This is a genomic window from Sphingobium sp. (genome assembly GCF_048594625.1).
In the GTDB taxonomy this organism is placed as follows: Bacteria; Pseudomonadota; Alphaproteobacteria; order Sphingomonadales; family Sphingomonadaceae; genus Sphingobium.
In genome coordinates this window covers 1-57,671 of the sequence record NZ_JBMDWL010000059.1, presented here as the reverse complement: position 1 = coordinate 57,671, position 57,671 = coordinate 1, and the positions used below count along the sequence as shown (strand labels likewise).

Annotated in this window: 41 protein-coding genes (1 of these 41 running past the window's edge); 20 read left to right on the top strand and 21 right to left on the bottom strand. The window is 63.7% G+C overall.

The features are described from left to right. The 3 genes in view from ACOJSJ_RS07485 to ACOJSJ_RS07475 are tightly spaced (at most 5 nt apart) and all read right to left on the bottom strand, a layout consistent with a single transcriptional unit that may run on beyond the window. Positions 1–468: the start of an acetyl/propionyl/methylcrotonyl-CoA carboxylase subunit alpha gene (locus ACOJSJ_RS07485; RefSeq protein ID WP_420144359.1), read on the bottom strand. Its footprint begins 1,386 nt before the window's first position; the window shows 468 of its 1,854 coding nt (coding positions 1–468); the start codon lies at positions 466–468; its stop codon lies beyond the left edge, outside the window. 5 nt (positions 469–473) lie between these two features. Further along, on the bottom strand, positions 474–2,075 hold the full coding sequence (locus ACOJSJ_RS07480; protein ID WP_420144358.1) for a carboxyl transferase domain-containing protein: 1,602 nt from the start codon (positions 2,073–2,075) through the stop codon (positions 474–476). Next, a complete protein-coding gene (locus tag ACOJSJ_RS07475) occupies positions 2,072–3,217 on the bottom strand; it encodes an isovaleryl-CoA dehydrogenase (RefSeq protein ID WP_420144357.1) in 1,146 nt (381 codons plus the stop codon). The genes ACOJSJ_RS07480 and ACOJSJ_RS07475 overlap by 4 nt, the downstream gene beginning before the upstream one ends. Positions 3,218–3,341: 124 nt before the next feature. Here ACOJSJ_RS07475 and ACOJSJ_RS07470 point away from each other — a divergent pair, with 124 nt between their 5' ends. The 4 genes from ACOJSJ_RS07470 to ACOJSJ_RS07455 all read left to right on the top strand — a co-directional run bounded on the left by ACOJSJ_RS07470 (position 3,342) and on the right by ACOJSJ_RS07455 (position 8,369). Then, entirely contained in the window at positions 3,342–4,214 is an 873-nt protein-coding gene (locus ACOJSJ_RS07470; protein WP_420144356.1) for a LysR family transcriptional regulator, read from the top strand. Between the two features lie 423 nt (positions 4,215–4,637). Continuing rightward, complete coding sequence (gene cysD / locus ACOJSJ_RS07465; protein WP_420144355.1) at positions 4,638–5,585, top strand: sulfate adenylyltransferase subunit CysD; 948 nt, start codon at positions 4,638–4,640, stop codon at positions 5,583–5,585. 127 nt (positions 5,586–5,712) lie between these two features. Continuing rightward, positions 5,713–7,626 (top strand): sulfate adenylyltransferase subunit CysN, encoded by a 1,914-nt coding sequence (gene cysN, locus ACOJSJ_RS07460; RefSeq protein WP_420144354.1) that lies wholly within the window; start codon positions 5,713–5,715, stop codon positions 7,624–7,626. Then, the gene (locus tag ACOJSJ_RS07455; RefSeq protein WP_420144353.1) at positions 7,623–8,369 is read left to right on the top strand and encodes a 3'(2'),5'-bisphosphate nucleotidase CysQ; all 747 of its coding nucleotides are present in this window, start codon (positions 7,623–7,625) and stop codon (positions 8,367–8,369) included. Before cysN ends, ACOJSJ_RS07455 begins: the two co-directional genes overlap by 4 nt. Positions 8,370–8,373: 4 nt before the next feature. On the opposite strand, the gene ACOJSJ_RS07450 is transcribed toward ACOJSJ_RS07455, so the two are convergent. Continuing rightward, positions 8,374–9,258 (bottom strand): LysR family transcriptional regulator, encoded by an 885-nt coding sequence (locus ACOJSJ_RS07450; RefSeq protein WP_420144352.1) that lies wholly within the window; start codon positions 9,256–9,258, stop codon positions 8,374–8,376. A 98-nt stretch (positions 9,259–9,356) separates the two neighbouring features. On the opposite strand from ACOJSJ_RS07450, the gene ACOJSJ_RS07445 reads away from it, so the two are divergent. Then, a complete protein-coding gene (locus tag ACOJSJ_RS07445; protein WP_420144351.1) occupies positions 9,357–10,856 on the top strand; it encodes a CoA-acylating methylmalonate-semialdehyde dehydrogenase in 1,500 nt (499 codons plus the stop codon). A 94-nt stretch (positions 10,857–10,950) separates the two neighbouring features. Beyond that, complete coding sequence (locus tag ACOJSJ_RS07440) at positions 10,951–12,603, top strand: M28 family metallopeptidase (protein WP_420144350.1); 1,653 nt, start codon at positions 10,951–10,953, stop codon at positions 12,601–12,603. A 350-nt stretch (positions 12,604–12,953) separates the two neighbouring features. Here the strand turns inward: ACOJSJ_RS07440 and ACOJSJ_RS07435 are convergent, their stop codons facing one another. The 6 genes from ACOJSJ_RS07435 to ACOJSJ_RS07410 all read right to left on the bottom strand — a co-directional run bounded on the left by ACOJSJ_RS07435 (position 12,954) and on the right by ACOJSJ_RS07410 (position 21,803). Continuing rightward, positions 12,954–14,105 carry a hybrid sensor histidine kinase/response regulator gene (locus ACOJSJ_RS07435; RefSeq protein WP_420144349.1) on the bottom strand — a complete coding sequence of 384 codons (1,152 nt, stop codon included), beginning with the start codon at positions 14,103–14,105 and terminating at the stop codon, positions 12,954–12,956. Continuing rightward, positions 14,102–14,707, bottom strand: coding sequence for a chemotaxis protein CheB (locus ACOJSJ_RS07430; RefSeq protein ID WP_420144348.1), 606 nt, complete (start codon positions 14,705–14,707; stop codon positions 14,102–14,104). The genes ACOJSJ_RS07435 and ACOJSJ_RS07430 overlap by 4 nt, the downstream gene beginning before the upstream one ends. Then, positions 14,704–15,558: a CheR family methyltransferase gene (locus ACOJSJ_RS07425; protein WP_420144347.1), complete on the bottom strand. Its 855-nt coding sequence runs from the start codon at positions 15,556–15,558 to the stop codon at positions 14,704–14,706. Before ACOJSJ_RS07425 ends, ACOJSJ_RS07430 begins: the two co-directional genes overlap by 4 nt. Then, the gene (locus ACOJSJ_RS07420; protein WP_420144346.1) at positions 15,543–18,986 is read right to left on the bottom strand and encodes a response regulator; all 3,444 of its coding nucleotides are present in this window, start codon (positions 18,984–18,986) and stop codon (positions 15,543–15,545) included. The genes ACOJSJ_RS07425 and ACOJSJ_RS07420 overlap by 16 nt, the downstream gene beginning before the upstream one ends. Before the next feature lie 128 nt (positions 18,987–19,114). Then, a complete protein-coding gene (locus ACOJSJ_RS07415) occupies positions 19,115–20,851 on the bottom strand; it encodes an acyl-CoA dehydrogenase (protein ID WP_420144345.1) in 1,737 nt (578 codons plus the stop codon). A gap of 70 nt (positions 20,852–20,921) precedes the next feature. Then, the gene (locus ACOJSJ_RS07410; RefSeq protein WP_420144373.1) at positions 20,922–21,803 is read right to left on the bottom strand and encodes a LysR family transcriptional regulator; all 882 of its coding nucleotides are present in this window, start codon (positions 21,801–21,803) and stop codon (positions 20,922–20,924) included. A 216-nt stretch (positions 21,804–22,019) separates the two neighbouring features. Here ACOJSJ_RS07410 and ACOJSJ_RS07405 point away from each other — a divergent pair, with 216 nt between their 5' ends. The 3 genes from ACOJSJ_RS07405 (at position 22,020) to mmsB (ending at position 25,441) form a co-directional block, all read left to right on the top strand. Beyond that, positions 22,020–23,162 carry an acyl-CoA dehydrogenase family protein gene (locus tag ACOJSJ_RS07405; RefSeq protein ID WP_420144344.1) on the top strand — a complete coding sequence of 381 codons (1,143 nt, stop codon included), beginning with the start codon at positions 22,020–22,022 and terminating at the stop codon, positions 23,160–23,162. Between the two features lie 131 nt (positions 23,163–23,293). Then, positions 23,294–24,382, top strand: coding sequence for an enoyl-CoA hydratase/isomerase family protein (locus ACOJSJ_RS07400; protein ID WP_420144343.1), 1,089 nt, complete (start codon positions 23,294–23,296; stop codon positions 24,380–24,382). A 174-nt stretch (positions 24,383–24,556) separates the two neighbouring features. Next, a complete protein-coding gene (gene mmsB, locus ACOJSJ_RS07395) occupies positions 24,557–25,441 on the top strand; it encodes a 3-hydroxyisobutyrate dehydrogenase (RefSeq protein ID WP_420144342.1) in 885 nt (294 codons plus the stop codon). Between the two features lie 11 nt (positions 25,442–25,452). On the opposite strand, the gene ACOJSJ_RS07390 is transcribed toward mmsB, so the two are convergent. The 3 genes from ACOJSJ_RS07390 to ACOJSJ_RS07380 are packed head-to-tail and all read right to left on the bottom strand — an operon-like array spanning position 25,453 to position 29,129. Beyond that, complete coding sequence (locus ACOJSJ_RS07390; protein WP_420144341.1) at positions 25,453–26,031, bottom strand: TetR/AcrR family transcriptional regulator; 579 nt, start codon at positions 26,029–26,031, stop codon at positions 25,453–25,455. Continuing rightward, on the bottom strand, positions 26,021–26,674 hold the full coding sequence (gene maiA, locus ACOJSJ_RS07385; RefSeq protein ID WP_420144340.1) for a maleylacetoacetate isomerase: 654 nt from the start codon (positions 26,672–26,674) through the stop codon (positions 26,021–26,023). The genes ACOJSJ_RS07390 and maiA overlap by 11 nt, the downstream gene beginning before the upstream one ends. Before the next feature lie 55 nt (positions 26,675–26,729). After that, positions 26,730–29,129, bottom strand: a complete 2,400-nt coding sequence (locus ACOJSJ_RS07380) for a glycoside hydrolase family 2 TIM barrel-domain containing protein (RefSeq protein WP_420144339.1) — start codon at positions 29,127–29,129, stop codon at positions 26,730–26,732. Between the two features lie 172 nt (positions 29,130–29,301). On the opposite strand from ACOJSJ_RS07380, the gene ACOJSJ_RS07375 reads away from it, so the two are divergent. Genes ACOJSJ_RS07375 through speD form a run of 8 tightly spaced genes read left to right on the top strand, consistent with a single transcriptional unit; the run spans position 29,302 to position 36,152 of the window. Continuing rightward, positions 29,302–30,303, top strand: coding sequence for an SPFH domain-containing protein (locus tag ACOJSJ_RS07375; RefSeq protein WP_420144338.1), 1,002 nt, complete (start codon positions 29,302–29,304; stop codon positions 30,301–30,303). Between the two features lie 9 nt (positions 30,304–30,312). Further along, entirely contained in the window at positions 30,313–30,984 is a 672-nt protein-coding gene (locus tag ACOJSJ_RS07370) for a DUF4178 domain-containing protein (protein ID WP_420144337.1), read from the top strand. Next, complete coding sequence (locus ACOJSJ_RS07365; RefSeq protein ID WP_420144336.1) at positions 30,974–32,314, top strand: DUF4178 domain-containing protein; 1,341 nt, start codon at positions 30,974–30,976, stop codon at positions 32,312–32,314. Before ACOJSJ_RS07370 ends, ACOJSJ_RS07365 begins: the two co-directional genes overlap by 11 nt. Further along, entirely contained in the window at positions 32,311–32,457 is a 147-nt protein-coding gene (locus ACOJSJ_RS07360) for a hypothetical protein (protein ID WP_420144335.1), read from the top strand. Before ACOJSJ_RS07365 ends, ACOJSJ_RS07360 begins: the two co-directional genes overlap by 4 nt. Positions 32,458–32,467: 10 nt before the next feature. Further along, positions 32,468–32,680 (top strand): DUF350 domain-containing protein, encoded by a 213-nt coding sequence (locus tag ACOJSJ_RS07355; RefSeq protein ID WP_420144334.1) that lies wholly within the window; start codon positions 32,468–32,470, stop codon positions 32,678–32,680. Then, positions 32,673–34,211: a polyamine aminopropyltransferase gene (locus ACOJSJ_RS07350; RefSeq protein WP_420144333.1), complete on the top strand. Its 1,539-nt coding sequence runs from the start codon at positions 32,673–32,675 to the stop codon at positions 34,209–34,211. The genes ACOJSJ_RS07355 and ACOJSJ_RS07350 overlap by 8 nt, the downstream gene beginning before the upstream one ends. Then, positions 34,201–35,796 carry a flavin monoamine oxidase family protein gene (locus tag ACOJSJ_RS07345; RefSeq protein ID WP_420144332.1) on the top strand — a complete coding sequence of 532 codons (1,596 nt, stop codon included), beginning with the start codon at positions 34,201–34,203 and terminating at the stop codon, positions 35,794–35,796. The genes ACOJSJ_RS07350 and ACOJSJ_RS07345 overlap by 11 nt, the downstream gene beginning before the upstream one ends. Further along, the gene (speD, locus tag ACOJSJ_RS07340; RefSeq protein ID WP_420144331.1) at positions 35,793–36,152 is read left to right on the top strand and encodes an adenosylmethionine decarboxylase; all 360 of its coding nucleotides are present in this window, start codon (positions 35,793–35,795) and stop codon (positions 36,150–36,152) included. Before ACOJSJ_RS07345 ends, speD begins: the two co-directional genes overlap by 4 nt. Before the next feature lie 6 nt (positions 36,153–36,158). Here the strand turns inward: speD and ACOJSJ_RS07335 are convergent, their stop codons facing one another. The 6 genes from ACOJSJ_RS07335 to nhaA all read right to left on the bottom strand — a co-directional run bounded on the left by ACOJSJ_RS07335 (position 36,159) and on the right by nhaA (position 48,204). After that, positions 36,159–37,715 (bottom strand): right-handed parallel beta-helix repeat-containing protein, encoded by a 1,557-nt coding sequence (locus ACOJSJ_RS07335; protein ID WP_420144330.1) that lies wholly within the window; start codon positions 37,713–37,715, stop codon positions 36,159–36,161. Positions 37,716–37,887: 172 nt separating this feature from the next. Beyond that, the gene (locus tag ACOJSJ_RS07330; RefSeq protein ID WP_420144329.1) at positions 37,888–39,534 is read right to left on the bottom strand and encodes an alkaline phosphatase D family protein; all 1,647 of its coding nucleotides are present in this window, start codon (positions 39,532–39,534) and stop codon (positions 37,888–37,890) included. A 23-nt stretch (positions 39,535–39,557) separates the two neighbouring features. Beyond that, positions 39,558–41,903: a TonB-dependent receptor gene (locus tag ACOJSJ_RS07325; RefSeq protein ID WP_420144328.1), complete on the bottom strand. Its 2,346-nt coding sequence runs from the start codon at positions 41,901–41,903 to the stop codon at positions 39,558–39,560. A gap of 148 nt (positions 41,904–42,051) precedes the next feature. Next, positions 42,052–44,307 (bottom strand): TonB-dependent receptor, encoded by a 2,256-nt coding sequence (locus ACOJSJ_RS07320; protein WP_420144372.1) that lies wholly within the window; start codon positions 44,305–44,307, stop codon positions 42,052–42,054. Positions 44,308–44,515: 208 nt separating this feature from the next. Beyond that, positions 44,516–46,837, bottom strand: a complete 2,322-nt coding sequence (locus ACOJSJ_RS07315) for a putative bifunctional diguanylate cyclase/phosphodiesterase (protein WP_420144371.1) — start codon at positions 46,835–46,837, stop codon at positions 44,516–44,518. Between the two features lie 185 nt (positions 46,838–47,022). Further along, a complete protein-coding gene (gene nhaA, locus ACOJSJ_RS07310) occupies positions 47,023–48,204 on the bottom strand; it encodes a Na+/H+ antiporter NhaA (protein WP_420144370.1) in 1,182 nt (393 codons plus the stop codon). A 269-nt stretch (positions 48,205–48,473) separates the two neighbouring features. On the opposite strand from nhaA, the gene ACOJSJ_RS07305 reads away from it, so the two are divergent. After that, positions 48,474–49,988: a peptide MFS transporter gene (locus ACOJSJ_RS07305; protein WP_420144327.1), complete on the top strand. Its 1,515-nt coding sequence runs from the start codon at positions 48,474–48,476 to the stop codon at positions 49,986–49,988. A gap of 33 nt (positions 49,989–50,021) precedes the next feature. Here ACOJSJ_RS07305 and ACOJSJ_RS07300 read toward each other — a convergent pair whose 3' ends face one another. Then, on the bottom strand, positions 50,022–51,101 hold the full coding sequence (locus tag ACOJSJ_RS07300) for an alpha/beta fold hydrolase (protein WP_420144326.1): 1,080 nt from the start codon (positions 51,099–51,101) through the stop codon (positions 50,022–50,024). A 102-nt stretch (positions 51,102–51,203) separates the two neighbouring features. On the opposite strand from ACOJSJ_RS07300, the gene ACOJSJ_RS07295 reads away from it, so the two are divergent. Continuing rightward, entirely contained in the window at positions 51,204–52,754 is a 1,551-nt protein-coding gene (locus tag ACOJSJ_RS07295) for a S10 family peptidase (protein ID WP_420144325.1), read from the top strand. Positions 52,755–52,915: 161 nt separating this feature from the next. Here ACOJSJ_RS07295 and ACOJSJ_RS07290 read toward each other — a convergent pair whose 3' ends face one another. Then, complete coding sequence (locus ACOJSJ_RS07290; RefSeq protein WP_420144324.1) at positions 52,916–54,280, bottom strand: amidohydrolase family protein; 1,365 nt, start codon at positions 54,278–54,280, stop codon at positions 52,916–52,918. Between the two features lie 403 nt (positions 54,281–54,683). Between ACOJSJ_RS07290 and ACOJSJ_RS07285 the strand changes: the two genes are divergently transcribed. Further along, positions 54,684–57,602, top strand: a complete 2,919-nt coding sequence (locus tag ACOJSJ_RS07285) for a TonB-dependent receptor domain-containing protein (RefSeq protein ID WP_420144323.1) — start codon at positions 54,684–54,686, stop codon at positions 57,600–57,602. Positions 57,603–57,671: the final 69 nt, after the last annotated feature.

Below are 57,671 nucleotides of genomic sequence, written 5' to 3'. Positions count from 1 at the left end.
CAGCACGGGATAGCCGATCAGGTCCGCCTGCGCGCGCAGATGGTCTGGCGACTGATCCTCCCCCAGATAGCCCGGCGTGACCGGCACGCCGGCCCTGGCCATAAGCGCCTTGGCCGCATCCTTCCGGCCCCTGGCCATTCTGCGGGCCGGATCCGCCCCGACCCAGATCAGTCCGGCATCCATCACCGCCTGTGCAAATTCGGCATTTTCGGACAGGAAGCCATAGCCGGGGTGGATCGCCTGCGCCCCGCTTTCCAGCGCGGCGGCGATGATGCGATCGCCCAGCAGATAGGATTCGCGCACCGGCGACGGGCCGATATGCACGGCCGCATCCGCCTGCCGCACATGCAGGGCATTGGCGTCCGCATCGGAATAGACCGCGACGGTGCGGATACCCATCCGCCGCGCGGTGCGGATGACGCGGCAGGCGATTTCGCCGCGATTGGCGATAAGCAGCGATTGGAACATGGCCGTCACATCCTGAATATGCCGAACTGCGCGCGGTCGGGCACCGGCGCGTTCAGCGTTGCGGCAAAGGCCAGCCCTAGCACGTCGCGGGTCTGCGCCGGATCGATGATCCCATCGTCCCACAACCGCGCGGTTGCATGATAGGGATTGCCTTCCTCCTCATATTTCTGGCGGATCGGTGCCTTGAACGCCTCGGCCTGCACCGACGACCAGCTGGCCGCGTCGCGATGGACTGTCGCCAGCACGCTTGCCGCCTGTTCCCCGCCCAACACCCAAATGCCGCTGTTGGGCCAGCTGAACAGGAAACGCGGGCCATAGGCACGCCCGCACATGCCATAATTGCCCGCGCCGAAACTGCCGCCGATCAGCACGGTGATCTTGGGCACCTGCGCCGTGGCGACGGCGGTCACCAGCTTTGCGCCATTCTTGGCAATCCCCTCCGCCTCATAACGGCCGCCGACCATGAAGCCGGAGATATTTTGAAGGAACAACAGGGGGATGCGCCGCTGACAGGCCAATTCGATGAAATGCGCGCCCTTGACCGCGCTTTCACTGAACAGCACGCCATTATTGGCCAATATGGCGACCGGCATGCCATGGATATGGGCAAATCCGCACACCAAAGTCGTGCCGTACAGCGCCTTGAACTCATGAAACTCGCTGCCATCGACGATGCGGGCGATAATTTCGCGCACGTCATAGGGCGCACGGACATCCTGCGGGATGATGCCATACAGATCGGCCGGGTCATATCTGGGCGGCACCGCCGCGCGCAGGTTCAGGTCTGGCGTCCGATCGGGCTGCATGGTGGACACGATGTCGCGCACGATGGTCAGCGCATGATCGTCGCTGTCTGCGACATGATCCACCACGCCGGACTTGCGCCCGTGCAGGTCGCCGCCACCCAGATTCTCCGCACTGATGACCTCCCCCGTCGCCGCCTGCACCAGCGGTGGCCCGGCCAGGAAGATCGTGCCCTGATTGCGCACGATGACGCTTTCGTCCGACATGGCGGGCACATAGGCGCCGCCTGCGGTACAGCTGCCCATGACGCAGGCGATCTGGGGAATGCCCTGCGCGCTCATATTCGCCTGATTGAAAAAGATGCGGCCGAAATGGTCGCGGTCGGGGAACACCTCCGCCTGATTGGGCAGGTTCGCGCCGCCGCTGTCGACCAGATAGATGCAGGGCAGCCGGTTTTCCGCCGCGATTTCCTGCGCGCGCAGATGCTTCTTCACGCTCATCGGGAAGTAGGTGCCGCCCTTCACCGTGGCGTCGTTGCACGCGATCATCACCTGACGCCCCGACACGCGCCCGATCCCCGCGATGATCCCGGCGCCCGGCACCTCGTCGCCATACAGGCCGTTCGCCGCCAGCTGCCCCACCTCCAGAAAGGGCGAACCGGGGTCCAGCAGCCGCTCCACCCGGTCGCGTGGCAACAGCTTGCCGCGCGCGACATGCTTGTCCCGTGCGCTGTCCGAACCGCCCTTCGCGGCGGTGGCGACCTTTGCGCGCAATTCCTGCGCCAGCGCGCGATTATGCGCGGCATTGGCGCGAAACTCCGCACTGTCGGCAAAGACCTTGCTGTCGAGGATGGGACCGCTCATGCGCCGACCAGCTCCCGCCCGATCAGCATCCGGCGCACTTCATTGGTGCCCGCGCCAATATCCAGCAACTTGGCGTCGCGCATGAAGCGTTCCACCGGCCAGTCCTTCGTATAGCCCGCACCGCCCAGCGCCTGTACCGCCTCCAGCGCGACCTTCACCGCATTTTCCGACGCCAGCAGGATCGCGCCCGCCGCGTCGAACCGCGTCGTCCGCCCCGCATCGCACGCCCGCGCCACCGCATAGACATAGGCCCGCGCCGAATTGAGCGCGACATACATGTCGGCGATCTTCGCCTGCATCAGCTGGAATGCGCCGATCGGCTTCCCGAACTGTTTGCGTTCCCGGACATAGGGCAGCACGACGTCCAGGCACGCCTGCATGATGCCCAGCTGGATGCCCGCCAATACCGTGCGTTCATAATCCAGCCCCGACATCAATATGCCCACGCCGCCGTTCAGCGGCCCCATGATATTGTCTTCGGGCACTTCGCAATCGTCGAACACCAGTTCGGCGGTGGGCGATCCGCGCATCCCGACCTTTTCGATCTTCTGCCCGATGGAAAACCCCTTCATGTCCTTTTCGATGATGAAGGTCGTGATCCCGCGCGATCCCTCTCCCGTCTTGGCATAGACGACCAGCGTGTCGGCATAGGCCGCGTTGGTAATCCAGTATTTCGTGCCGTTCAGGATATAGCGGTCGCCCTTCTTTTCCGCCTTCAACTTCATTGACACGACGTCCGACCCGGCTCCCGCTTCCGACATGGCGAGCGACCCGATATGGTCGCCGGAAATCAGCGGGGGCAGATATTTCGCCTTTTGCGCGGGGCTGGCCCAGCGGCGGATCTGGTTGACGCACAGGTTGGAATGCGCGCCATAGCTAAGGCCGATGGAGGCTGACGCCCGCGCCACTTCCTCCTGCGCGACGACATGTTCCAGATAGCCGAGGCCAAGGCCGCCAAATTCCTCCTCCACGGTGATGCCGTGCAGGCCCAGCGCACCCATTTCGGGCCATAATTCGCGCGGAAACCAATCCTTTGCATCGATTTCCGCTGCCAGCGGCGCAATCCGGTCCGTCGCGAAGCGGCTGGCGCTTTCGCGGATCATGTCGGCATGTTCGCCGAGCGCAAAATCAAATTCGCTCATCAGCTATCCTCTTCCTGCGCTTCTTCTAACCCAGCGGCCTGCCGCCGGAAAATTGAAGTTTCGCTAAAGACAGTATAGATGACATCTATGTTCCGGTGGGCGGAGCGAGTGGAGCGACGGAACGATGCTGGACCGCTATCTGCTGCGCTATTTTCTGGCGGTAGTGGATCAGGGCAATTTTTCGCGCGCGGCGGCGCATTGCAACGTGTCGCAACCCACTTTGTCGGTCGGCGTCGCGAAACTGGAACGCACGATCGGCAGCCCGCTGTTCGTGCGCTCCAGCCAGAGGGTGGAACTGACCGACGCGGGCGCGCGCTTTCTGGTCCATGCCCGGCGGATCGAGCGGGAATTCAACAACGCCCTGCAATCCATGGTGGGCGGGCATGGCGACCAGCCCAATCTGCGCCTGGGCGTGTTGTCCAGCATTCCGGCCGCCATCATCGCCGACTGCATCGCCCGGACCCGGCCGACCCGCGATTGCCGGTTCGAACTGCTGTTCGGCAGCGAACGGGAACTGACCAGCCATCTGGCCAAAGGACGCATCGACATCGCCCTGACGCTGGTCGGTCGCGGGGCGGATCGTTTCATGGAACGGCCGGTGATGACCGAAGGCTATGGGCTGGCCCTGTCGGCGGCGCACCCTCTGGCGGGCGAAAGCGCCATCGCACCGGAACGGCTGGCGCAGGATGTGATGATCGTGCGCCGCCATTGCGAAGCGCTGTCGGAAACCAGCCGCTTCTTCACCGAACGCGGCGTGCGGCCGCATTTCGCGCTGCGCTCCACCAATGACGAACGGGTCATGGCCATGGTGGGCGCGGGCCTTGGCCTGACGGTCATGCCCTTATGCTATGATGCGCCCGGCGTCGTGCGGCCGCTCTTGTCGGGCTTCACGATCGAACGGACGATCGGCTGGGCCGCGACCGTGGATGGCGAACATCTGCTGGGCGACATGCCCCCGCTGCTGACCGAGATAGAGCGCTGCCTGTCCGACTGCTAGCCGATCCCCCGCACCCCATCCCGACGGCCTCTTTCGGCGCGCAAATCTTCTATCTCTGGGGGTAGAAGTTCTTCGTCCAGCCATGACCGCGGCCATCCATGTCCGGCGCGATCCGGCTACCCCTCATGTCGCTGAACCTTGTCAGAGGCGACCTCGGCAGAGGCGAGCACACTCAAAACCATATGATTGTTATTAAACAATTATATCGGAAAATATCATATCCGACGGGACGATGATCGCCTATCCTATCGCGGGCGACGGGCCGATGAAATGCCCCGCCACCCCATCCGCAGCCGTCCCGCAAAACCATGGCCGGACGACCATCGACACCGCCCGCCGGGCGAACCTGCCAGCGGCGGCGGGCGCAGTCGCATTGCGATCCCCAACATGCTCTCATATGGGATGCTCCGTGACCGGCCGGATATGCCATCGTCACTGACGCGAAGTTTACGAGGTTTGAAGGTGGACGCAAAAACCCTGACCCATCTGGAACGGCTGGAGGCCGAAAGCATCCACATCCTGCGCGAAGTGGTGGCCGAAGCGGAAAAGCCGGTCATGCTCTATTCCGTCGGCAAGGACAGCGCCGTGATGCTGCATCTGGCGCGCAAGGCTTTCTACCCCTCGCCCCCGCCCTTCCCGCTGCTGCATGTCGACACGACCTGGAAATTCCAGGAAATGTATAAGCTGCGCGATCGCATGGCGCGCGAAAGCGGCATGGAATTGCTGGTCTATCAGAACCCCGAAGCGGCGGAACGCGGCATCAATCCGTTCGATCATGGCGCGCTGCACACCGACATGTGGAAGACCGAGGGGCTGAAGCAGGCGCTCAATCTCCACGGCTTCGACGCGGCCTTCGGCGGCGCGCGGCGCGACGAGGAAAAGAGCCGGGCGAAGGAACGCATCTTCTCCTTCCGCACCGCATCGCACGGCTGGGATCCCAAGAACCAGCGGCCCGAATTGTGGAACCTCTACAACGCCCGCAAGAATAAGGGGGAGAGCATCCGCGTCTTCCCGATCAGCAACTGGACCGAACTCGACATCTGGCAATATATCCATCTGAACGATGTGCCGATCGTGCCGCTCTATTTCGCGGCGGAACGGCCGACGGTGGAGCGCGACGGCATGTTGCTGATGGTCGATGACGATCGTTTCCCGCTGCAACCGGGCGAAGAACCGGTGATGCGGTCGATCCGTTTCCGCACATTGGGCTGCTATCCACTGACCGGCGCCGTCGAAAGCACGGCAAAGACATTGCCCGAAGTCATTCAGGAAACGCTGCTGACCACCACATCCGAACGGCAGGGCCGCGCCATCGACAAGGATGCCGGCGGCGCGGGCATGGAGAAGAAGAAGCAGGAAGGTTATTTCTGACGCGCCACGGAATGCGAAGCGTTCCGAAGCGTCAGCCCCGGTGCAGGTCGGGGCCTTGTGCCATCCGGCACGCCTTCCCCCAGAATCAAAGCGATCCCAGCCTACGCTGGGATGACGGGATTAAGACATGACCGACATCATCGCCGAACCGATTTACAAGACCGACGCCCTGATCGCGCAGGACATCGACCAGTATCTCAAAGTGCATGAGCATAAGACGATGCTGCGCTTCATCACCTGCGGGTCGGTGGATGACGGCAAGTCGACGCTGATCGGGCGGCTGCTCTATGACAGCAAGATGATCTTCGAGGATCAGCTGGCCGCGCTGGAGGCGGACAGCAAGAAGGTCGGCACGCAGGGTCAGGACATCGACTTCGCCCTGCTGGTCGATGGCCTTGCCGCCGAGCGCGAACAGGGCATCACCATCGACGTCGCCTATCGCTTCTTCAACACCGAAAAGCGCAAGTTCATCGTTGCCGACACCCCCGGTCACGAACAATATACCCGCAACATGGTGACGGGCGCGTCTACCGCCGACCTCGCCGTCATCCTGATCGACGCGCGCAAGGGTATATTGACCCAGACGCGGCGTCACAGCTACCTCGCCCACCTGATCGGCATCCGCAACATCGTGCTGGCCGTGAACAAGATGGATCTGGTCGGCTATGATGAGGCGGTATTCGACAAGATCGTCGCCGATTATACGGTATTCGCCCGGTCGATCGGCATCGAACATTTCGTCGCCATGCCGATTTCGGGTTTCAAGGGCGACAATATCACTGGTCCGTCCGAAAATACGCCATGGTATCGCGGCCCGGCACTGATCGAACATCTGGAGACAGTGGAGGTCAATGCGGCCACCGACGCGGACAAACCGTTCCGCATGGCGGTGCAGTGGGTCAATCGCCCCAATCTGGATTTCCGGGGCTTTTCCGGCCAGATCGCGACGGGTAGCGTGAAGCCGGGTGACACCGTGCGCGTGCTGCCTTCGGGCAAGACCAGCACCATCACCCGCATCGTGACTCTGGACGGCGATCTGGATCAGGCCGTCGCCGGCCAGTCGGTCACGCTGTGCTTTGCGGATGAAGTCGACTGTTCGCGCGGCGATGTGATCGCGGCGTCCGACAATCCGCCGCAGGCCGCCGACCAGTTCGAATCCACTCTCGTCTGGATGGCGGATGAGGAGATGCTGCCGGGCCGGTCCTATTGGCTGAAGATCGGCACGCAGATGGTGACCGCCACGATCCAGCAGCCCAAATATCAGGTCAACGTCAACACGATGGAGCATCTGGCGGCGCGCACGCTGGAACTGAACGCCATAGGCGTCGCCAACCTGTCCACCGACAGGCAGATCGTGTTCGAACCCTATGCCGCCAATCGGACGCTCGGCGGGTTCATCCTGATCGACAAGATCACCAATGCCACCGTTGCCGCAGGAATGCTGCATTTCAGCCTGCGCCGCGCGCAGAACGTCCATTGGCAGGCGACCGATGTCGGCCGGGACAGCCATGCCGCGCTCAAGAACCAGAAGCCCGCCGTGCTGTGGTTCACCGGGCTGTCGGGCGCGGGCAAATCGACCATCGCCAATCTGGTGGAAAAGAAGCTGGCGCGCATGAACCGCCACACTTTCCTGCTGGACGGGGACAATGTGCGCCACGGCCTGAACAAGGATCTGGGCTTCACCGACGCCGACCGGGTGGAAAATATCCGCCGCGTCGGCGAAGTGGCGAAGCTGATGACCGACGCGGGGCTGATCGTCATCACCGCCTTCATATCGCCCTTCCGCGCCGAGCGCGACATGGTGCGCGCGATGATGCAGCCGGGCGAATTTATCGAAGTGCATATCGACACCTCGCTCGCCGATGCGGAGGCTCGCGACGTCAAAGGCCTCTACAAGAAAGCGCGGTCGGGACAGCTCAAGAACTTCACCGGCATCGACAGCCCCTATGAAGCGCCCGAAGACCCGGAAATCCGTATCGACACGGCGGTCGTGACGGCAGAAGAAGCCGCCGACGCCATCGTCGCCCGACTGATCCCATGACGGGATCTCTGTCCGACGCGACGCTGGCCGCCTATCTTGCGGAAATAGCGGGTCGCCTGCTGCTCGACGTGCGCGCATCCGCCCTGTTTAGTCCCAAGGCGCTGGGCAAGGCGGGGGACCAGACCGCCAACCAGTTCCTGTGCCACGCCCTGCGCGAACAGCGGCCCGACGACGGCCTGTTGTCCGAAGAGGAAAAGGACAATGCGGAACGCCTTTCCAAAAGCCGCGTCTGGATCGTCGATCCGGTCGATGGCACCCGCGAATATGGCGAGGAACGCGCCGACTGGGCGGTACATGTCGGGCTGACGATCAACGGACGCCCGGCGATCGGCGCTGTGGCGCTGCCGGGGCTGAACGGCGGCGTGGTGCTGCGGTCGGACGATCCCCTGCCGCTGCCGCCCGCGCCCGAGCAGCTGCGCATGGTCGTCAGCCGCACCCGCCCGGCCAAGGAAGCCGTGGCGGTGGCTGAAGCGATCGACGCGGAACTGGTGCCGATGGGCTCCGCCGGGGCAAAGGCGATGGCGATCATCCTGGGACAGGCGGACATCTACCTCCATTCGGGCGGGCAATATGAATGGGACAGCATGGCCCCGGTCGCGGTGGCGCTGGCCCATGGCCTGCACTGTTCGCGCATCGACGGGTCGCCGCTGGTCTATAACAGACAAGACGTCTATCTGCCCGACCTGCTGATCTGCCGCCCCGAACATGCGCAGCGCGTGCTGGACATCGTCGCCGGGCTTTGACCCGTCAAAGCTGGTCGCGCAGGCCGCGCATCACATCGTCCAGAAAATCGACGACGGCGCGCACTCTGGGCAAGCCTTCCAAATCGGCGTGCATCACCAGCCAGTAGCTGCGCTGCACCGTCATCGCGTCCGGCAACAGCCGGACCAGCCGATCATCCTGCGCCGCCGCAAAGACATGCAGCATGCCCAGCCCCATGCCCGCCGCGACGGCGACATGCTGGGCCGCGCTGGAACTGGCGCGGAAACAGATGTCGGCACCGGGCAGCAATTCGTCCAGCGCGATCATTTCGGGGAAACCGGCCAGATCCTCGATATAGGAAATATAGCCGTGCCGGGCGAGATCGGCCGCGCGGCGCGGTTCCCCCGCCTGCACCAGATAATCGCGCGCGCCATAGAGGCCGATGCGATAATCGACCAGCCTGCGCGTCACCAGTCGGCCGCGCGGCGGCGGATTGAGCATGATGGCGATGTCCGCTTCCCGGCGGGACAGGCTTGCGGCGCGGCTTTCCGACGCCAGTTCCAGCGTCAGGCCGGGATGACGGGCGCGCAACATCGCAACATGGGGCGCGATCAGATGCGCGGCGCAGGCTTCGGGCGCGGCAAGGCGCACTGTCCCTTCCACCGTGCGATCCCGTCCGGCAACGCTGCTCATCGCCGCCAGCAATTCGCTTTCGATCCGTTCGGCGTAGCCGACCAGCGCATGGGCGGCGGGCGTGGGCGTGACGCCGCGCGGCGACCGGTCAAACAGGCGCGCGCCCAGCGTCCGTTCCATCTGCGTCATGCGCCGCGCGACCGTGCTGTGGTCCACCCCTACCCGCTTTGCCGCCGCCAGCATATTGCCTTCGCGTATCACCGCCAGGAACAGGCGCAGCTCTTCGGAATTCAGCATAGGCGAATTTGCACAACCATTGTGTCGATGCCCCTGTATATCCGCAAAGCCGGACCGCCTACAATGGCGGCATCGCATAGCAGGAGAGGAACCGGATCATGCGTTCGATCAGCCATTTCATCCATGGGAAAAGCGCGTCCTTTGCGGGCGCTCGCTTGGCCGACGTGCTGGACCCGTCCACCGGCACCGTGCAGGCGCGGGTCGATCTGGCGACGCCGACGGACCTTGAAGCCGCCATGGAATCGGCGCGTTCCGCCCAGCCCGAATGGGCCGCGACCAATCCCCAGCGCCGCGCCCGCATCCTGTTTCGTTTCAAGGAACTGATCGAAGCCAATCTGGAGGATATGGCGCGGCTATTGTCATCCGAACATGGCAAGGTGATTGCCGACGCGCGCGGCGACATCCAGCGGGGACTGGAGGTCGTGGAATTCGCCTGCGGCATCCCGCATCTGCTCAAGGGCGATTATACGCAGGGCGCGGGGCCGGGCATCGACGTCTATTCGCTGCGTCAGCCGCTGGGCATCGTCGCGGGCATTACCCCGTTCAACTTCCCCGCGATGATCCCCCTGTGGATGAGCGCGATGGCCATCGCCTGCGGCAACGCCTTCATCCTCAAACCTTCCGAACGCGATCCGTCGGTGCCGGTGCGGCTTGCCGAACTGGCGCTGGAGGCGGGCCTGCCCGAAGGCATATTGAACGTCGTCCATGGCGACAAGGAGATTGTCGACGCGATCCTCGACCATCCGGACATCAAGGCGGTCAGCTTCGTCGGATCGTCCGACATCGCCAACTATGTGTATCAACGCGCCGCCGCCAGCGGAAAGCGCGCCCAGTGCATGGGCGGGGCCAAAAATCATGGCATCATTCTGCCCGACGCCGACATGGATCAGGCGGTCGCCGACATTGTCGGCGCGGCCTATGGCTCTGCGGGCGAACGCTGCATGGCGTTGCCGGTCGTGACGCCAGTCGGCGAAGCCACGGCGGAGGCGTTCCGCGCCAAGCTGATCGCCGCCATCGAAACGCTGCGCCCCGGCATCCCCACCGATCCACAGGCGCAATATGGCCCGCTGGTCACGGGGCAGCACAAGGCGCGGGTGGAAAGCTATATCCAGATGGCCGCTGATGAAGGCGCGGAAATCGTCGTGGACGGGCGCGGGTTCCAGCTTCAGGGCTATGAAGATGGCTTCTACCTCGCCCCTACGCTGATCGACCGGGTGACGCCGACCATGAAAAGCTATCAGGACGAAATTTTCGGCCCGGTGCTTCAGATATTGCGCGCAGAGACGTTCGAGGAGGCCCTGAGCTATCCCAGCAAACATCAATATGGCAACGGCGTGGCCATCTTCACCCGCAATGGCGATTATGCCCGGCGCTTCGCGGCGCAGGTGGAAGTCGGCATGGTCGGCATCAACGTGCCGATCCCGGTGCCGGTCGCCTATCACAGCTTTGGCGGATGGAAGCGGTCGGGCTTTGGCGACCTTGACCAATATGGCGAAGATGGCGTGCGCTTTTACACCCGCACCAAGAAGATCACCCAGCGCTGGCCCAGCGGCGGCGCGGTGGTCGATCAGAGCTTCGTCATCCCGACGATGAAATGATGTAAAGGAAAGGCGGAACGAAAGGATCGACATCAGGCGACCAATCGGCATGATCCCGAATCACCGCAGAGGCCCTGCGGCCAAGGAGTTGATTATGCTGCCGTCTTTATCGTCGTTCCGCCCGTTTCTGATCGCCGGGCTGCTTTCCACATCCGCCATGGCCGTGGCGGCGCCGCCGTCCTTCGACGTGGCGCGCATTGCCCATGACATCAAGACGCTGGCGAGCGACGAATATGAAGGGCGCGGCCCCGCGACCCGCGCCGAAACGAAGACGATCGACTATATTTCGGGGCAGATGAAGGCCGCGGGCCTGAAGCCCGCCGGGCCGAAAGGCAGCTGGTTCCAGGATGTGCCGCTGCGCATGTCGAACATCACCGGCACGCCGACCCTGTCGATGACCATCGGCGGCACTTCGCAGACGCTGGCACAGGGCAATGAAGTCGCGATCCGCGCGGCGGAAACCGGCCAGTCGTCGGTGAAGTTCGCCGATCTGCCGCTGGTCTTCGTGGGCTATGGCGTGAAGGCGCCGGAACGCGGCTGGGACGATTTCAAGGGCGTGGACCTGAAGGGCAAGATCATGGTCGTGCTGGTCAACGACCCCGATTTCGAAGGCGGCGAAGGCGATTTCGGCGGCAAGCTGATGACCTATTATGGTCGCTGGACCTATAAATATGAGGAAGCGGCGCGGCAGGGCGCAGCGGGTGTGCTGGTGGTGCATGAGAGCGAACCGGCATCCTATGGCTGGGCCACGGTCAAGAACAGCAACACCAACACCATGTTCGACATCGTCCGCGCCGATCCCAAGGCCGCGCATACCCAGATGGAAGGATGGGTGCAAAAGGATGTCGCGGCTAGGATGCTGGCGGCGTCCGGTGTCGATTTCGAAGCGGCCAAGGCGGCCGCGCGCAGGAAGGATTTCAAGCCCATTCCGCTGAAAGCCACGATGAGCGCCGATTATGCGGTGAAGTCGGAAATCATCACATCGCACAATGTGGCGGGGATGATCACGGGCAACAAATATCCCGACGAAACGGTGATCTATTCCGCGCATTGGGACCATCTGGGCATCGGCCTGCCCGATGCGAAGGGCGACACCATCTATAATGGCGCAAAGGATAATGCGTCGGGCACCGCCGCTCTGCTGGAACTGGCGCGCGCCTATGCCAAGGGGCCAAAGCCCGAACGCACCGTGCTGTTCCTGGCGGTGACGGCGGAAGAGAAAGGCCTGCTGGGCACCGAATATTATGCCGACAATCCGTTGCGGCCACTGGGCACGACGGCGGGCATGATCAACATGGATGGCCCGTTCGGCATGGAAAAGACCAGCAATTTCAGCATTTCGGGCGCGGCGAAGCTGGACCTGCTGACCGTGCTGACGGAAGAAGCCGGCAAGATGGGCCGCCATTATACGCCGGACGCGCGGCCCGAAGCGGGCAGTTTCTACCGGTCCGATCATTTCCCGATGGCCAAGCGCGGCGTGCCCGCCATCTCTTTCAGCGCAGGGCGCGAACTGGTGAATGGCGGCGCGGAACGGGGCAAGGCATTGCAGGACGCCTATACCCGCGACAAATATCACCAGCCCGCCGACGAATATAGCGACGATTGGGACAAGAGCAGCTGGGTCGGCGACATGACCCTGCTCTACAATAGCGGCCGCCGCATCGCCGACAGCCATGTCTGGCCCAACTGGTCGGCGGACAGCGAATTCCGCGCGGCCCGCGACACGACCGCCGCGCAGCGGAAATAGGCCTTCATGCCGGTCGGTCGGATTGGTCGACCGGCATTTTTCTGCGGGCCTGTCCTCGCTTAACTTCGCACATTTCCCGCTGAATCCGACATTTCATAACAAATGTCGGAAATATGATGTCGCCTGGGCTTTGGGAGGCTTGGCGACTTTTCCAATAGCACCCGCCTTTCTTTGTAGGACAGTGAAGGGCAGCATCCCGGCCCGGATCGCGCCCGGATCACGGATGTCATCGATGCGGGTGCCACGCGCAGGCGAGGCTAATACCGCCGCCCACGACAGGCCGTTGCAACCCTGAAACGCAGGCCGATCGATGCCGTCAGGCGACCGCTTCGGCGGCACGCGCAATCCGATCAGGCCACCATCGCTTCGACCATGGGAAGCCGCACCTGAAAGACGCTGCCTTCGCCCGGCACGCTATGCTTGAGCCGCAACGCCCCGCCATGCAGCGCGACCAGTTGCCGCACCAGCGCCAGCCCGATGCCCAGACCGTCCTGACGATCGCCATTGGCGCCCTTCACCTGCGCGAACAGATCGAAAATACGGGCCTGCATGTCGGGCGCAATGCCGACCCCGGTATCGGCGACATCGATTTCGACCCAGCCGTCCACGACCGTCGTGGTCAGGCGGATTTCGCCGCCAGCGGGCGTATATTTCGCCGCATTGTTGAGCAGATTGCTGACGATCTGCGCCACGCGGGCATAATCGGCGTCGAGCCAGACCGGTTCGGACGTGATGTCGAGCGTCAGCCGGTGCTGTCCCCGCTCGATCGCCACCTGACAGGCGTCCACGGCAAAGGCGAGCACGTCCTGAAGGCTGACCCGGTCCTTCTTCAGCAAAATCTTGCCCTGATCAATGCGCGCGATGTCCAGAATATCCTCCACCAGTCGGGAGAGATGTTGGACATAGCGTTCCATGCCGACGCGAATGTCGCGCGCAGCGTCCGTCCCCTCCCGCCGTTCGAGCAGGTGCAGGCCAGCGCCCAGCGCCGCAATGGGATTGCGCAGTTCATGGCCCAATATCGCCAGAAATTCATTCTTGCGCCGGTCGGCGGTGCGCAGCGCGGCGGCAGCGGCGGCCAGTTCATCCCGCTGCGCCATGATCTGACGCCGCTGATCATACAGGTCGAAGAAGACGGCGGCCTTCGACCGCAATATGTCGGCCTCTATCGGTTTCTGGATGAAGTCGACCGCGCCTGCTTCATAACCGCGAAAGCGCCGCTGCATGTCGGCGCTGCCCGCCGTCACGAAGATGATCGGGATGTGGCGCGCGCGTTCGTTGCCGCGCATGAATTCGGCCAGTTCGAAACCGTCCATGCCCGGCATCTGCACGTCGAGCAGCGCCAGTGCGACATCATGCACCAGCAACAGCTCCAGCGCTTCTTCACCCGACCGGGCTTTCAGACATTGCAGGCCGTCGCGGCGCAGCAAGGCTTCAAGCGCGAGCAGATTTTCCTCCAGGTCGTCAACCAGCAGGCAGGTGATGGGGGGCGTTTCGCTTGTCATTTTGCCGCCAGTGTAAGGAGATAAGGGATGATGTCGTCAAGCGTCATTATGATCGCGGAGGGACAGGCGGCCAGCGCCGCTTCCGGCATGGTCGGCACCTGCGCGCCCGCAGGATCCTGCACCACGGCGATGCCGCCCGCCCGCGCCACGGCGGCCAGGCCCGCCGCGCCATCCTGATTGGCGCCGGTCAGCATGATCGCGGCCAGCGCCGGGCCATAGGCATCGGCGGCGCTTTCCAGCAGCACGTCGATCGCCGGGCGGCTGTGATGGACCGGCTCGTCGGATGACAGGGACAGGCTATGGTCGCCCTCCACCAACAGATGATAGTCGGACGGCGCGAAATAGATGGTGCCCGCCGCAATCGCTTCCTTGTCCTCCGCTTCCTTGACCGGCAGCGCGCAGCGGGACTGGAACAGCGCCACCAGCGCATTGTCGCGATCGGGCGGCACATGCACGACGATCAGCAGCGGCAGCGGAAAATCGCCGGGCAAAGCGGGCAACAGGCGCAGAAGCACCTGCACCGCCCCTGCCGACGCGCCGATGGCGATGGCCCGAACGGCAGGCCCGTGAAGAGTGGAATCCTGCATGGCGGGATCGCTCATGCGTCCTGCCTCTGATAGATTTTTTCTTCCCGCACGAAATCGGCGAAGGCGGGCGCCTGACTGGAAAAGCGCAGGCTTTCCTTCGACCCAAGGCCAAGGAAGCCCTTGCGCGCCAGAGAGTCGCGAAACAGACCGAGCGCGCGATCCTGAAGGTCGCGGTCGAAATAGATGAGCACGTTGCGGCAGGAAATGAGGTGCATTTCCGCAAAGACCGCATCGGTCACCAGACTATGATCGGAAAAGACCACTTGCGACCGCAATGTCTTGTCGAACACCGCGCGGCCATAATCGGCGCGATAATAGTCGGACAGCGATGATCGCGCGCCTGATTTCTGGTGATTTTCGGTGAATTTGCGGATCTGGTCGAGCGGATAGACGCCGCTTTCCGCCGCGCGCAGCGCATCGGGGTTGATGTCCGTCGCATAGAAGAGCGTGCGCTGGTCCAGCCCTTCCTCCCGGAACAGGATAGACAGGGAATAAAGTTCCTCACCATGGCTGCACCCGGCCACCCACACCTTGAGCGAGGGATAGGTGCGCAGGTGCGGGATCACCTTTTCCCGCAGGGCGCGGTAATAGGATGGATCGCGAAACATCTCGCTGACCTGCACGGTCAGGTAATTGAGCAGGCGCGGCAGGGTCGCGGGATCGTGCAGCAACCGGTCCTGCATCGCGGAAAAGCTGGCAAAGCCCAGCTGGCTGCGCGCCTGTACCAGCCGCCGCTTGATCGACGCGCGGGCATAATGGCGGAAATCATAATGATAACGCTGATACAGCGCCTCCAGCAGCAGCTGGATTTCGATGTCCTCCACCCTGTCCTGCGCTGGCCCGTCCTGCACTATCGCGGCATCCATACCCGCACCAGCGACAGCAATTTGTCGACGTCGATCGGCTTGGCCATATAATCATTCGCCCCCGCTTCCAGACAGCGTTGCTGGTCGTCCGGCATAGCCTTTGCCGTCAGCATGAGCACCGGCAACGCAGACCAGCGCGGATCGTTCCGGATCGCGCGCGTGGCGGTCAGGCCGTCCATCACCGGCATCATCACGTCCATCAGGATCAGGTCGATCGCCTTTGCCGGATCGTCCGCCGATGCCGCAAGCGCGTCCAGCGCCTCCTGCCCGTTGCGGGCGATCTGGACCGCGGCGCCGCGCGGTTCCAGCACGCTGGTCAGCGAATAGACGTTGCGGACGTCATCTTCGACGATCAGGATCCGGCGCCCCTCCAGCGCGGCGTCGCGGTTTCGCGCCTTCTGGATCATCCGGCGCTGTTCGGGCGGCAGTTCGGACACGATCTGGTGCAGGAACAGCGACACTTCGTCGAGCAGCCGTTCGGGCGACTTCGCGCCCTTGATGATGATCGAACTGGAATAGCGGCGCAGGCGCTGTTCATCGTCGGGCGACAGGTCGTGGCCGGTATAGACGATGACCGGCGGGAAACCATGGTCGCCCTCCTCGCTCAACGTTTCCAGCAGTTTGAACCCCGATGTGTCGGGCAGCGTCAGGTCCAGCACCATGCAGTCGAACGTCTGCTGGCGCAGCTGTTCCAGACATTCCGCCGCCGTGCCGACGCCCACCGTTTCGACATCGTCGGTGAGCAGCAGCTTGCCCACCGCGTCGCGCTGCACCGGGTCGTCCTCCACGATCAGCACGCGGCGCACGCGGGTGGCGAGCTTGTCCTGAAGGCTCTTGAGCACTTGCGCCAGCTGTTCGCGCTTCACCGGCTTCACCAGATAGCCGACCGCGCCCAGCGACAGCGCCGCCTGACTATGGTCGGACGCGGACACGACATGGATCGGGATGTGCCGGGTCGCATCGTCATGCTTCAGGCGGTCGAGCACGGTCAGGCCCGACTGGTCGGGCAGGCCAAGGTCGAGCACGACGGCGCTGGGCATATATTCGCGGGCCAGGCGCACCGCTTCCTCCGCCGTGCCCGCAATGATGCACTGGAACCCCATGTCGCGCGACAGGTCGCGAACGATGGAGGCGAATACCTCGTCATCCTCGATCACCAGCAGCAGGCGGCGGCCTTCGGTCAGGGTGGCGCGGTCGTCCTCCGTGATCCATTCGGGCGCGGCGGTGCTGCGCGCGGGGACCGGGGCGGGTGCGATCGACGCGGGCATGACCGACGCAGGCGCGGCGGGCGCGGCTTCGGCGGGCAGAATGGTCGCCGCGTCATAGACGATCGGCACGGTCAAAGTGAAGATGCTGCCCTTGCCCGGCTCGCTTTCCAGCGCGATGCCGCCGCCCAGCAGGCGGGCCAGCTGGCGCGAGATGGAAAGGCCAAGGCCGGTGCCGCCGTAACGGCGGCTGATCGTGCCGTCGGCCTGATGGAAGGCCTCGAAAATACGGGCCTGCTGTTCGGCCGACATGCCGATGCCGGTGTCCCGCACGGCCAGCGCAATGCGATCGTCGCCGACCCGCGACAGGGCAAGCGTCACGCCGCCCTCTTCCGTGAACTTGAACGCGTTGGACAGCAGGTTCTTGATGATCTGTTCGATCCGCATGCGGTCCGTTTCGACCGCGCGGGGGCAATCGGCCGCCACCGTCACGTCGAAATCCAGCCCGCGCGTTTGCGCGACCGGCTGGAACAGCTGGCGCAGGTCGCCGACCAGACGCTGGACCGGAACGGTTTCGGGCTGGATCTGGATATGCCCGGCCTCGATCTTCGACAGGTCGAGAATGTCGTTGATCAGCGTCAGCAGATCATTGCCCGACGATTCGATGGTCCGCGCGAACTTCACCTGATCGGGCGTCAGATTGCCCTCGCCATTGTCCCCCAGCAGTTTCGACAGGATCAGCAGCGAATTGAGCGGGGTGCGCAGTTCGTGCGACATATTGGCCAGGAAATCGGATTTATACTGGCTGGCCTGTTCCAGTTCGCGCGCCTTGACCACCAGATTGGCGGCGCTGCGTTCCAGTGCGTCGCGCTGGTTTTCCAGCGTCTGGGCCTGTTCCTCCAACTGGCTGTTGGTCTGTTCCAGTTCGACCTGCTGCTGTTCCAGACGGACCTGCGATTCCTTCAGCGCCCGGCCCTGTTCCTCCAGTTCCTCGTTGGATACGCGCAGTTCCTCGCTCTGCGCCTGCAACTCGCCCGCCTGACGCTGGGTTTCCTCCAGCGCGTCCTGAAGCCGGGCGCGGAAGCGGGCGGACCGCAGCGCGACGCCGATCGCGGGCGCGGCCTGTTCCAGCAATTCCAGCGTCGTCGCATCGACCGGCTGGAAGAAGCCCAGTTCGATGACGGCATTGACCACCTCGTCCGCCTTGGCGGGGATGATCAACAGATGGCGGGGCCGGTCCCGGCCCAGCGCCGACCCGATGGTCAGATAGCTGTCGGGCACATCGCTGAGCAGCAGCGCCTCCCCCTGCGCCGCGACCTGCCCCAGCAACCCGTCCTTGATCAGAAAGCCGGATGGAAGTTCCGCGTCGGCGGGCACACCCAGCGTTGCTGCGCGCTGGAACCGGCCGCCTTCACCCTTGAACAGCGCGCCCCCCTGAAACCCGACATAGCCAGACAGGAAGAAGAGGATGGATTCACCCAGTTCCTCGACCGATTTTTCACCCCGCATGGCGCCGGACAGGCCGATCAGCCCGGATTGCAGCCATTGCTGGCGCGCCCGCGCCCGCGCCGTCATACGCATCAGCAGGAACACCGCGATGGTCAGCGCCGCGCCGATCAGGCCGGACACGATGCTGCTGGTGATGGCGGTGCGCGACGCGGCCGCCATATCGTCCAGGCGGATCGCGCGCAGGCGCAATTCTTCCTGCGCCATGCCGTTCAGCTGCGCGCGGATAGCGTCCATTTCCAGCTTGCCGCGATCGCTCGTCACCATCGCCATCGCGGCGGCCAGCCCCTGCGTCCGGCGCAGATCCACCGTTTCGCGCAGTTCGGCCAGCTTCGCATCGACATGACGTTTCAAGGTGATGAGGTTCGCCTGCTGCGCCGGATTGTCGCGTGTCAGTGTGTTAACGGTGCGCATCCGTTCATTCAGGGCGTTCACCGCTTCGTTATAGGGTTCCAGATAGGCGCGGCTGCCGGTCAGCAGGAAACCGCGCTGCCCGGTTTCGGCATCCTGCGTCGCCGACAACAGGTTATCCAGCGCGATCAAGACATTATGCGTATGCCGCACCGCTTCGTCGCTGTCGCGCAGGCTCTGGATATTGCTGTAGGAAATCGCGCCGCTGATCAGGAAGAACAGCAGGCCGAGCGCCAGCCCCAGGATCGATCCAGAGGACGTGCGCGTGAAGAAGGACGATGCCGAAGTGGTTTTGCCGATTGCCATATGCACCGCCTAAAGCGCCGACGGCCATCCGCCTAGCAATTGTTACATATGAAAAGCAAGATTGTTTCCAATGACGGCACGATCCTGATCTGCATCAACGATCATGCCGTTCAAAGGTAAGAAGATGGTCAGAAATCGTCGGCCGGCAGGGCCATGATGCTGTCCGGCCCGGACGCGATGCTGGCGGCCAGCCCCTTTGCCTGCGGCAATATCCGCGCGGCGAAGAAATCGGCCACTGCCCGCTTGGACAGATGCGGCACCGTGTCGCCCGACGCGGCGGTCGCCATGCGCGCCCACATCCAGCCCATCGACACCAGCGCGAACAGGCGCAGATAATCGACCGCCGCCGCCCCGGCCGCATCGATGTCCGCGCCTTTCAGCGCCGCCGTGGTATCGCGCAACAGGGCCAGCGCGTCGCGGGTGGCCGCGACGATGGCGTGGCCGGACGATTGCGCCGCATCCAGATCCGCCGCGATCAGGGCAAAATAATCCTCCACCACGGCGCCGCCGCCCAGCGGCAGCTTGCGCCCGACAAGGTCCATCGCCTGCACGCCATTGGTGCCTTCGTATATCTGGGCGATGCGGGCGTCGCGGACATATTGGTCCATGCCCCATTCGCGAATATAGCCATGGCCGCCGAACACCTGCTGCGCCTGCACCGCGCCTTCGAACCCCATGTCGGTATAGGCCGCCTTGATCACCGGGGTCAGCAACGCGACGAAGGCGTCGGCCTTCGCCCGTTCCGCCGCGTCTTCATGCCTGCGCGAGCGTTCGAACTGAAGCGCGGTCCAGCCGGCCAGCGCGCGCCCCGATTCCACGAAGGCGCGTATGCCAAGCAGCATGCGGCGGACATCGGCATGTTCGATGATCGACACGGGGCCGCGCGCGCCGTCGGCGCTGCGCCCCTGCAACCGGTCGCGGGCATAGACGGCGGCCTGCTGATAGGCGGCGCCCGCAATGCCCAGCCCCTGCATGCCCACCATCAGCCGTTCGGCGTTCATCATCGTGAACATGGCAGCCAGGCCGCGATGCGGCTGCCCCACCAGCCACCCGGTCGCCCCGTCATAATTCATGACGCAGGTCGGCTGGGCATGAATGCCCATCTTCTTTTCCAGCGCGCCCACCGACATGGCATTGCGCACGGTAAAGCCCCCTGCATCGTCGGGCAGATATTTGGGCACCAGAAACAGGCTGATCCCCTTCACCCCCGGCGGCGCATCGGGCAGGCGGGCAAGGACGAGGTGGACGATATTGCCGCCAAAATCATGGTCGCCCGACGAAATGAAAATCTTGGTCCCGGTGATGGCGTACCCACCATCCTGCGGGACGGCCTTGGTCTTGAGCAGGGCAAGGTCGGTGCCCGCGCCGCTTTCGGTCAGCGCCATCGCGCCGGTCCATTCGCCGCTGACCATGGGCGGCAGCCAGATCGATTTCAGCGCATCGTCGGCATGGGCGGCGATCGCTTCACATGCGCCGCGCGTCAGGCCGGGGAACAGGCCGAAGGACAGGTTCGCCGCCGCCATCATTTCATCGAACCACAATTGCAGGATGAAGGGCAGACCCTGCCCGCCATGCGCAGGATCGGCCGACAGCGATGCCCAGCCCGCTTCGGCAAAGTCGCGCCATGCCTGGGCAAAGCCGTCGGGCGTCTTTACCGCGCCGTCGATCAGGCGGCTGCCCTGTTCGTCGCCTTCGCGGTTGATGGGGTGCAGCCGATCCGCGCATAGCCGCCCCGCTTCCTCCAGCACCGTGGCGGCCAGGTCGGCGTCAACCGCCTGCCCCAGTTCGGCCATGGCGGCATCGAACCCCAGAACATCGTTCAGCAGGAAACGATAATCGTCGATCGGGGGGCTGTAGGCTTGCATCGGTCCGCTCCTGAAATGTCGTTGCCGGATTCATATACCAAACATCTGTTACAGTCAAAATCTGCTGTCTTCATGCCGCGCGCAATAGGGCGACCCGATCCTGAAGCCAGGCCGCCACCGCCTCGATCCGTGCCAGCCGCCGCATATCGTCATGCATGACCAGCCAGAGGCTGCGGATGATTTCCACGTCATGCGCCATCAGCGGGATCAGGCCGGGGTCGTGCCGCGCGATGAAGTCGGGCAGCACGCCTATTCCCGCCCCATCGGCGATCATCCGATGTTGCAGGATGATGCTGGTCGATCGCAGGTTCGCGGCCAGCCCGGCCTCCACCTCGTCCAGATAATCCAGTTCGGGGGTGAAGATGAATTCAGGCACATAACCCACCAGCGTGCAGTCGCGCAGGTCCGCCGTCGTTTCCGGACAACCGACCCGGTCCAGATAGGCTGGCGACGCATAGAGGCGAAGCCGGTAATCGCCCAGCCGCCGCACCGCCAGCCGCCCGCGTTGCGGCCGGGTCAGCATCACCGCCATATCCGCTTCCCGCTTGGACGGGTTGAGGAAGCCCGATGCGGTGATCAGGTCCAGCCGGATGTCGGGATGCTGCCGGTTGAAATCGCCCATGCCCGGCGCCAGCACCCATGTCCCGAACCCTTCGGCCACCGACAGCCGTACATGTCCCGCGCGCTTCTGTTCCATGCCGCCGACCCGTTCGACGGCGGACAGGGCGGCGCTTTCGACCGCCTCCGCATGCTGGAGCAGGTCCAGCCCGCGCGCCGTCAATATCCGGTCCCCCGCGCCGATTTCGAACAGCTCGGCGCCCAGCGCCTTTTCCAGCCGGGCAAGGCGGCGCACGATGGTGGTGGCGTCGACGCCCAGCATGCGGGCGGCCGGTGCGATCTTGCGCCCGCGCGCCACCGCCAAGAATATTCTAAGGTCGTCCCAATCGAACATCCGCACCCCGACCGACTGCAATTTTGCAGTCCAATGATGCAGCAATCATATATTGCCTGCAATAACGCTGATCGCTTACCATCGTTGGCCAATATGGAGAGGATAGAGGATGCGCGCGTTTCCAACGGTAAACGCCCCCAGCTGGCACCTTCATGCGCCATGGCGTAGAGCCATGACGCATGAAGGTGCCGCCCGCGCATCACAGGGATATAGAGCATGACCCAGTTCGATCTGACCGACGATCAGCGCGCCATTCAAGATATGGCCCGCCGCTTTACGGCCGACGCCATTACCCCCCATGCGGCGGAATGGGATGAACGGCATATCTTCCCGCGCGACGCGATCCGCGCGGCGGCGGCACTGGGCTTTGGCGGCATTTACGTGTCGGAGGAATCGGGCGGCATCGGCCTTGGCCGGCTGGAAGCCGCGTTGATCATGGAGGCCATGGCCCATGGCTGCCCATCGACCAGCGCCTTCATATCGATCCACAATATGGGCGCATGGATGATCGACCGCTTCGGCAGTCAGGCGGTGAAAGACAAATATCTGTCCGATCTGGTCCCCATGACACGCATGGCCAGTTACTGCCTGACCGAAACCGGCGCAGGATCGGATGCCGCCGCGCTCAGGACGAAAGCGGTCCGCGATGGCGATCATTATGTCGTAACCGGCGCGAAACAGTTCATATCGGGCGGCGGAGAGAATGACGTCTACGTCGTCATGGTCCGCACCGGGGAGGACGGACCAAAGGGCATCAGCTGCCTCGTCATCGAAAAGGACATGCCCGGCGTCAGCTTCGGCGCGCAGGAACGTAAGCTCGGCTGGCACAGCCAGCCCACCGCGCAGGTCAATTTCGACGCCGTGCGCGTACCGGCCGAAAATCTGGTGGGGCAGGAAGGCGAAGGGTTCCGCATCGCGATGATGGGGCTGGACGGCGGGCGCCTCAACATCGGCGCCTGCTCGCTGGGCGGGGCGCAGCGCTGCATCGATGAAAGCATCGCCTACACGAAGGATCGCAGGCAATTCGGCGCAGCCATCGCGGATTTCCAGAATACGCAGTTCATGCTGGCCGACATGGTCACCGAACTGGAGGCCGCCCGCACCCTGCTCTACGCCGCCGCTGTCAAGGTGACGGACAATGCGCCGGACAAGACGCGCTTTGCCGCCATGGCGAAACGGCTGGCCACCGACACCGGATCGTCCGTGGCCGACCGCGCGTTGCAGTTGCATGGCGGCTATGGCTATCTGATGGACTATCCGATCGAACGGTTCTGGCGCGACCTGCGCGTCCATTCGATATTGGAGGGCACCAATCAGGTGATGCGCATGATCGTCGCCCGCGACATGTTGCGGGATTAAAGCATTTTTCGAAGCAGATGGCATCATCTGCTGCCTCGAAAAATGCGGAAACAAAAGGAAGATGGGGCGTGATCCGATCCGGTATGGACGGAGCATGCTGTCAAGCACCGCGCCGACAATATGGGATCATGATGACCAATCAGCTTTTGACCTTCATCGAAAATGGCGTCGGCCGCATCCGGCTCAACCGGCCGCGCGCGATCCATGCGCTGACGATGGACATGTGTCAGGCGATCAGCACGGCGCTGCTCGACTGGGCGCAGGACGACGGCGTGCTGGCGGTGATGATCGACCATCTGCCCGCGCCCGATGGCGACCCCAAATTGTCGCGCGGCTTTTGCGCGGGGGGCGACATCGCCATGATCGCCAACAGCGCAAAGGCCGACCATAGCGACGCCGAAAATTTCTTTCGCATCGAATATCGGATGAACCATCTGCTGTTCGTCTATCCCAAGCCCATCGTCGCCTTCATCGACGGCATCGTCATGGGCGGGGGCGTCGGCCTGTCGCTGCCCGCCGCTTTTCGCGTCGCCACCGAGCGCACGGTCTTTGCCATGCCCGAAACCGGTATAGGCTTGTTCCCCGATGTGGGCGGGGGGTGGTTTTTGCCCCGCCTGCCCGGACGGGTCGGCGCCTGGCTGGCCGCAACGGGAACGCGGATCGACGGGGCGGATTGCATGGCCGTCGGCATCGCCACCCATTATATGCCGTCCGACCGGCTGGATGCGGTGAAGGCGCGGATCATGGCCGACCCGCTGGGGCTGGGCGAAATCCTCCATGAAAATGGCGAAGCCCCGCCAACGTCCGCGCTGGAGGCTGCGCGCGCCGACATCGACCGCCTGTTCGCATCGGACCGGGCGGAAGACATCGTCGCCGCGCTCCGCGCCGATGGCGGCGCATGGGCGGAACGGCAGCTGGCGACGCTGGCCACCAAATCGCCCCAGACGATCAAGGTCGCCCTGCGCCAGTTGCGGGAAGGCGCGGCCCAGCCCGATTTCGCCGCCAATATGGCGATGGAATATGGCCTGGCCTGCGCCATCATCCGCCGTCCCGATTTCGTGGAGGGGGTGCGCGCCGTCATCGTCGACAAGGATCACGCGCCGCGCTGGACCCCCGCCACGCTGGAGGAAGTCAGCGATGCGACCATCGACGCCATTTTCACCCCGCTGCCGCCCGACCGGGCATGGACGCCCCTGCCCCAGCTGGCGGGCGTGGGCTGATCCTGTCCTACAGCGGCGCGGGCCATTAACCTCGTGCCATCAGTCTGGCGCCACCCCGGCGCTCACGACTTTTCGATAGGATCGCAGCACGACAACATAATGTCAGAATAAGCGGGAAATATGCGAAGTTAAGCCACCCGCGAGCAAGAGAGCCAGAAAAGAGAGGATGCCCCGATGACGCAGACGATCGCCTTTATCGGCCTTGGCAATATGGGTGGCGGCATGGCTGCCAACCTGTTGAAGAACGGCCATGCCGTGCACGCTTTCGACCTGTCGGACGATGCCCTGGCACGGGCGCAGGCGCATGGCGCGATCCCCGCCGACAGCGCCGCGCAGGCAGTCGCCGGGGCCGACGCCATCGTCACCATGCTGCCCGCGGGCAAGCATGTGGAGGGCGTCTATGGCGGCGATGTGTTCGGCGCGGCAAAGCCCGGCGCGCTCTTCCTCGACTGTTCCACCATCGACGTCGGCACCGCCCGCCGGGTGATCGACGCCGCGACGGCCAGGGGGTTCGACATGGTCGATGCGCCCGTGTCCGGCGGCATCGCGGCGGCCAATGGCGGGACGCTGACCTTCATGGTGGGCGGCACCGATGCGGCCTTCGACCGGGCGAAACCGATCCTGTCCGCCATGGGAAAAGCGGTGATCCATGCCGGTGGACCGGGCAATGGGCAGGCGGCCAAGATCTGCAACAACATGCTGCTGGGCGCGACCATGGTCGCCACCTGCGAAGCCTTCGCCATGGCGAAGAAACTGGGCCTCGATCCCCAGACCTTCTATGATATTTCCAGCGTGTCGTCGGGTCAGAGCTGGTCGATGACCAGCTATTGCCCCGTCCCCGGCGTCGGTCCCCAATCGCCGTCGGACAATGGCTATCAGGGCGGCTTTGCCGTCGGGCTGATGCTGAAGGATCTGAAACTCGCCACCGAAGCCGCCGCCGCCGTCAACGCCGCCGTGCCGATGGGGAATGCGGCAGCGGCGCTCTATCAGCTGCTCGTCAATCAGGGTGAAGCCGCGCGCGACTTTTCCCTGATGATCGAAATGCTGGAGGGGAAATAATATCCCGTCGGTTATGAATGGCGAAAGATCATGACGATCTGACGCGCGATGTCGCCCGGCGTCATGCGGCCGGGCCGATACCAGTCCGCCGCGCTGTTCAGTTGCGACAGCAACAGGTTGCGATAGATGGACCGGTCGATTTCGGCGGGCAGCGGCAGGGCGGCGACCAGATCGCGGAACAGCGTTTCGAACCGGTCGCGCCGTTCGATCAGTTTCCGGCGTACCGGGTCGGGCACCTCGCGAAAATCGTTCATCATCGGCAGCGTCAGCGACCGGGGATCGAGCTGGATGTCGAGCAGCGTCTCGCACGCGCTTTCCAGCCGCGCCCAGGGTTCGGCCTGCGCCGCGACGGCATCGGCGATGCGCCGTTCCGCCGCGTCGAGCGCCGCATCATGCAGCTCGACGAACAGCGCGTCCTTCGATCGGATATGGTGATAGAGCGAACCGCCCAGCACGCCCGCCTCTTCGCCAATATCGCGCATCGACGTGCCGCGATAGCCCTTGCGCGCGAACAGGTGCGCAGCGATTTCCAATATCTCGCGGCGGCGGTCGCGCTGCGGCATGACGGGCTGCACCGGTTCAGTCGGCATCGGGCTGGCGATCCGGATGGGCGGCGGCGACGGCGGGTTCCTGCCGCACGCGCAGCACCGTTTCGCAAAGCCGTGGATAGGGCGACAGGTCGACCGCGAACCGTTCCGCCGCATAATATTGCGGCACGATGTGACAATCCGCCACGGTCAGCCTGTCGCCGAAACAATATCGGCCGCCATGCCGGGCGATCATCGTTTCCAGCGTTGCGAACCCTTCGCCGATCCAGTGCGCGATCCAGCCTTTGACGACATCCTTCGTCGCGTTCAGATCATCGCGCAGGCGATCCAGCACGCGCAGATTGTTGATCGGGTGAATATCGCACGCCACCACCATCGCCATGGCACGCACGGTCGCACGATCGATCATGCCCTGCGGCAGCAATGGCGGATCGGGATAGCGTTCGTCCAGCCATTCGATGATCGCGCCGGACTGGGTCAGGACATGGCCGTCCACCTCCAGCGCGGGGACCAGCCCCTGCGGATTGATCGCCCGATAATCGGCCCCGCGCTGCTGCCCGATGCGCAGGTCATGGCCGACCTGCCGATACGCCACCCCCTTGGCATTGAGGGCAATGCGCGTGCGAAAGCTGGTGCCCGATCGCCAATAGCCGTGCAGGATCAGGGCATGGTCATCTATATCCATGGCGCGACGATAGCCCCGCCATGGCAAAGCGCCAAGGCCCAGCGCCAGGACTTGTTCAGTCGGTCGCCTTCAGCCGGACGGAACCGGGCTTCAGACCATCGGCGGTGGCGGTGACGGTCAGGCCGCCCTGCCCCGCCCCCCGCACCAGCGCCACGGCATAACCGCTCAGCGCATCGCGATCCGGCGAGGGGAAAGGCATGTGATCGACCGACGATCCATTGTCGGTGGCGATCAGGACGCCCGTTCCCGACACCGCGAAATGCAGCCGGTTGGTGGCGGACGGCACCGTCACCCCCTTGGCATCCACCACGCGGGCGCGGATATAGGTGGCGGCATCGAAATCGGACCCGACCGACGGCTGGTCCGCCTGCAACAGGATGCGGGTCGGGGCGCCCGCCGTGCGTAGCGTGTCGGACACGGCGGCGGTGCCCGCATCGCGGCAGGCCGCCCGCACCTCCCCCGGCGCATAGCGAACCGCCCAGCGCCGGGGCGAAGCATCCGCGTTGATCGGCAATATGCCCAGCGACCGGCCGTTCAGAAACGCCTCGACCCGCTGGCAATTGCTGTAAACCTCTATCGTTTCGTCATGCGGCCCCTGATCCTGCGGCGTCCAGTCGTCGAACAGGGCGACCTTGGGCTTGGGCGTGGCGACCGCGATCATGGTGGGCAACACCGGCTGATTGGGACCGCCCGCGCCATCGGTCGACGGTCCCGCCGCCGAAGGATCGGCATTGCGCACGACATGGACGACCGGCCGGTCCGACCACCAGCTTTCGCGTTCCATGCCCGCAATCTTCTGCCGCCCGGTCCGGTCCAGCAGCCCGGCCGGGTTCTGGATATTGGGCCAGCCCGACCGGTTCGCTTCGCCCAGATAATCGATACCGGTCCACAGGAACATGCCGGAAAATGGCGCATAGTCGCGCACCGGCACCCAGTTGGTGCGGTTATGCGCATTTTCCGTGCCGACAATGCTGCGTCTGGGATTTTGCCTGCTGGCCGCGATCAGTTCATTTTCGCGATAATTCTGGCCGACCACGTCCAGCATGTCGGCCAGTCCATTGTCATAATCCTTGGTCACATTGGGACGGAACAGCGCCATCGTCACCGGGCGGGACGGATCGGCGGCATGGACGATGTCCAGGATGCTGCGCAGCGCCGCCTTCGCCTGCACCGGATAGGCGGTGTCGTGGATTTCATTGCCCGCGCTCCACAGGACGATGCTGGGATGGTTGCGGTCGCGCCGCACCATGTCCAGCGCGTCGCGCTTGTGCCAGTCGCCAAAGAAGAGGTGATAATCCTCCGGCGTCTTGGCGACGTTCCACTGGTCGAACAGCTCGTCCATGACGATCAGGCCCAGTTCGTCCGCCAGATCCAGAAATTCCGGGCTGGGCACGTTATGCGCGGTGCGGATGGCGTTGACACCCTGCGCCTTCAGCGTGGTCAGTCGCTGGCGCCACACCGCCAGCGGCACCGCCGCGCCCACCGCCCCGCCATCATGATGCAGCGCCACGCCCTTCAGCTTGAAATTGCGCCCGTTGAGCCAGAAGCCGGTCGCGGGATCGAACCGCGCGTCGCGCACGCCAAAGGGCACATCCTGATTGTCGAGCGTGCTGCCATCGGCCGCCAGCACGCGAATGGTGGCGCGGTACAGCGCCGGATCGATGATGTCCCAGCGGCGCGCCCTGTCGATCGCCAGTTCGGCCGGGACGATGACCGTGCGACCGGCCGCAACCTGCACGACCGGCGTCGTGAAGCGCGCGACTGCGCTTCCATCGGGACCGGTCACGACCGTTTCGACCCTCACATCGGCTGACATGGCGGACATATTATGCACATCGGTGGCGACGGCGATGGTCGCGTGGTCCCCCTCCAGCTTCGCGACACGCACATAGGCACCGCCCTGCGGGATATGGACGTCGCCGGTTTCGATCAGGCGGACATGGCGATATATGCCCGATCCGGTATACCAGCGCGACGATGGCGCAGCCGACGTATCCGCCCGCACCGCGATGACGTTGCGGCCATCGGCATTCAGATGCGGCGTGATGTCGTACCGCAACCCGACATAGCCCATCGGGCGATAGCCGACATGGTGGCCGTTCACCCACACGCCGCTGCGTTCCATGATGCCGTCAAATTCGAGGAAATAGCGCCGCCCCGGTTGCGGCCTGACGTTCAGCGCGCGGCGATACCAGCCCACGCCGCTGGGCAGGAAAGCATTTTCCCCCGCTCCCTTCGCATTTGGATCGAACGGCCCGGCAATCGCCCAGTCATGGGGCACCGACACGCTTTTCCAGCCGCTATCGTCCAGTCCGGCGGTTTCCGCGCCTTCCGGATCACCCTGAAAGAAGCGCCAGCCGTCCGGCAGCTGCGTCGTCTCGCGTGGTGCCGACTGAACAACGCCGCCCGACATCATGCAGGCGAGAGCCACAGCCCCCAGAAACGCGCGACGCATAGATCCTCCCCATCAATGGCTCATTGGCCGGACTGGAGATATGGATAATCGATAGACCTCTATTTGCAACGTGGTTTCAACATGCGGTCCAATTTGATTATATTGCCGTTTCGATTTCGCTTGTCCCCCTGCCCCGCCATCCTAGAATGGTGGAGCAGCACAGGGGAGTGACATGGGCATATTGGACTTTCTTTCGAAACAGTTTGTCGACGTCATCGATTGGGTCGAGGAATCGGGGCAGTTGGGCTGGCGCGTGCCGCTGGCCGATCGGGAAATCCAGAATGGCGCGCAGCTGACCGTGCGCGAAGGACAGGTCGCCGCCTTCTTCAACGAAGGGCGCATCGCCGACATGTTCGGCCCCGGCCTCTACACGCTCGACACGTCTACCCTGCCGCTGCTGACCGCGATCATGAACTGGGACAAGGGGTTCAAATCGCCCTTCAAGTCGGACGTCCTGTTCTTCTCCGAAAAAGAGCAGATTGGCCTCAAATGGGGCACGGCGCAGCCGGTGACGTTGCGCGACCCTGAACTCGGGCCGCTGCGCGTGCGCGCATTTGGCAGCTACAGCTTCCGGATAAAGGATGTCGCCCCCTTCGCTTCCCGCATCATGGGGACACTGGGTGAAGTGAAGGTGAGCGATGTCGAACCGCAACTGCGCACCGCGATCCAGACCGCGCTGGCGACCGGCGTTGCAGGGGGCGGCACCGCCTTCCTTGACCTTGCCGCCAGCCAGAGCGCGCTGTCCGACGCGCTGAAGGCGGCGGTGGCCCCGGCCTTCGCGCAATGGGGGCTGTCGGTCGAAAGCTTTTTCGTCGAAAGCCTGTCGCTGCCCGAAGAAGTGCAGAAGCATCTGGACAAGGCGAGTTCCATGCGCGTGCTGGGCGACCTTGACCGTTATGCGAAATTTCAGGCGGCCGAAGCGATCGAGACGGCAGCGGCGCAGTCGGGCGGCGTTGCCGGGATCGGCGCGGGCGCGGCGGCGGGCCTTGCCATCGGGCAGGCGATGTCGGGCGCGCTGGGCGGTGGTACGGGCAGCGGTACGGGCGCGCCATCTGCGCCTGCCGAAGACCCCTTTGCCCTGATCGAACGATTGCACAAGCTGCTGGAAATGGGCGCGCTGACGCAGGCGGAATTCGATGCGAAGAAGGCGGAACTGCTGGGCCGCATCCGTTAAGGCCGGTTCATGCAGTCCGTCGCCTGTCCCACCTGCGGCGCGGAAGTCGCCTTCCGTTCGCCTGCCCTGCCCGTCCGGGTGTGCGATTATTGCCGCACGCTCGTGGTCCGTTACAGCCAGAGCGCGCAGGCCATGGGGGAGGCCGCGGTGCTGCCCTTCGACGTCAGCCCCATTCAGATCGGGACGCAGGGCCATTGTTTCGATCAGGGTTTCACCATCATCGGCCGTGTGCGCTGGGCATGGGAGGATGGCGCCTGGAACGAATGGCTGATGTTGCTGGACGATGGCAGCCATGGGTGGCTGGGCGAAGCGATGGGGCAGTTCATGGCGCTGCGCGAAGTGGAACTGAAAGGTTCGCTGGCGCAGATGATCCGCCGACTGATGGAGGATGGCACGGCCGTGCCGGGCCAGCGGGGCAGCATCGCCGGGCAGGAATATGAAGTGGCGGACATCCGCACCGTCACCTGCATCGGATGCGAAGGCGAACTGCCCTTTACCGCGCCCGCCGGGTGGGAAGCGCTGAGCGTCGATTTCCGCAACGCGGACGGCCGCTGCGCATCCTTTCAGAAGGACCGGCACGGCCCGTCGCTCTATGTCGGCCATCATGTGACGCTGGCCGCCATGCAGCCGCGCCACCTGCGCGCCATATCCGGCTGGAGCCTGCCTGCCCATGTCGCCTGACGACGGCAGCGTCCGCACGATCGCCTGCCCGGCCTGTGGCGGCACCATCGCCATGCGCGCGGCGGGCTATACCGTCACGCTCGCCTGCGAATATTGCGGCACGCTGATCGACGCGGCGCATCCCGATGCGCGCATCATCACCCGCTACCATGACATGCAGGCGACGCTCGCCATTCCGTTGGGCACGCGCGGCACGCTGCGGGGCGTGGAATGGGAAGCGATCGGATGGATGCAGCGGACCGACGGCTGGGCCGACTGGGAAGAATTTCTGCTGTTCAATCCCTATGCGGGCTATCGCTGGCTGATCGCGCAGAACGGGCAATGGAGCTTTGGCCGGATGCTGACCGCCGTGCCGCAACGGCGCGGCAGCGACATGATCGTGGACGGGCGGCTGTTCAGCCGATTCTACCATGGCAATGTGGCGCGGGTCACACGGGTTGCGGGCGAATTTTACTGGCGGGTGAAGATCGGTGAGGAAGTGCGGACCAGCGATTATGTCCGCCCCGGCCACATGCTCAGCCTGGAACATGACGATCGGGAAAAGAACTGGACCGTCGGCGAATTGTTGAGCGGACAGGAGATATGCGCCGCCTTTGCCGTGGCGTCGCCGCCCATGTGGTTGCCGGGCATTACGCCGCTGGCGCATCAGCCATCGCCCTTTGCCCGGCGGCTCAAGGGATGGGGGCCGGTGGCGATCTTGTCCTTCATCGCATTGCTGGCGATGCTGGTGATTTTCGGGCGGACGATGCAGCCGCAGGGCTTTGCCATGACGGTGACGCCCGACGGCCCCGCCATATCGCAGACCTTCGGGCCGATCGTCCTGCCCATGGCGCGACAGGCGATGACGGTGGAGGTGACGACACCCGGCGTCGAACAGGGCTGGGTCGACGTCGATGTCTCCTTCGTCGATCGCAGCACGCAGGACAGCTATGACGCCTATGCGCTCAACGAACGCTATTCGGGCCGGGATTCGGACGGCTACTGGTCGGAAGGATCGCGGTCGCAGACGCTGAAAGTCGCCAGCCTGCCCGCGGGCACCTATGATCTGGTCATCGATGCACAGGCGCATCACTGGGGCGGCGGCAGCGGCACGAGCAGCTGGAGCTGGGATCAGTCGGCCAGCAGCGACCGGCAACCGGTCGAACTGAACCTGACCGTAGCGCGCGGCGCGCAGTTCGCATCGAATTTCTGGATGGCGGCCATATTGATCCTTGTGCCGCCGCTGTTGATGCTGATCCTACACATCATGTTCGAAAATGCGCGGCTGGTGCAAAAGGATGATGCCGCCGCCGATGCCGACGACTGGCTGAAAGGCATGGAAACGCCATGAGCCGCAGCAGTTTTCTCTATGCGCTCTGGTGCCTGGGCGTGATCGGCCTGTATCTCGCCGCCGCATCGCAGGGCTATTCCCCATTTGCCGACGGTGCGCGTGTCGCGGGCGCCTATCGCGCCGCCGGTCCCACCCATAAATAAGGAGACGCTCATGCTCATCTCGCTTCCCACGCTGGTCAATTCGCTGGTCTATGCCGGGGTCGGCATCGTCGTCTTCGTCGTCGGCTTCGTCATTCTGGACCTGCTGACGCCGGGCAGCCTGTGGCAGGAAATCCGCGACAAGCAGAATGTGGCCGTCGCGCAGTTTGCGGGCGCCATCGCCATCGCGCTGGGGATCATCGTCGCCGCCGCCATTCATGGCTGATACGCCCCCGTTTCCCGCCGAGCGCAGGCGCGCCGCGCTGGTCGGGTTGCTGCTGGCCAGCGTCTTTGCGGTCGCGACCTGTGGCCTTATCTACGAACTGCTGGCCGGGACCATCGCCAGTTACCTGCTGGGCGACAGCGTCACGCAATTTTCGACCGTCATCGGCACCTATCTGTTCGCGATGGGCGTGGGCAGCTGGTGTTCGCGCTATGTGAAGCGTGACGAATTGCGGCTGTTCATCCGGGTGGAGATACTGGTCGCGCTGCTGGGCGGGTGGTCGGCGGCGGGGCTGTTCATGCTGTTCCCGCTGGTCGAACAGTTCCGTCCGATCCTGTACCTGCTGGTGTTCGTCATCGGCTTTCTCGTCGGCCTCGAAATCCCGTTGCTGATGCGCATCCTGCGCGACCGGTTCGATTTCAGCGAAACGGTATCGAATGTGCTGACGTTCGATTATGTCGGCGCGCTGGCGGCGTCGCTGCTGTTCCCGCTGTTACTGGTGCCGCATCTGGGCCTCATTCGCACGGGACTGATGTTCGGGCTGCTCAATGTCGGCGTCGCGCTGCTGCTTTTGCTGCTGGTTCCCGCGCGGGCGAAGCTGATGCGGGAGAGGTTTCTGGCGATCGCGGTGATGGCCAGCCTGATCGCGGGCTTCGTGATGGCCGATCATATCCAGCGCTGGTCGGAAATCGCCGCCTATGGCGAACGGGTCATCTATGCGACGTCCAGCCCCTATCAGCGGCTGGTGCTGACCCGGCATGACGACGACGTCCGCCTGTACCTGAACGGCAATCTGCAATTTTCGTCGCGCGACGAATATCGATACCATGAAGCGCTGGTCCATCCGGCCATGGGGCGGGTGGCCCACCCGGCGAATATCCTGATCCTGGGCGGCGGCGACGGTCTGGCCGCGCGCGAAGTGTTCCGCCATCGCCAGGTACGCAGCGTGACGCTGGTCGATCTCGACCCGTCGATGACCGGATTGTTCAGCCAGACCGGATTGCTGAAATCGCTGAACCACGGCGCGCTGACCGACCCGCGCATGCATATCGTCAATGCCGACGCATTCCGCTGGGTGCGCGAAAACAGGGCGCAGTTCGACGTCATCATAGTCGATTTCCCCGATCCGGTCGATTTTTCGGTGGGCAAACTCTATACCGAAAGCTTCTATCGCATGCTGCGCCCGCATCTGGCGCCCGGCGGCATGGCGGTGATCCAGAGCACGTCGCCGCTGGTCGCCCCGGCCGCTTTCTGGACCGTGGCGCAGACGCTGGAGGCGGCGGGCTTCGCCACCCGGCCCTATCATGTCTATGTGCCCAGCTTTGGCGAATGGGGCTTCATTCTGGCGGGCGTCCGCGATCCGGGCAACGCCGCGCGACTGTTGCCCGACAACCGTTTCCTGTCGGACGCCACCGCGCGGCAGGCGCAATATTTCCCGCCCGACATGGCGCGGCGCCCCGTACCGGTGAACCGGCTGGACAATCAGGCGCTGGTGCGCAGCTTTGCCGAGGAATGGGCGCGCTATGAGGGCTGACCGGCGCAGCCTGATCAAGGGCGGGATGGCGGCGGCGGGCATGCTGGCCTTGCCGGGATGCGAAACCGCGCCATCGGGCGGCAGCGGCGGGGCGGACATGGCGCTGGGTCATCGGCTGCGCGACGGATCTTTCCCCGAACCGGTGCGGGAAGAATATGTGCCCATCCTGATCGCGGGCGGCGGCGTTGCGGGCCTGTCCGCCGCATGGCGGCTGCGCGAAGCGGGGCATGACGATTTCCGCCTGATCGAAATGGAAGGCGAAACCGGCGGCAATGCGCGCAGCGGCCGCAACGCCGTGTCCGCCTATCCGCTGGGCGCCCATTATCTGCCTGTCCCCAATGAAGAGGCGCGCGGGTTGCGCCATATGTTGCGGCAACTGGGCATGATCGTGGGGGATCGCGACGGCAGGCCGGTCTATGATCCGCTGCAACTGTGCGCCGACCTGGCCGAACGGCTGTTATGGCAGGGCAAATGGCAGGAAGGGCTGGTGCCCAAGACCGGCCTGTCGGCGAAGGACAAGGCGGATCTGGCCGCGTTCGACCGGGCCATGGCCGATTTTTCCCACCGCCGCGATGCGCAGGGGCGCCCCGCCTTCGCCATTCCGATCGCCTATAGCGCGCGCGACGCCGACCTGCTGGCGCTTGACCGGATCGATTTCGCGCAATGGCTGGACCAGCGGGGCTGGACATCGCCGGTGCTGCGCGCACATGTCCGCTATGCCTGCCGCGACGATTATGGGACGGAACCGGGCGACGTATCCGCATGGGCGGGCATCCATTATTTCGCCAGCCGCAGGGGCTTTGCCGCCGATGGCGCGGGCGACAATGAACTGACATGGCCGCAGGGCAACGGGCGGCTGACGACGCTGATGGCGGAACGGCTGCGCGGGCGCATCGCCACGGGGCAGGTTGCCTATCGCGCGCGGCAGGATGGCGATGGCGCGACCGTCGACATTTTCGACACGGCGAAAGGGCACAGCATCCGCTATCGCGCCGATGCCGTCATCATGGCCATGCCCCACTTCATCGCGGGTCGCCTGCTGGGGCAAAGCGTCGGTACGGATCACAGCTATGCCCCCTGGCTGATCGCCAACGTCACGGTCGATCGCGTGCCGGGCGGCAAGGGCAGCGCATTGGCGTGGGACAATGTTTCGGCGACCAGCGCGTCGCTGGGCTATGTCGTCGCCACCCATCAAAGCGCGTCACGCGAAGGGCCAAGCGTGCTGACATGGTATATGGCGCTGTCCGACATGCCGCCCGCATCCGCCCGACGCCTGCTGATCGAACGATCGGACGCGGACTGGCGGCGCATCGTGCGCGACGACATGCTGACCATGAACCCCGATCTGGACGGCGCGATCCGATCCATCGACCTGTGGAAATGGGGGCATGCGATGATCCGCCCGACGCCGGGCTTCATCTGGGACGTTGCGGCGCGACAGCGCGCGGCGGTGCGCCCGCCCTTCTTCCGCGCTCATTCCGACATGAGCGGCCTGTCGCTGTTCGAGGAAGCCCATTATCAGGGGATGGCAGCGGCCGAAGCCGCGCTGTCCAGCATCGGCCATGATTTCGAGACTCTGTTATGACCCCGCCCATAACCTATGACGGTCGCCATCTGCTGGCCGATCTTTACGGCTGTCCGCTGCTGGGCGACGCGGCGCTGATCGAGCGCGCCCTGCGCGACGCGGCGGACAGGGCGGGCGCGACGATCATCGGACTGCACCTGCATCATTTCGGCGAAGGCCATGGCGTGACCGGCGTAGCCCTGCTGGCGGAATCGCACATGTCGATCCATACATGGCCCGAACATGGCTATGCCGCGATCGACATATTCCTGTGCGGCGCGCGCCACGATCCGGATGCCGCGCTGCAAAGCCTGTCGGATCATCTGGCCCCCACGCGCATCGTCCGGCACCTGATCCGCCGGGGCGAAGCGCCATGATGCCTGTCAGCGTCGGGTATCGAAGATCGAAACCCGCTTTGGTTTCTTGAGCGCCACCTTCGCCTGCAATTCGCGTTCCAGCATCGTCATCATCCATACCCGGTGGCGGATGATGAAATCGGTAAAGCCGTCCGCGCGCGACGGATCGAAGGTCGGCACCTGCCAGTCGGCGCGCTGTTCGACATAGGGCCGCATGACCTGCCCCGCCGCATCCTGTGGCGGGTCGATATGGCGGCCGAAATAGCTGTTGCCGCGAAAACGGAGCGACTGGACCTGCGCAAAGCCCGGCTGGATCAGATAATCGGGACCGTTGCGCCCGACTTCGCTGCCATATCGGGCCGTTCCCGCCACCTTGAAGATATTGTCGTTGAAGCGCACGTCGCGCGCCCAGCCGTCCCATTGGGTGGCGACCACCATCTGGACGTCCAGCGCCTTGCCCACATGGATGACGTTGCGCTCCACTTCGGCGTCGGACACATTGCCCGACAGCTGGAATATCCGCGTACCGTCATTGCGGCTGACGTTGAAGCGCGCCGCCGTACCGCGATTGCCCAGATTTTCGGTTTCATTATGGCGCGGCGAACAGATCAGCAGGAACCCGCCCGCATTGTCGTGGCTGTAATTATAGACGATGGTCGTGCGGCGCGAATTGAAATCGGAATCGAACCCCTGCCCGTCATAACGGGTCCGGGTATAGGCGGCCTCATTCAGCTGGATCAGGCTGTTGTCGGTGCTCCATTGCCAGATGCTCGCATTATAGCCGGGCGCGCGGCTGCCCGCATAACGCACGATATTATGCTCGATCAGCGCCCCGTCGGTGCCACGCGGCACGATGCCGTCCCCGCCGACATCCTCCAGATAATTGTCGCGGATGATCACTTCGTCGCTAGGAAACCAGTTGAGCGCGGTCACCCGGTCACTGATCCCCGCAATGCCCGACCGGTCGACCCGCCACACGATATTGCGTTCGATGCGCAGGTCATGAAAGCGGGTAGCAAGCCGCTTGCCGACCGCCTGAAAGACGATGCCGCCATTATCCTTGCGATCGTTGATGCCGCGCACATCGTGGATATACATGTCGGTCACGCGAATGCCGCGCGTCACGCCGCGATCCTGCGCTGAAATCAGTACGCCGAAACGCTGCGCGGCGACCGGCGCGTCGTTGGTGACTTCCAGACCGCTGATGCTGACATATTCGGCGTTGATGATCGCCACGCCATGGGGCGACACCCCGCCCGCATCGATCCGCGGTCGCGGGCCGATGCCGGTCACCGCGACGGTGATCGGTGCGTCCGCCTTGCCCGACCGGCTGATGGTCAATGGTTCCTTCCATACCGATCCCGCCGCCAGCAATATCCGGTCGCCGGGCTGAAGCGGCGCATCCTTCAGCCGGGCGAGCGATTTCCACGACTGCGCTTCCGCCGTTCCGCTGGCGCGATCATTGCCGGTGACGGCGTTGACATAATAGGTCGCGGCATGGGCCATGGCAGCGAGCGACGACAGGCCGGTCAGCAGCGCCGCCGCGATGCGGGTCGATAACAGCACGGTCGAAATGTCTCCCATTCATCAGCGATGCGCCCCTTCCGATGGCGGCGCGCAAAGGTCAACAGGGGGAGGTGAGACAACGAGTGACACAGTTCAAACGATAGGACGGTTTTTGATTAGTTAGCTCAGTAATTATATGAAGGGACAACCGCCGCATCCCTTTCATGTCGGGATGCGGCGGCTGAATGGGTCAGGCGTCCTGCAACAGCTTCGCGCGGCGCTGCACCGTCATGCGATGCGATCCCGACAACGCGGTCGTGCGGGTGCGGATGTCCCGCATGAAATGCCATGTGCCCGCCACCTGCTGCGGCGTGACGTCCAGCGAGACATAGCCGCGCTGGCTGGTGTCGCAAAAGGCCATGCCCGGATTGACGTCGCGCAGCGCTTTGGCGAGGTCGGCGGGCGGCACGCCCTTGGCATAGGCTTCAAAGCCCGGCGATGTGACGCTGTGCCCGGCGAACTCGACGCCCACCCGGTCCTTGACGCCGCCCTGCCCCGGGCCGCGTTCGCCCAGATTATAGCCCCATGCATTGTGGCTGTCGCCCGACAGCACGACAAGGTCGGCGTCCGCCGCGAGCGCCGCGTCGTACAGCCGATTGCGCGCAGCGGGATAACCGTCCCAGCTGTCCATATTATAGGGCAGCCCCGCCTGCGACGCAGCGACCGCCCCGGCCAGCGTTTTCCGCACCATTTCGGGCGCATTGGACGGCACCCATTGCGCAGCGTTCAGCGGGAAACGGCCATAGCCCATGATCACCTGCTGCGCGAGGATCTGCCACGCCGTGCCGGACTTCTTCGACTGGGCGAAACCGTCATAGAGCCATTTTTCCTGATCCGCGCCCATCAGGGTGCGATCCTTGTCGCTCCATGCGCCATCGCGGAAATCGGTCAGCGCCTTGGCCAGATCGCCGCGACCGGCGACGGCTTCGCCGACGTTCAGCTGCTTGTTGCGGGCGGTGATGCGGGTTTCGGGACGGAAGATGGTGGCCAGCGTGCCGATCTGAAAACTGTCATAGGCCGCGTCCGACACCGGCATCCATTCGCGATAGACGCGCTGCGCTATGCTTTTGCGCACCGACCATGCGCCTTCCCTGTCGGGCGAATGATTTTCCGCGCCGTCGATATAGGCGTCGTTGACCAGTTCATGATCGTCCCACTGGGCAATCATCGGGAAGGCCGCGTGCAGCGCCTGAAGATCGGGGTCGAGGCGATAGGAGGCATAGCGCAGCCGATAATCGGCCAGCGTCACCATCTCGTTCGCCGGTTCGATGACGCGGCCGGGCACGGTTTCTTCAAGGGTCGGGTAATGGCCGCGATCATATTCGTAGAGATAATCGCCGCAATGGATGACGAGATCGATGTCGTTGCGCGCGGCGGCATGGCCATAGGCGTTGAACCAGCCGAAGGGCATGTTGGAGCAGGAGAAGAGGCCGATGCCAAAGCGCGATACGTCGCCCTGCGGCAATGTGCGTGTGCGGCCAGGGCGGCTGACCCGGCCGTCGGGCGCGATGAAGCGGTAGAAATACCATGCGCCGGGCTGAAGGCCGGTAACGGTGATCTTCGCGGTGTGGTCCGCATCCGCGCGGGCGGTGACTTCGCCGCCCGACACGACCTTCGTAAAGGCGGCGTCGGTGGCGACTTCGGCGCGCAGCTTGCTGTCACCCGACCCGACATAACGGGTCCATAGCAGCACGGAGTTGAGGCCCGGTTCGCCGCTCGCCACGCCATGGGTAAAGCCCCGGCCGCCCAGTATCTGGGCCGCGCCGGGAATGGACAGGGCGCCAAGGCCCAGCATGCTGGCCTTGATCAGCAGGCGGCGGTCTATGGTGACGCTCATGACTGTCTCCTTCGCTGTGCGGTTCAGAAACGACCGGTCAGCTGCACGCCATAAAAGCGCGGCTCTGCCGGAATGAAGGTCGGGATGCCGAAGCCGCCGCCGGTATTGCCTGCGTCGAGCAGGTAGTTCTTGTTGGTGGCGTTGCGCATGAAGGCGGAGATTTCGTAGCGATCCTCCGCAAAGCTCACGCCCGCGCGGGCGTTGACCAGCAGCACGCCGCCCTGGCTGATCGCTTCGGTATTGGGCACTTCGAAATAGATCTTGCTGCGATAGGTGATGCTGGGCGTCGCAAAGAAGCGGGCGCCGTTGCCCAGCGGCGCGTCGATGGTGAAGCCTGCCGCCGCCTGGAATTTGGGTTGCAGACGGAACTGGTCGCCTGCGAAGCGGCCATTGGCGTCCTTGTTGTCGATGCCGCCGTCGATATAGCCGCCATTGGCGAAGATGTTGAGCCAGCTGGTCGGCTGAACCATCACTTCCGCTTCGACGCCCAGATTGCTGGCGGTGCCCGCGCTCATGGTGCGGGCGACGCCGTCGGTGCCGACAACGCTCACCTGGAAATTGTCGTATTTCTGATAATAGACGCCCAGCGATCCGGAAAAGATGCCGCTATTGCCCTTCAGGCCGACTTCATAGTTCCAGACATTTTCTTCGGCGACCTGATTGATCCGCGCGGTGCCGCCCGCGCCCGCATCCAGATTGACGGTGGGCGAACGACGGCCCTTCGACACGGTGGCAAAGCCGTTCAGGTTCGGCGAGAAGCGATAGAGGATGTTGAAGCGCGGCAGGAAGGCGATGAAGCTGTCTTCGGCGCGCAGCACGCGACCGCCGGTATTGACCTGGCCCGGCACCAGCGAGGTGGCGAGCGACGGCAGCGCCGCCAGCAGCTGCGCGCGCAGGGCAGCGGGCAGCAATGCCGGCAGGCGCGGCACCTGCACATCGGTGACATAGCCCGACCGGCGCTTTTCGATGAGGGCGCGGATGCCCGCAGTCAGTTCCAGCGACGGGCTGGCGATCCAGGTGCCGTCGGCGAACATCGAATAGCTGTCATTCTTGCCCTGATTTTCGAAGACCGAGGCATAGGGGATCTGGGTCAGCGCCCCGCCGGTGATCAGCGCGGTCGCCTGCGCCGCCGTCACCACGCCCGCCGCATTGATGCAGCCAAGGCCGGGGATAGCCCCGGTCAGACACTGGATGAACGTGCCTTCTTCGCTTGAGAAGGGAACGCGCTGATGGTTCTTTTCACGGAACATGTTCCAGCCGAACGACCCGCGAAAATGGTCACCGGCATAGGAAAAGCGGGTTTCATGGCTCGCCTGCCATCCGACGGCTTCTTCACCAAATTCCAGATACCATGCGGCGGAACCGTCGGCGTCGAACACTTCATTGCTGTCGAATTTGCGATAGCCATTGACCATCGTCAGCGTCCAGTCGTCCATGATCTCCCACGAGAAGGTCAGGTTCGCGTCATAGACGTCGCGGTGGAGGCCCAGCTTCCCGTCATTGCCCAGTATCGAAGCGGCCAGCGGCGAACCGCTGAGATTGGCCGAGCCGAAGGGATTGCCCGGCCCTTCCGACGTCGGCAGGGCTTTCGAGATGAAAGGCGTGCCCGAATTGCGCTGACGGTCGTAGGTGAGGATGAGGTCGGCGGTGAATTTTTCGGTCGGCGTCAGGCGCAGCGACCCGCGCACGCCCAGCTGGTCGCGGGCATAAAGATCGTCCTGCGTGGCGGACAGGTTCTTCACATATCCGTCGCGCTTCTTCCACGCAAAGGCGATGCGCCCGGCGACCTTGTCCGACCCGCCATTGACGAAGCCGCTGAGCAGTTTGGAATCGTAATTGCCATAGCCCGCCGTCAGTTCGGCTGAAAAGCCGGGCTTTGGCCGGGCGGAAATCATGCTGATCGCGCCGACGGCCGACGCGGTGCCGAACAGGGTCGCCTGCGGCCCCTTGATCACCTCGATCCGTTCCATGTCGTAGATGTCCTGATAGGAACCACGCGAGCGGGAAATGTCGACGCCGTTATAATAGAGGGTGACGCGGGGCGCCTGCTGCGCCGATCCGCTGTCCGACGTGATGCCGCGAATGACGATGCCGGGATTGTTGGCGCTCTGTTCCTGAATGTTGAGGCCGGGGATATAGTTGGATAGTTCGTCGAGGTCGGACACGCCGATCTCTTCCATCCGCTTGCCGCTGACCGCCGAAATGGTGATCGGCACATCCATCGCGCGCTGTTCGATCTTTTGCGCGGTGACGATGATTTCCTCACCCTTGCCCGCGACGTCGACGTCAGGCGCGCCCGTCTGGGCATGAACCGGCATGGCAACGCCGCCGGCGAGCAGGATGGAAAGCAGTCTGGTGCGATATGTCATGTGGCGAACCCCCGAAAATTGGATGGATCGCCGCTGCCCAACGGATGTGACGCGCTGGAGGCCGGGTCATGACAGAGAAATGAAAATTAGGATATTCCAATGTCATAAAGGCGCGACCCGGATGACGGGCCGCGCCTTTATGTTAAGGTCATAGCTTGCCGCTCAGCGACACGCCGATGATGCGCGGTTCGTTGAACACGGGCGCCATGTAATTTTCGATCACGCCCTTCATATTCTTCTCACCCGTGATGTTGCGGGCGAATGCGGCGATTTCATATTTGCCGTCCGGCGCCGTGTAGCCGATCTTCAGGCCGCCTTCGAAATCGCCCTTCGAATAGAACTCCTTCGTGCGGTACAGGACGAAATTGGTATAGCCCTGAATGTTCCAGTCGGTCGACGCGAACAGCTTGCCGCCATTGCCCAGCGGCACGTCGTAACGGGCCGCGATGTTGGCGGTATATTTCGGCGCGTTGGGCAACGGATTGCCATCGATCTGGGCAAAGACGCCGCGCGGGTTCGTCACGGTCGGATCCTGCACGGTGCACACCACCACACCGTTCAGCGTGCAGACCTGCGCATAGACATTGCTGTCGTCGATTTCGCTGTGCAGCAGGCTGAGACCCGCCGACACCGTGAAATTCTCGAACGGGCGGGCTTGCAGTTCCGCTTCCAGACCATAGGCCTTGGCCGCATCGGCGTTGAACAACACGCCATTGCCGTTGACGTCGTTGCCGTTCAGCTGAATGTCCTTCACCTTCCAGGCGAAGCCCGACAGGTTGAACCGCAGGCGGTTGCCCAGCAGGTTCGTCTTGATCCCGCCTTCGTACGACATGATCGTTTCCGAATCCGCCGTGGTGAAATCGCTGTTGAACACGGCCGAACGGCCCTGAATGGTCGGGCCACGGAAGCCGCGCGCGATGCGAGCATAGAGGCTGACTTCCGGGGTCACTTCATAAAGGGCGCTGACGTCCCAGCTGGGTTCCTTGCCCGTCAGCTTGACGTAGCGACGACCGGCATAGGTCGAAACGCCCGCCGCATTGGCGGTCGCGCGGACCAGACGGGTTTCCTTCATGTCCTTGGTATAGCGGCCACCGGCCGTGATGGTGAAACCGGGCACGACTTCATAGCTTGCCTGACCAAACAGGCCCCAGCTTTCATTCTTGTTGCGCAGCCGCACCCAGTTGTTGGGGTTGTTCGCCGCGCCGGTCAGGAAATAGGCGCGCTGATAGAAATCGGTGGTGTCGCGGCTGTCGAAATACATGCCGCCAACCTGCCATTTGAAGGCGCCATCGCCATTGCTGGCCAGACGGACTTCCTGGCTGAGCTGGTCGAGATCGCGGACATTGCCCTGGCTCTGGCCGAACCCATTGGCGACACCGTTCACCGGATAGTCGGCGCCCGCGCCGCCATCCGTGTCGCCACGGCTGTAACCGCTGGTGGTTTCATAGGCGGTGATCGACGTCAGCGTCACCGGCCCCATGTCGATCGCGATATTTTCCGACGCGCCATAGGTCTTGTACGCCTGCGGATTGTTCATCGCTTCGTCCAGCGCGATCTTCGAACGGGGTTCGCCCGCCACGCTGTTGCTGCCCTTGATCAGGCCGCCGCGGTGGAAGATGGTCGACGTCCCGTCATAATCGCGCGCGTGGAAACTGGTCAGCATCGACACATTTTCGGTCGGCGTCATCAACAGCTGAACGCGCACGTCCTTTTCATTATAGCCGCCCATCGCGTCCTTCTTGGGCGACATGGTGCCGTCGGCGCTGGGGCCGGTATATGTATTGTCGACCCAGTCGTCGCGATGCTGATAGAGCGCCGACACGCGGAAGGCGAGCTTGTCCGCCACGATCGGGCCGCCGATGCCGCCGTCGAAGGTAACGGTGTTATAGCTGCCATAGCTGGCCTGCGCCCGGCCTTCCCATTCCATCGACGGACGGATCGTGTCGAACTTGATGATGCCTGCCGTGGTGTTGCGGCCGAACAGCGACCCCTGCGGGCCGCGCAGCACTTCCACCTGATTGACGTCGAACACCGGGTTCGATTTCAGCACGACATGTTCAAGGACGACATCGTCCTGAATGATCGACACCGGCTGCGACGCGCCAAGGTAGAAGTCGATATTGCCAAGGCCGCGAATGTAGAAACGCGGGAAGATGCGGCCGGTCGTGGTTTCGGCATACAGACCCGGCACGCGCGCGGCGAGTTCAAGGATGTCCCCGCCACCGGCGGTCAGGTTGCGCAGCGCATCGCCCTGCACCACGCCGACCGACACCGGCACCTTCTGCAGATTTTCCGACCGGCGTTCGGCGGTGACGACGATTTCGTCCAGCTGATCGGCGCTGGCGGCTTCCTGTGCGTGGGCGACATGCGCCATGGTCAGGGCGCCTAGCGCGGCGGTCAGCATCAGCGCGGACCGGTTGAAGATGATGTTGGACAAAGTCGTACCCCATGATTTTGGTTGGAAGGCTGCGTCGCCTTCATGGGGCGGCCCGCTATGGACCAATCATGTCTTAACTGTGACAAATATTGCCTTGGCGCGGCAACTCATCGCTATGTCAGCAGCTGTGGCAATCGGGCCACATCGCCGTGCTGGCCTGCTCCGTCATGCACTATCAGCTGGCTATCGCAATGCCCTCGTCCGACCCATACTGCGCAAGGCACGCGGGCACCGCGTCGGCGGGCATGGCTTTTGCATAGAGAAAACCCTGACCGACGTCGCAATGAATGTCGCGCAGATAGGCCTCCTGCGCGGCCGTCTCTATCCCTTCGGCCACGATTTCCAGCCCCAGACAATGGCCCAGATTGACGACGGTCGACGTAATCGCTTCCGCGTCGCTGCTCGTGCCGATACGCTGGATGAAGGACCGGTCGATCTTCAACAGATTGACCGGGAACTGGGTCAGGTGCGACAACGATGCGTAGCCGGTTCCGAAATCGTCCAGCGCGATCCGGATGCCATGATCGCTCAATGCCCGCAATTCGCGTTCCACATCCCCCGCGCCGGTGCCCAGGAACACATTTTCCGTCACCTCTATCTGGATGCAGGACGGCGGCAGGCCGCGCGTGCGCAGACTGCCTATCACCCGGTCGGCAAAGCCCCCCTGCCGGAAATCGGCGCCCGCCACATTGATGGCCACATGGCCAAAGGCCACATCGCCCTGCGTCCAGTGCTGAATATCGTCCAGCACCTTTTGCAGCATGCGTTCGCTCAGCAACGATCCCAGCGCCGGATCATCGAACGCCGCGCTCATCATGTCGGGGGATCGCAGCCGCCCTTCATGATCGCGCCAGCGCAGCAACGCTTCGAAACCGGTCACCTGCGACGTGCGCAAGGCGATCTTGGGCTGATAATGGGGGACGATCGTGTCGTGGGTCAGCGCCTGACGCGCCAGCGCGATCATCGTCTGATGCCGCTCTACCTCCACCATCATGCCCGGTTCGAATATGCGCAGCTGGGCGCGCCCACCGGTCTTCGCGGCATAAAGGGCGATGTCCGCCGCCTTCATGATTTCGGAACGCGACCGGCCGTCGCGCGGGATCAGGCTGGCGCCGATGCTGGCGCTGCATTCCAGCAGGCGCCCGCCATGGTCGATCGGGCGGCGCAACTGGTCATAGATATTGCCTGCGACCTGCTCGACCTCCTCGGCGGAGCGGGCCGCGATGACCAGCGCAAATTCGTCGCCACCGGTACGCGCGACCAGATCGTCGTGGGACACCGACGCCCGCAACCGGTCGGCAAAGGCGCACAGCAGCGCATCGCCGCCGTCATGACCGATGCTGTCGTTGACAGCCTTGAAATTATCGACGTCCACGATCAGCATCGCGGCGGTCATCGTCCGCCCGACATCGGCCAGCATGCCGTCCAGATGATCCTGCAACAACGCACGGTTGGGCAATCCGGTCAGCGCGTCATGCTGCGCCATCCAGACGGCCTTTTCTTCCGACCTTTTCTGATGGGTGATGTCGCGCGCCACGACGATCAGCCGCCCCGACGCGTCCGACGTCTTGTTGATGGCGATGTCGAACCAGCGCCGCTTCGCCGTTTCGGACACGATGCGACCATCGGGCGCCAGGCTCAGGATCAGGGTCGCGGGATTGCTGGCCTTCGCCTGATCCAGCGCGCGCTGCGCGGCCGGGCGATCGTCCGCGGCGATTTCCATCAACCAGTTGCGGCCGATCATATTGTCCGCGTCCGAGCCGTCTTCGGGCTGATTATAGAAGACGATCCGATAATCCTCTTCCAGAATCAGCATATGGTCGGGGCTGGACCGCAATATGGTTTCGGTGAGGGATTCGCTGCGCTCCAGATCGGCGAGCGCCGTCATCCATGACACGAACATGCGGTGGAGCGAGAAGGACGCCGCAAAGATGGTCACCATGAAGATCGGCAGCTGGATGCTGATGACCGGCAACGTCGCGTCGGCCGTCATGCTGCCCGCCACGGCGCAGGGGGCCAGCGCCAGAAACACCATGGTCGTGGCCAGACGCGGCGTACCGAAATTGCGCAGGCATATGCCGCATACCATGGCGGCGGCGGACAGGCAGGCGATCACCGCCATGATCCAGTCCATGGACAATATGCACAGCGACGTCCCGATCCCGACGGACAAGGCCCACATGCATGACAACAGGGCGGACAATGATCGCGGCGGCGTGCGCCCCGCCGCCAGCTGCACCTTCCCGTGGATCAGCACGCCCATGCGGACAAGACCCAGGCCGATTTCGAACATCAGCCAGCCGATGAAGGGCGCGGTGGGGTGTCGCCATGCGGCGATGGCCGCGACCGCCGTCGCATTCAGCACCCCGCCCAGAAAGATGGGCAGCGACGAAAACAGGCCGTTCTTCAGCTGGTCGCCAACCATGGCGGGCACCGTCGACTTCGTGTCGAGCAGCCATCGGGTCCAGCGGGTGAAGGTTAAAGGCACCACATGCATACTCACTCGACCGGCCCGTTCCGTGACCTGAAAAGGCGTTGTGCGGACGTAAAATCGCGATGGCCGGAAGCGGACATCCCCGGCCGTTAAGACAGTTCGTAAAAGAGATTGGTTTTTAATAGCTTAATTTGTCAGCCAAAATGACAGCCAGATCGATAGCCGACCGCCGCCGGGGACCATCGATTTCAGCGCGCCGGATTTTTCCACGCGGGTGCCAAACGCAACAGCACAAATCCCGCCATCGCCGACAGGATCGATCCGCCCAGCACCCCGATCTTCACTTCGTCGGACAATAGCGGGTCGGTAAAGGCAAGGCCCCCGATGAACAGGCTCATCGTGAAGCCGACCCCGCATATCAGCGCCAGCCCATAGACCTGAAGCCATGTCGCACCGGCCGGGCGATCCGCCACGCCCAGCGCCACGGCGCCCCGGATGCTGCAGAAAATGCCGATCTGCTTGCCCAGGAACAGTCCCGCCGCAATGCCCAGCGGCAACGGCGCCAGAATATGCGACAGGCCGATTCCGGCCAGCGAAACGCCCGCATTGGCGAAACCGAATAGCGGCACGATGGCAAAGGCGACCCAGGGATGCAGCGCATGTTCCAGCCGATGGAGCGGCGACGTGCGGTCATCCGGCGCGCCGGGCGACGGGCGGATCGGGATGGTCAGCGCGGCCAGCACGCCCGCGATCGTCGCATGCACGCCGGACAACAACACCGCCAGCCACAGGCCGAATGCGCAGAGCAGATAGATCCACAGCGCCTTTACGCCCATCCGGTTGAGCACCAGCATCACTACCCATATCGCGCCCGCCGCCATCAGCGCGGTCAGGCTGATCCCCTTTGTATAGGCCAGCGCGATGATCAGCACCGCCCCCATATCGTCGACGATCGCCACCGTGGTCAGCAATATCTTGAGCGAAGCGGGCGCCCTTTTCCCCAACAATGCCAGCACGCCGATGGCAAAGGCGATGTCGGTCGCGGCGGGGATCGCCCATCCGCTGGCCAGACCCGGCTCCCGCCCGGCAATCGCCATATAGACGATGGCAGGCACCGCCATGCCCGCCGCAGCCGCAATCACCGGCAGCCAGCGGTCGCTCCATTGCGACAGGCTGCCGTCGATGAACTCCCCCTTGATCTCCAGCCCGACCAGCAGGAAGAACAGCGCCAACAGCCCGTCATTGATCCAGTGCAGCGCAGACAACGGCCCGATATGGACATGCAGCGCTTCGAAATAGGCGGCCGCCACCGGACTGTTCGCCACGATCATCGCCAGCGCCGCCGCCGCGATCAGCAATATTCCGCCCGATGCCTCCATATGCAGAAAGGCACGAAGCGCGGAGCGCGGGCGCTGGAGGGTGGCAAGCATCTGCATGCAATGCAGATAGACAGGCAGGCATGTCCTTGTCCAAGAAAAGCGGACCTGTCGGCCGGATCACCCATCGGAACCATCGTCACGCGATCCGGGCCAGCGCGTACCTGTCTGCCTCGCCACCGATCAGGAAGGCGAACGAAAAGCGATCGCACCGCCCAGCTTTGTTTGCACGGCCGATCACACGGGAAATCGAATAGAGCGTCCCTCGATCAAAATCGTATATTTTATTTGACCCTTTCCTCCACCTCCCGCAATGAAACCCCATGGACGGTGCACCACTTTATTCCGAACCACGCAATTTTCTGGGCCATCCGCGCGGCCTGTTCATGCTGTTCTTCACCGAATTGTGGGAACGCTTCTCCTTCTACGGCATGCGCGCGCTGCTGATATTTTACCTGACGAAGCAGTTCCTCTTCTCCGACGAGCGGGCCGGGATGCTTTATGGCGCCTATATCGCGCTGGTGTTCGTCAGCCCGCTCGTCGGCGGCTGGCTGGCCGACCGTTATCTTGGCGCGCGAAAAGCGGTGCTGTTCGGCGGCATCGTCATCGCGCTCGGTCATATCCTGCTGGGCCTCGACACGCTGGGCGGCGACCGCGAAGGCGCGACCCGCATCTTCCTGGCCGGCATGGCGGTCATCGTCGTGGGCACGGGTTTCCTGAAGGCCAATGTGTCCGTGCTGGTGGGACAGCTCTACCCGCGCGACGATATGCGGCGCGATCCGGCCTATACGATCTTCTACATGGGCATCAATCTGGGCGGCGCGCTGGGACCGATCATCTGCGGCGCGCTGGGGGAAATGGTGGGCTGGTCCTGGGGTTTCGGCGCGGCGGCGCTGGGCATGATCCTGGGCATCATCGTCTTCGTCATGGGCAAGCCCCTGTTGCAGGGTCAGGGGGAGGCGCCCGATCCCGCATGGCTCGCCCGGCGCAGCCTTGGCATGCCGCGCGAATATTGGCTCTATGCCAGCGCGCTGCCCTTTGCCGCCGTCATGTTGGCCCTGCTCGCCAGCCCCGCGGCCGTCGGCTATCTGCTCAGCGCCAGCGGCCTTGCCATGGGCATCGGCCTTGTCGCCTATGCCTGTCTGAAACTGGATTCCGACGCGCGCGGCCGGTTGCTGGTCGCGATTTTCCTGCTGGTGGTTCAGCCCGTTTTCTGGGGTCTGTTCGAACAGACCGGATCTTCGCTCAACCTGTTTATCGACCGCCATGTCGATCGCACCTTCTTTGGCTTCACGGTTCCGGCATCGCTGTTTCAGGCGGTCGGCCCGCTCTCCATCTTTCTGCTGGCCCCCGTTTTCGCATGGGCATGGCTGGCGCTGGGCCGCAAAGGCCTCGAACCCTCCACTCCCGCCAAATTCGGCCTTGCGATCATGCAGGTGGGCGCTGGTTTCCTGCTGCTGACCGGCGCGGGGATGCTGTTCCCCGGCGTAAAGATGCCGATGCTCTTCATCATCCTGCTCTACATGCTGCACACCATGGGCGAACTGTGCCTGTCACCCGTCGGCCTTGCCGCCATGTCGCGCCTGTCGCCGCCGCGCATGCTGGGCCTGATGATGGGCACATGGTTTCTGGCGACGGCGGGCGGCAATTTCATGTCGGGCGTCATCGCCGCCGCCATCGGCGCATCGGCGGGCGCGAACGATGCGGGCGCGGTGCTGGGCGCCTATGGCCGGATCGGCGCGCTTGCGATGCTGATCGGCCTGATGGTCCTGCTCCTGTCCCCGCGGATCGGCCGCCTCATGAAACAGGGCGGACAGGGTCTTCCGGACATGGCCTGACGGCATCGGCCGTCAGGGGCATCACATCACCTATTAACGCCGCGCCAGCAGCGCGATCAGTTCATCCTTCCAGAATTTCGCCCATGTATGCGTACTGTGCCCACGCGTTTCGGGGGAATAAGGGATCAGGATATAGCGCGTCGTCTTCAACCGCTTCGCCGCCGTTTCGGCCATGCCCATTTCCGGCGGGTTGATGAAATCGTCCGAAGAATTGATCCAGGTCATCGGCGCGCTGATCTTTTCAAGGTCGGCCGACGGATCATAATCGCGCGACGAATCCAGCTGATACAGATAATCGTTGGCGTCGCGGCTGGCGATGTCGCGGTCGAACCGATCCTTCCAATAGGCGTCGGCCGCATCCCGCGTGGGAAATTGCGTCTGCATATACCATGCCGCCGCGCCCGCAATCTGCGACAGGCTGGACGCGGTGCGCAGCCCCAGCATCGGTTGCGCCTTGTAATTGCCGTCCTGCCACGCGGGGTCTGCGCGAATGCCGTCCATCGCCGCCTTGCGCCACATCCGGTTGCGCCCGGCGATCGGCGCGGCCTGACAGGCCATCGGCATCAGTGCACCGGCGAAATCGGGATGTTTTTCCGCCCACAGGAAAATATGCATGCACCCCATCGACGTGCCGAATGTCAGCGCCAGATGATCGACCTTCAACCCGTCGACCAGCATGCGCCGTTGCGCCTCCACCATGTCGTCATAATCATAATGGGGAAATGCCATGCGCATCCCGTCGCTGGGCTTGGACGATCCGCCATGGCCGATATTGTCGGGCAGGATGATGAAATATCGCCGCACGTCGAGCGGCTGGCCCGGCCCATAAAGTTCATCGGCGAACTGCGGTTGCAGGAACTGCGCGCCCGATCCGCCGGTGCCGTGCAGGATCATCACCGCATTGTCGATCCGCCCCTTCGCATCGCGATGCGGCGTTCCGATGGTGCGATAATGCATCCGCAGTTCCGGCAACCTTTCCCCCGATGCAAAGCGGAAGTCGCGGATCACATGGTCGCCCTGCTTCACCTCCGCCGCGTCGAAACCCTGCGCCAGCGCGGGCGCGGCGATCATCATGGCGGCGGTGACCATGAAACGGGGCCATCTGTATCTCATCCTTGTCGTCCTCCCATGACATTCGCGCGCGCGGTCTCAGCCCATTTGACAGATTTGGTATACGATGTACGTTCCGCACCATCTCAAGGCAACAGGCAGATCATGCAGAAAAAATCGCTCGCTCTTTCCGCCCTCCCCCTCCTTCTGACGGCCTTTGCCGTTCCCGCCATCGCGGCGGAAAAGACCGCCCCGTTGGAAAAGGCGGAGGCGAAGGACGACAGCGCCGTCGCCCCGGTGGAGGAACAGGCCATGCCCAAGCGCGCGTCGGTGACGGTCGCGGGCAGGCAGATCGCCTATACCGCCACCCCCGGCACGCTAACGATCCGCAACGATGCGGGCGAACCCGTCGCCAGCATGTTCTACACCGCCTATGTCGCGGACCGGGCGAAGGGGGCGAAGGAACGGCCCGTCACCTTCCTGTTCAACGGCGGGCCGGGGTCATCGACCATGTGGCTGCACATCGGCTCCTTCGGCCCGGTTCGGGTCGACACGCCCACGCCCGACACCGCCCGCCCCGCGCCATTCGCCATCGGCCCCAATCCCGACAGCCTGATCGACAAAAGCGATCTGGTGTTCATCGACGCCATCGGCACCGGCCTGTCGCGTCCGCTGGGCAAGGCGCAGGGCAAGGATTTCTGGGGCGTCGATCCCGACATCGATGCCTTTGCCAGCGCCATTCAGCGATACCTGACCATCAACGATCGCTGGAACGCGCCCAAATTCCTGCTGGGCGAAAGCTATGGTACGCTGCGCGCGGCGGGCCTCGTCAACACGCTTCAGGAACGCGGCGTCCAGATGAACGGGGTGGTCCTGCTGTCCTCCATCCTCAATTATGGCGTTCGCAATCCGGGTTACGATCAGATCAACGTGACCTATCTGCCCAGCTATGCGGCGACGGCCTGGTATCATAACCGCCTGCAAAATCGCCCGGCGACGCTGGAACCCTTCCTCACCGAAGTCCGCGCCTTCGCGCTCGGCCCCTATCTCTCCGCCCTTGCCAAGGGCGACGACCTGCCCGATGCGGAGCGGGACAGCGTCGCCACGCAACTAGCCGCCTATACCGGCCTGTCAAAGGCGTTCATCATCCAGAACAAGCTGCGCATCGACCTCGGCCGGTTCCGCAAGGAATTGATGCGCGACGGCAGCCGCACGGTCGGCCGCCTCGATTCCCGCTTCATCGGCATTGATGTGGACGACAGCGCGGCCGATCCCGAATATGACGCCGCCGACACCGCGATCAGCGGCGCCTATATCGGGGCGATGAACAGCTATCTGTTCGGCACGCTGGGTTATAAGACACCGCTCAGCTACCGCCCCAATTTCTACAAGGACATCAGCCCCGCCTGGGATCAGCGTCACCGCGCGCCCGGCGGCGGCGGTCGCCCGATGCCCGCGGCCGACACCGCGCTGGACCTCGCCCGCGCCATGCGCACCAACCGCCATCTCAAGGTGCTGTCGCTCAATGGCTATTATGACATGGCCACCCCCTTTGCCGGGGCGGAATATGATCTGAAACACATGCAGCTCGACAAATCGCTGCAATCCAACATCAGCTACAAATATTATGAATCCGGGCACATGATCTACATCCACCCGGAATCCATGAAGGGCCTGCGCCGCGATCTGCTGGCCTTTTACGACAGCGCCATGTGATGGAATCGGCCCGCATTCCCGATGGGTGCGGGCCGACCCTTAATGGAGGGAGCGAATAAGGCCGCGCTGTCTTTCCGTTCGTTTCGAGCGTAGTCGAGAAACACCAGCATTATGCTATCCGCTTCTCGACCTCTCTCGAAACGAATGGATGCCCTCTCGAACTATTGCACAGGCTCCACCACGAACAGGCGCGTCTGCGGCAACGCCCTTAAGTCCACTTCCTTCCCGCCGACGAACAGCCGTTCCAGACGGCGGATATTACGGATGTCGGCCAGCGGATCGGCATCCAGCAACAGCAGGTCGGCGATCTTCCCCTTTTCGATCGTCCCCAGATCCTTCAGCCGCCCGGCCGCCCGCGCCCCGTTGCGGGTCGCCGCGACGATCGCCTGCATCGGCGTCATGCCCAGTTCCACCAGCCCCTCGATCGCCAGCAGGCTTCCCTCGCCGGGTTCCTGTTCCGGCGATTTGGCGCTGCGGCGATATTCCGGCGCGTCGCCCAGATAATTGTCGGTGGCGATCGTCACCGGGCATCCCGCCCGCACCAGCCGTTCGGCATTGCGCCGTTCGATGTCCGCATCGTCCCCCCGCATCGCGGCACGGCGGCGCAGTTCGGTGCTGGTCAGCGCCTTTGGCATCTGCGCTATGTCGGCCTGCGCTTTTACCCGCTTGGCAATCTGCTTCTGTCGGACGGCGCCCGTCACCATGTTGGACCGCATGGCGCACAAAGTCCCTTTCGTCACGATCAGTGCGACCAGATCGTCGGGATAATCGCGGCTCAAAATTTCCGGATGCTGGATCAGGTCGATCCCCGCCTCCACCGCCAGCCGCAGCCCCTCCGAACTGGTGGCGTGGGTTTCGGCCATCTTGCCCCGCTTATGCGCTTCCTCGACGATCACCTTCTGCTGCCGGGGGGAAAATCCGATCAGGGACGGCATCATGAAATGGCTGGTCCCGCCATATTTCAGGAAATCGACGCCCCGGTCCAAATAGGCGCTGACGGCGACCCGCAACTGATCAGGCGTCATGTCCATCAGTTCCTCGCCCATGCCCTGCGCCAGCATGTCGTTCCACTGTTCCTGAAACAGCGTCAGGTCGCGGTCACCGGTCAACGAATAGGTCAGTGAAAACGGGCCGCCCCACCCCAATATATTCCCCGCCACCAGCATCCGCGCGCCGACCGCTTCCCCCCGGTCGATCCGGTCACGCACCTTCAGCAAAGGCGGCAACACGCCGTAGCTGTCGCGGATCGTCGTCACGCCCGCGCGCAATTGCCGCTGCGCAAATTCCAGCGCCAGTTCCTCGTTCCGGTCGGCATAGCGCGACGATGTGTCGCGCCGCGCCGGGTTGCCATACACCGTGGCGTGCACGTTGGAATCGATGAAGCCGGGCAACAGATACCGCCCATGGCCATCGATTTCCCGCGCATTCGCCGGTGCCTTCAACTTGCCCGCCGTTGCGACGATGCGACCGTCGGCGATCAGCACATCCTGCCCGGCTCTGGCGGCGGCGCCCGTCCCGTCTATCACCGTGACATCACGTATCAGGATCGTTTCAGCAGCAACAATATCGGACCCGAAAAGTCCTCCAAACCCAACTGCGGTCAATAGCAGATTGGCAATTTTCCTTCGCATTTTCATGATGATAATTCCCTTCCCCAACCCCTGCGCCACGCCTTCCACATGACATCAAACTGAAATCTTGACAGCTGTCTGCATTGCCAGCATGATTACAGTATACGATATTCAATATACATTGAAGCCGTCAGAGAGCGGCAATAAGAAAGAGAGAGGAGCTGAAAACCCGTCCGGGCGGATCGCACAGCGATCCGGCACGCAGGAGCCGACATACGCGCCGCCTTCGCGCTGCGCGCATAGCATAACAATCCATGTCGAATGAATTAAATCCTAGCGATTATAAGGGGATATAGTGATGATTACGACCCGACCGGCTGGCCTTCGCGCCCGCCGTCATGCACGTCTGCTTTTGTCGACCATGCTGGCCGGCGCGACCCTCGGCACAGTGGCGCAGGCGCAGGACAGCGCCCAGGGGCAGACGGACATCGTCGTGACCGGATCGCGCCTCGTGCGCACCGATCTTGTCGCGCCCAGCCCCGTTTCGGTCGTTGGCGCCGACGATGTGAAGCTGTCGGGTAACGTCACGCTGGAAAAGACGCTCAACGAAATGCCGCAGCTGGCGTCGGGCAACACGTCCACGGTCAATAACGGCGGCGGTTCGGGCGTGCTGACCGCCAACCTGCGCGGCCTTGGCAACACGCGCACGCTGGTGCTGGTCAACGGCCGCCGCTTCATCCCCGCCGATTCCAACGGCAATGTCGACCTTGCCTCCATCCCCGACGCGTTGATCAAGCGGGTGGAAATCATCACTGGCGGCGCATCGGCCGTCTACGGGTCGGATGCCATCGCCGGTGCGGTCAACTTCATCCTAGACGACAAGTTCGAAGGGGTCGAAGCCAGCGCCCAATATGGCCTGACCGACCGTGGCGACGCATCGTCGAAAAAGATCGACCTGACATTCGGCACCAGCACTGCCGACGGCCGCGGTAACGTCACCCTGTCGGGCAGCTGGACGCGCCAGTCGTCCATCACCCAGAATGATCGTGGTTTCAGCCGCACGCCGCTGGGCGAAGTGAATGGCCAGCTCGTCTATTCGGGGTCGGGCAGCATCCCGGGCACCCGCGTGCCGCTCAGCACCGCGCAACGTAACGCGCTGACCGGCGTCAATCTGACGCCCGGCGGCGGCTGCACTTCCGTCACCGGCATCCGGTTCGGGGAAAACGGCACCGTGCTGCCTTACTGCCAGCCCGAAGACACCTATAATTATGCGCCGTACAATCTGCTGCAACGGCCTCTCGACCGCATCAACATTTCGGCGAACGCCCATTATGAAGTGGCGGACCGCATCACCGCCTATGCCGAAGCCTATTTCGTCAACGCCAAGAATGACATGATCCTGGCGCCGGACAGCTTCACCCCGCTGACGCCGGGCGCTGCATCCTCGACGCTCCTGATCCCCAACTATGCCAGCAACCCGGTCCTGCCCGCCAGCCTGCGTCAATTCTTCGTCAACAATGCCGCGATTTTCGACCCCAATGGCGATGGCACGGCCGAAATCGTGGGCGGCGGCCGCCGCGCGGACGAACTGGGCACGCGCAACTATCGGTACGAACGGCAATCCTATCAGTTGACCACCGGCCTGCGCGGCGACGTATCGCTGCTGGGCAATGACTGGAAATGGGATGCCTTCTACCAATATATGCGCAACCGTACGGACACGCGCAACGAAGGGCTGATTTCGCAAACCCGCCTGTCCATGGGCCTCGATGCGGTCATCGACGGATCGGGCAATGTCGTCTGCCGCAACCAGTCGCTCGGCTGCGTCCCGGTGTCGATCCTTGGCCTCAATTCCATCAGCCCGGCGGCAGGCGCATTCCTGACCCCCGTTCGCGAAAGCCATGACATCTTCACCCGTCAGGTCGCGGGCGCCAGCATCGCGGGTACGCTGTTCGAACTGCCCGCAGGCCCCGTTTCGGTGGCGCTGGGCGTGGAATATCGCAAGGACAGCTATACGTTCAGCCCCAGCCCGCTCGACCTGGCCAACGAATATGGTGCGGTGTCGCAAAAGGCGCTGGCCGGTTCCTACGATGTGAAGGAACTGTTCGGCGAACTGCGCATCCCGATTCTGGCCGACATGCCTTTCATCGACACGCTGGCGATCGAAGGCGCGGCGCGCTATTCGGACTACAGCTCGGTGGGCAAGGTCTTTACCTGGAAACTGGGCGGCGAATATGCGCCGGTCAACTGGTTCCGCATTCGTGGCGCCTATAACAGCGCGATCCGCGCGCCCAACATCGCCGAACTCTACACCGCCGTGACGCGTGGTTATTCCAGCGGCACCGATCCGTGCGCCATTCCGACATCGGGCGGCGACAGCCGCAGCGACGCGCTGAAGAATTTCTGCGTTTCCACCGGCGTGCCGCAGGCGGAAATCGCCAACTTCACGCAGGCGACGCTGGGCCTTAATCAGGACAGCGGCGGCAACCCCAATCTGCGCGAAGAAAAGTCGAAGACCTACACGATCGGCGCCGTCATCTCGCCGCCCTTCATCCCACGGCTCAACATCACGGTCGACTATTTCAACGTGAAGGTCGACGACGCGATCATGACCGTCAACGCGCAGCAGACGATGAACGACTGTTACACGATGATGGACGCGGGCAGCGCCACCTGCCGGGCGATCACCCGCCTTGGCAATGGCCAGCTGGACTATGTCAGCGTGTCGAGCAACAATATCGGTTCGCTCAAGGTCAACGGCATCGACGCGCAGGTCGATTATCGCGTGCCGCTGCCCGGCGCCCTGTCGCTGGGCGAAAGCGCCAGCCTGTCGTTGCAGGCGGTCGCCAGCTGGCTGTTCGAACGCACGACGCAGGTGCTGCCGACCTCCGCGCCGCAGGATTGTTCGGGCTATTATGGCGCGGGCTGTTCGGTGGGCACCGGCGGCTTCATCACGCCCGACTTCAAGCTCAACCTGGGCGCGACCTATGCCAGCGGGCCGTTCAGCTTCCGGGTTCAGGGCCGCATGATCGGCGATCTGAAACTCTATCCGACCGCGACCAATGTCGTGAAGTCGGTGGACCCGGTCTGGTATGTCGACACCAGCTTCTCGGTCGAAGCGACGAAGATCTTCTCCTTCTTCGGCGGAGTCAACAATCTGCTGGATCGTCAGCCGCCGATCTTCGGCACCACGCTGGTGGGCGACGCGAACACCGACGTGTCGCTCTATGACACGCTGGGCCGTCGCTTCTTCGTAGGCGCACGGATTAAGTTCTGATCCACATCGTCAGGCGGGCCGGGGCGTTTCGACGCCCCGGCCCCCTTTTTTCCACATAATCTTTTATTT

Bases quoted from the DNA above. Each gene is read 5' to 3' on its own strand.
- ACOJSJ_RS07480 (WP_420144358.1), bottom strand. From the start codon at position 2,075: ATGAGCGGTCCCATCCTCGACAGCAAGGTCTTTGCCGACAGTGCGGAG.
- ACOJSJ_RS07475 (WP_420144357.1), bottom strand. From the start codon at position 3,217: ATGAGCGAATTTGATTTTGCGCTCGGCGAACATGCCGACATGATCCGC.
- ACOJSJ_RS07470 (WP_420144356.1), top strand. From the start codon at position 3,342: ATGCTGGACCGCTATCTGCTGCGCTATTTTCTGGCGGTAGTGGATCAG.
- cysD (WP_420144355.1), top strand. From the start codon at position 4,638: ATGCCATCGTCACTGACGCGAAGTTTACGAGGTTTGAAGGTGGACGCA.
- cysN (WP_420144354.1), top strand. From the start codon at position 5,713: ATGACCGACATCATCGCCGAACCGATTTACAAGACCGACGCCCTGATC.
- ACOJSJ_RS07455 (WP_420144353.1), top strand. From the start codon at position 7,623: ATGACGGGATCTCTGTCCGACGCGACGCTGGCCGCCTATCTTGCGGAA.
- ACOJSJ_RS07450 (WP_420144352.1), bottom strand. From the start codon at position 9,258: ATGCTGAATTCCGAAGAGCTGCGCCTGTTCCTGGCGGTGATACGCGAA.
- ACOJSJ_RS07445 (WP_420144351.1), top strand. From the start codon at position 9,357: ATGCGTTCGATCAGCCATTTCATCCATGGGAAAAGCGCGTCCTTTGCG.
- ACOJSJ_RS07440 (WP_420144350.1), top strand. From the start codon at position 10,951: ATGCTGCCGTCTTTATCGTCGTTCCGCCCGTTTCTGATCGCCGGGCTG.
- ACOJSJ_RS07435 (WP_420144349.1), bottom strand. From the start codon at position 14,105: ATGACAAGCGAAACGCCCCCCATCACCTGCCTGCTGGTTGACGACCTG.
- ACOJSJ_RS07430 (WP_420144348.1), bottom strand. From the start codon at position 14,707: ATGAGCGATCCCGCCATGCAGGATTCCACTCTTCACGGGCCTGCCGTT.
- ACOJSJ_RS07425 (WP_420144347.1), bottom strand. From the start codon at position 15,558: ATGGATGCCGCGATAGTGCAGGACGGGCCAGCGCAGGACAGGGTGGAG.
- ACOJSJ_RS07420 (WP_420144346.1), bottom strand. From the start codon at position 18,986: ATGGCAATCGGCAAAACCACTTCGGCATCGTCCTTCTTCACGCGCACG.
- ACOJSJ_RS07415 (WP_420144345.1), bottom strand. From the start codon at position 20,851: ATGCAAGCCTACAGCCCCCCGATCGACGATTATCGTTTCCTGCTGAAC.
- ACOJSJ_RS07410 (WP_420144373.1), bottom strand. From the start codon at position 21,803: ATGTTCGATTGGGACGACCTTAGAATATTCTTGGCGGTGGCGCGCGGG.
- ACOJSJ_RS07405 (WP_420144344.1), top strand. From the start codon at position 22,020: ATGACCCAGTTCGATCTGACCGACGATCAGCGCGCCATTCAAGATATG.
- ACOJSJ_RS07400 (WP_420144343.1), top strand. From the start codon at position 23,294: ATGACCAATCAGCTTTTGACCTTCATCGAAAATGGCGTCGGCCGCATC.
- mmsB (WP_420144342.1), top strand. From the start codon at position 24,557: ATGACGCAGACGATCGCCTTTATCGGCCTTGGCAATATGGGTGGCGGC.
- ACOJSJ_RS07390 (WP_420144341.1), bottom strand. From the start codon at position 26,031: ATGCCGACTGAACCGGTGCAGCCCGTCATGCCGCAGCGCGACCGCCGC.
- maiA (WP_420144340.1), bottom strand. From the start codon at position 26,674: ATGGATATAGATGACCATGCCCTGATCCTGCACGGCTATTGGCGATCG.
- ACOJSJ_RS07380 (WP_420144339.1), bottom strand. From the start codon at position 29,129: ATGCGTCGCGCGTTTCTGGGGGCTGTGGCTCTCGCCTGCATGATGTCG.
- ACOJSJ_RS07375 (WP_420144338.1), top strand. From the start codon at position 29,302: ATGGGCATATTGGACTTTCTTTCGAAACAGTTTGTCGACGTCATCGAT.
- ACOJSJ_RS07370 (WP_420144337.1), top strand. From the start codon at position 30,313: ATGCAGTCCGTCGCCTGTCCCACCTGCGGCGCGGAAGTCGCCTTCCGT.
- ACOJSJ_RS07365 (WP_420144336.1), top strand. From the start codon at position 30,974: ATGTCGCCTGACGACGGCAGCGTCCGCACGATCGCCTGCCCGGCCTGT.
- ACOJSJ_RS07360 (WP_420144335.1), top strand. From the start codon at position 32,311: ATGAGCCGCAGCAGTTTTCTCTATGCGCTCTGGTGCCTGGGCGTGATC.
- ACOJSJ_RS07355 (WP_420144334.1), top strand. From the start codon at position 32,468: ATGCTCATCTCGCTTCCCACGCTGGTCAATTCGCTGGTCTATGCCGGG.
- ACOJSJ_RS07350 (WP_420144333.1), top strand. From the start codon at position 32,673: ATGGCTGATACGCCCCCGTTTCCCGCCGAGCGCAGGCGCGCCGCGCTG.
- ACOJSJ_RS07345 (WP_420144332.1), top strand. From the start codon at position 34,201: ATGAGGGCTGACCGGCGCAGCCTGATCAAGGGCGGGATGGCGGCGGCG.
- speD (WP_420144331.1), top strand. From the start codon at position 35,793: ATGACCCCGCCCATAACCTATGACGGTCGCCATCTGCTGGCCGATCTT.
- ACOJSJ_RS07335 (WP_420144330.1), bottom strand. From the start codon at position 37,715: ATGGGAGACATTTCGACCGTGCTGTTATCGACCCGCATCGCGGCGGCG.
- ACOJSJ_RS07330 (WP_420144329.1), bottom strand. From the start codon at position 39,534: ATGAGCGTCACCATAGACCGCCGCCTGCTGATCAAGGCCAGCATGCTG.
- ACOJSJ_RS07325 (WP_420144328.1), bottom strand. From the start codon at position 41,903: ATGACATATCGCACCAGACTGCTTTCCATCCTGCTCGCCGGCGGCGTT.
- ACOJSJ_RS07320 (WP_420144372.1), bottom strand. From the start codon at position 44,307: ATGCTGACCGCCGCGCTAGGCGCCCTGACCATGGCGCATGTCGCCCAC.
- ACOJSJ_RS07315 (WP_420144371.1), bottom strand. From the start codon at position 46,837: ATGCATGTGGTGCCTTTAACCTTCACCCGCTGGACCCGATGGCTGCTC.
- nhaA (WP_420144370.1), bottom strand. From the start codon at position 48,204: ATGCTTGCCACCCTCCAGCGCCCGCGCTCCGCGCTTCGTGCCTTTCTG.
- ACOJSJ_RS07305 (WP_420144327.1), top strand. From the start codon at position 48,474: ATGGACGGTGCACCACTTTATTCCGAACCACGCAATTTTCTGGGCCAT.
- ACOJSJ_RS07300 (WP_420144326.1), bottom strand. From the start codon at position 51,101: ATGAGATACAGATGGCCCCGTTTCATGGTCACCGCCGCCATGATGATC.
- ACOJSJ_RS07295 (WP_420144325.1), top strand. From the start codon at position 51,204: ATGCAGAAAAAATCGCTCGCTCTTTCCGCCCTCCCCCTCCTTCTGACG.
- ACOJSJ_RS07285 (WP_420144323.1), top strand. From the start codon at position 54,684: ATGATTACGACCCGACCGGCTGGCCTTCGCGCCCGCCGTCATGCACGT.